We start from the raw sequence: 57,671 nt of genomic DNA, 5'->3' as shown, positions 1-57,671 counted from the left end.
TTCTTGAATTTCTCCATGATCAATTGCATATTCATTAAAGCGTGATACCCAGTAATCCAAAGCATCATCATCTTTTACACGGAATGAAGTACGAGAAATTGTATTGGTTCCTTTGGTTCCTTTAGGTAAGCCTGGAAAGTCAAAGAAAGTCATATCTGTTCCGGGAGAGCCGGCATCATCAGCAAAAAATAAATGATATGTTTCAATATCGTCTTGGTTGACAGTCTTCTTAATTAAACGTAGACCTAAAATATCGGTGAAAAAGTGATAAATTTTTTCAGCACTTGAAGTCATGGCAGTGACGTGGTGTAAACCTAAAATTTGTGTATTCATAATAAAAATCCTCCTAAAAGAAAAATAATTTTTTAATTAATTAACTTACTAAAAGTAAGCTTAAATGATTAGTCCTAAAAATGCAAAAGAAATGTCTCGAATTCGAACTATTATTTTTTAGTTGATTTTTTAAAAAAATAAGAATATAATGACCTGAGATATTTTAATACATAAACTTTCGTAAACATCGCCGGATGCTTGCGACTAAAGTGTTAATGAACAGTTCTTAGGCCATAGCTGAACTGTTTGTTGGCACTTTTTTTGTTTGGAAGGGAAGGAAAACAAGATGAGTAAAGCTTGGTTAAAAGTTATTTTTGGCGCTTTTTGTGAAGTGATTTGGGTCATTGGCATGAAGCATAGTACAACATGGTGGGAGATTTTAGGGACAGTAATCGCAATCTTTATCAGTTTTTATGCGCTGATTAAAGCAGGAGAGGAATTGCCAGTCGGCACAGCCTATGCTGTATTTGTCGGCTTAGGTAGTGCTGGAACTATTGTAACAGATCATTTTTTATTCCACACACCATTGGGCATAGGAAAAGTTCTTTTTCTGTTGCTGTTATTAATAGGTGTAATTGGCTTAAAAATGGTAACTGGAAATAAAGAGGAGGAAACAAGATGAGTTGGTTATACTTAGTCATTGCAGGCTGTTTTGAAATCTTTGGCGTAGGTTCAATTAAATTATTTACAACAAAAAAAGACTTACGTTCATTGTTAATTTTAATTCTAGCGTTTAGTGGTAGTTTCTTATTCTTATATTTAGGGATGAGACAATTGCCGATGGGCGTTTCTTATGCAGTTTGGACAGGAATTGGTACAGCAGGAGGCGCTATTTTAGGAATGCTCTTAGGTGAATCAAAAGACCTACGCCGGATATTTTTTATTTTTTTAATCATTGTTTCTGTGATTGGTTTAAAATTAATTGGTTAGAAGACGAGAGAACATTGTTTGGATTATTGAAAGACAGGTGAGTAAAATTTAAAAAGAGACAGAACCAAATGCGGTGTTCTGTCTCAAAATAGCTTTTATTTTACAAGGTTACTATAACGTGTCGCAAATTCATTGTTGTAGGACTTGCCGTTGACATCTTGACCAACGTCCCAATTTGCAGACCAAGTCATTAAGCCACGGATAGGATTACCGTCTTTTGCTAACTGATCAAAAGTTTTGGCTACAGGGGTAGCCTCAACGACATAGCCGCTACCAGCAGCATCCCGATTTGCTGGTAAACCAAGGACTAATTTATCGTTTGGTATCTGTAGATAGCCGCGCGTGCCATGGATTAATGAATCAGACATATAATAGAGGAACTCGTATTTTAGAGCATCGTTGCTTTGAGCAACCCAAGTCATAATTTCATCGACCCAGACACCGTCGCCGCCTTGGTTATATAATTGTGGGGCAATGTAATCATAATAACCATTTAGGGAAGTAATGTATGTTTCATAAGCGGCACCAGGTTTTAAATAAGGGAATTCTGGCGCCATCGTAATGATGAAATTTTTTCCTTGTGCTCGATAATGGTCTTTGACTATTTTCAATGCAGCAGGGATGACGGTTTGGTTGTCGCCAGCAGTAATCGCCAATTGCTCTAAGTCAATGTCTAAACCATCAAAGCCGTATGTTTCCACTTGACGAATGATTTCATTCGCAAAGGCTTGTTCATCGCCTTTGACTAATTGGATATGTGCATCTGCTCCACCAAGTGCCAATAAAACTGCGCGACCTTGACTATTTAATTGTGCGACTTCTTGTCGGAAGGCAGTGTCTGTTTGGTTATAAGGCTTGAACGTAGGAATCCGTGTCGTGCCATCGCTTTTCATGAAGGAAACCGGTACGACATTGTAGGCTTGATTTACTTCTGAAAGGTTCAGTGATGCTGATGTTCCTTGTTTGTAACCATCGCGTCCTTTTGAGGCCCAGTTATGCCAATATCCAACCAACACTTTTTTGCCAGAGATATCTACCATCGTATCCGCAGCATCTGCAGAAGCTTGAGTAGGCGTTAACCACAAGCCAACTGCTACGGTTGAAAGAAGGAGAAAAGCAGGAATTATTTTTTTTAGCTTCATTTTTTGAGAACTCCTTTAATGTAGTTTAAGATGTGAGTATTTTTATTGAATGTTCACATCAATCGCTTGGTAAAAGGCGTTCACCGTATCACCAATGCCCCAGACAGCGTAAATGACATGATAACCTTTGCGGTCTGTCGGAATATTAATTGTTTGTTTAACAACTTTATTAGGAACTTCTTGTTTGCCGTCAATTGAAGCAATTTTGTCGAAGTTTTTAATGTCTAATGGTTGATTGGGATTCCAGCCATTTTTAGTAATATAGTAATCCCAAGAAGCAGTTCTATGTTGGGCAGTTAAGTTCCAAGTGATGTCAAGGGGACCTGTTGTAATGTTTGTTTTGTGCCAACGAGTAGCTGTTTGTTCATCCAAAGGTTCAAAACCTGAGACACCTGCACTGGCTAATTTACCAGTAATAAACGTATTTTTGGGCGCTTCGATACTTTGAGGTTCCCATTGTGCACGACCAACATTTGTATTTAAGTTACCACCAGCAGAACTACCAAAGAAAGCACGACTTCCAGGACTTGCTACGTAACCATGAGCCTCCGAAACAGTAGGGGCCAATGCAGCGCCACCTAAAACAAAACTAAAAGCCAGGACGATTGTTAATAAACTCTTTTTCACGAAAAAAACCTCCTAAAAAATTATTTTGTATGCGCTTACAGATAGGAATATAACATAATAATCTTTCGGATACAAATAATAAGAAATGTTATTTTTAAAAATAAAACAATATTTTTTAAGTAATATTAAGAATGTTTTTAAATAATATAAATAATAGTGTTTTTCAAAGTTTTGTTAATTTTTCATTCGGAATCGCAATTGAAGAAATCACGTGGTATACTTTTAAGAAGAAACAATGACACGAAAGTAGCCATTGGAAAAAGGAGATTATTTCGTGGGAAAAAAACATACATCCTCTTATGAAGTTGCCTACTATGACGGCGATTTTACTGGTGCAATGAAGATACCGGCTTTGTTAGCGGTTGTCATTAAAGTATCAGAAGAACAAACAGAATTACTAGGAAGAGATGCGGCTTATGTCGCTCAATTTGGTCTAGGCTGGGTCATCACCAATTATGAAATAGAGATTCACCGCTTACCAAAAGTTGGTGAAAAAGTAGCAATTACAACGCAAGCTATGAGTTATAACAAATATTTTTGTTATCGTAACTTTTGGGTTCATGATGAAGAAGGCAATGAATGTGTCTTTGTGAAATCAACCTTTGTCTTAATGGATCAAAAAAATCGGAAAATCAGTAGTGTGTTACCAGAAATTATTGCACCTTTTGATTCTGAAAAAATCACTAAAATTTATCGCCATGAAAAAATTGAAAAGGTCACAGAGGGGAACTTTTTACCTTATCGTGTGCGTTTTTTTGATATTGATGGCAATCAACATGTTAATAATGCGATTTACTTTAATTGGTTATTGGATGTGTTAGGGTATGACTTTTTAACAACGCATCAACCGAAAAAAATTCTTGTGAAATTTGATAAAGAAGTAGAATATGGCCAAGAAGTCGAAAGTCATTACGAAATTGTCGAACAAGAAAATCAGTTGAAAACGCGCCATGAGATTCGGATTGATGGTCAAACCTATTGTGAAGCGAATATCGATTGGACCAACTAAGTTGAGATGACGGTTTAGAAAAATAAAAAGTTACGCAGAGGAGGAAGGACATGATTCGCTTAGGATTAACATCTTTTAGTGAACACGACTATTTAACTGGAAAAAAACGGGCCACGCTTTATGAATATGCCAGTCATTTACCACTAGTTGAAATGGACACGGCGTATTACGGGATTCCTCCCAAAGAACGAGTAGCTGAATGGGTCAAAGCAGTTCCCGAAAACTTTCGCTTTGTCATGAAAGTTTATAGTGGAATCAGTTGTCAAGGTGAGTGGCAGACCTATTATGCAAGTGAAGAAGAAATGATCACCGCCTTTTTAGAAAGTATGGCCCCATTAATTGAAAGTAAAAAATTATTTGCCTTTCTGGTACAATTTTCAGGAACATTTGGTTGTACGAAAGAAAATGTCGCTTACTTGCAAAAAATTCGTCACTGGTTTAAAGACCTACCCATCGCCATTGAATTACGAAATAATTCATGGTATCAACCAAACTTTGTAAAACAAATGTTGCAATTTATGAAAGAAAATCAATTTTCACTTGTGATTGTAGATGAACCGCAGATTCCTACGAATCCAGTGCCCTTTTATCCTTATGTAACGAATCCTAATCTCGTGCTCTTCCGGTTTCACGGACGTAATGCGGCTGGCTGGTTAGCCAATGATGCAGAGTGGCGAAAAAAAAGAACCCTTTATCATTATAATACGCAGGAAATCGCTGATTTAAGCGAAGCTGTTTTAAAAATGTCGCAAGAAGCTAAAGAAGTGGGCGTAATTTTTAATAATAATTCTGGCGGCGATGCCGCAGAAAACGCTCTACAGATGCAAAAAGTCTTGAATTTGAGTTACGATGATTTGAATCCAAAACAATTAGATTTATTTTGAGAAAGAAGGTAGCTGAATGTCTGAAAAGCAATCCCCTTATGAAATGGCTTGTGCATTCCACGAGGTTTTTAATCCACAACAACCAGAGCAACCAACTGCTTTTTCGCCAGAGTTAGCTAGTCGACGAGCAGAGTTTAAAGTCGAAGAACTTGTGGAATTTTTATATAGTGCTGCTAATAATGACCAAGTACTTTTTCAACAATTGGTCGACGGATTAAAAAAATCTGTCGATAAAGCAGAGCAGAAAGTCTTGGCGAAAGGCAAACCAGTATCTGATCCTTTAGTGGAGGAAGTGGATGCACTAGTCGATTTATTGTATTTTACTTATGGTTCGTTTTGCTTAATGGGTGTCAATCCAACAAAAATTATTGAAATCGTTCATCAAGCCAATATGGGGAAATTATTTCCAGATGGGCAGCCACATTATGATCCGGAAACAAATAAAGTATTAAAACCTGAAAATTGGGAACAAGATTTTGCGCCAGAAGCTAAAATTAAAGCGGAAATTCAACGCCAATTGAAAATTACTGAAACCAATGAAAAAGACGAATGAGAAAACTCATTCGTCTTTTTCATTAATCATGGAAGAACGTCCGATATAAGGCTTTGATGGCTTTTTCCTCTTGTTCTTTTTTGATACCAAACATAATACTTACTTCCGAAGATCCTTGGTTAATCATTTCTAAGTTGATTTTTTCTTTGGCTAACGCCATTGTACTTTCAGCAGTAACCCCAATTCGTTGGCGCATGCCTTCCCCGACAATCATAATCATAGAAAGGTGATGCGTGATGCGTAACTCATCAGGCGCTAAAACTTCTTGGAGTTGAGCCATCAGTCGATTTTCAATTTCAGTTGTTAACTGGTCTTCTCTTAAAACAATCGTGATGTCATCAATTCCTGAGGGCATATGCTCATAGCTTAAGGCTAATTTTTCTAGTACTTCTAAAAGCCGTCGCCCAAAACCTAACTCTCTATTCATTAAATACTTACTAATGTAAATACTTGCGAACCCTTGATCACTAGCAATTCCTACAACAGGAGCATGCTTCACTTTGCGAGAAGTGGTAATTAGGGTGCCGGGATGATGTGGGTTGTTAGTATTTTTGATAACGACTGGAATATTTGCGCGATAGGCAGGCATTAAAGCTTCGTCGTGGAGGACGGCAAATCCTGCATAAGCTAACTCCCGCATTTCTCTGTAGGTCAATTCTTGAATCGTTTGAGGCTGTTCAATAATTCCAGGATGGGCGACATAAATTCCGTCCACATCGGTAAAGTTTTCATACAAATCTGCTTGAACACCTGCGGCAACAATGGACCCTGTGATATCGGAACCGCCACGAGAAAAAGTACAAATTTCGCCGGCTTCTGTATAACCAAAGAAACCTGGAATAACCAAGATTTGTTGAGTCTCACGATAGACACTAATTTTCTCTAAAGCTTTTGGTAAAATGCGAGCATTGCCTGGTTCAGGTGTCACCAGGAGACCCAATTCTTTTGGACTAATGTAGCGAGCATCTAAGCCATTTTGCTTGAAAAAACTGGCAACAACTTTTGCATTATTGTCCTCGCCGCTAGCTAAAAAATAGTCAAATAAAAAAGCATTGTTTTCTTTTGGTAAAGTGGCTAATTGGCGAATCGAAATAGCAATATCAGCTAAAACTGCTTTATCCAAGTGTAATTCATCGAAAAGATCTTCATAACGACGAATGATGGCAGAGATTGTCGATTCAATTTCCTCATTATTTAAGTAGCGCTGATAGTATTGAATCAATAAATCAGTCACTTTAATATCTTGCGGGGTTCGCTTTCCAGGAGCGGATACAACGACAAACGTTCGGCGCGGCTCTTCCTTGACGATTTGTAAGACTTTCTGTAACTGTGGTGCTGATGCTAGCGAGCTACCGCCGAATTTAACTACGTTCACGTTTATCACTCCTGTTTTTAATTATTTTCTCATTTGTAGATTAGTAAAAGGATACCGAAAAACATTTAGAAAAGCAACCACTTATTTTCAGAAAGTTAGGAAATCATGAAAATATTTGTTCTTCATTTTTCCTTAAAATTTTGTTAAACTGTAAAGATATGAGTCGTAACGAAGGAGTTAAATAGTATGACAGAATCCAAAACTGCCATTATTTTTGATATGGACGGTGTCCTAGTAGATAGCGAAGCTTATTATTATGAGCGACGTAAAGCATTTTTAGCGGAATTTGATTTGACCATTGAGGGCCTAACCTTGCCAGAATTAGTCGGTGCGGATATGCGTTCATTATGGCAAAAGATTGAACAAGTCAACAAAAAAGAGCTAGATATTGCTTTTTTAAATGAACAATACATAGCCTATAAAAAAGCGCATCCGATAGATTATTTAGCTGTGCTTGATGAAAATGCGAAACGTGTTTTACAATTTTTAAAAAGACAAGGCTATAAAATCGGATTAGCTTCTTCTTCCACAAAAGACGCAATTGAAGAGGTTTTGACAGTGGGGCAATTAAGTAGTTATTTTGATGCGGTCGTGAGTGGGGAAGATTTCGAAGAAAGTAAACCGGCGCCGGATATTTATCTGCACACGTTACAAGAATTAGCTGTTGCGCCACAGGAATGTATAGCCATTGAAGATTCAGAAAAAGGCATTGCCTCTGCCAAAGAAGCTGGGCTAGAAGTTTGGGCTATGCGCGATGAACACTTTGGGATGGATCAAAGTCAAGCGGATGCCTTCTTAACACAACTAAGTGATATTTGTAAAAAAATTAGTGAAAATCGGATCGATGAAAGCAGTGAATCAACCCCTTCGTAAGAAGATCGCGGGTTTTCTTAAAAAAGTTTGTTATAACTAGTGAATGAATATACAGTTTGTGCTATAATTTTCTATAGGTATTTCTGCAAGAATGCCCTTTTTCAAGGGTCAGGAACAATAGATAACCGTGTGAAGAGAACAAACAACCTTTCTTTTATTATAGAAAAATTATCGGAGGAGCCAAAATGAAGAATAATTGGATTATCATTTTAGTACTAGTAATCGTTATTATTGCTGCGGTGCTATACTTAATTGGTTATTTTATGCGCAAAAAAAATCAAGAACAATTAGATGAATTAGAAGTTCGTAAAGAAGCCCTGTTTGACTTGCCAGTCTTTGAAGAAATCGATGACATTAAAAAAATGCATCTAGTTGGACAGAGTCAAAATAGTTTCCGTGAATGGAATCAACGCTGGGTAGAACTATCGACGCGTTCTTTCGCCGAACTAGAGAGTCAAATTTATGAAGTCGAAAATCAAAATGAAATTTTCCGTTTCATGAAAGCGAAGAAAGCAGTCGTGGAAGCGAATGAAACGATGACCGAAATGGAAGCCGAAGTGGAAGTCATTCGTAATGGCTTGAAAGAATTACGTGAAAGTGAAGAGCGCAATTCATTAGAAGTTCAAAAAGCTTTGGATGTCTATGAAGAATTAAGTAAATCACTAAAAGATGATAAAGCTAGCTTTGGTCCAGCTTACTCCGAAATCCAAAAACAATTAAGAAACGTCGAAATTGAATTCACACAATTTGTCACACTAAATACATCGGGGGACCCAATCGAGGCTCGAGAAGTCCTAGAAGATGCGGAACGTCATACGTATGAATTGGAAGACTTAATGAAACGGATTCCACCAATGTATGAAGAATTAAATGAAACTTTCCCAGATCAATTAAAAGAAATCGAAGAAGGCTACAACCAATTATTAGCTGACGATTATGTGTTCCCTGAACAAAACTTTGCTGAAGAAATTCAACATGCGAAAAAACGTGTCGAGAATTCAATGGCTGATTTAGAGAAAACAGAGATTGCTGCAGTAGAGGTCGCAAATCGCGACACAGCAACGGCGATTGATGCATTATATGAAGTGATGGAACGTGAAATTGAAGCGAAGAAATATGTCGTGACCAATCAAAAAATTATTGACGATTATATTTCTCATTCCTTAAAAAATAACCGTCAATTAATGATTGAATTGGACCATGTATCACAAAGCTACACCTTAAACAACAACGAGCTAGGACGTAGTCGTGGCTTCCAAACGGAAATTGAAGAAATTATCCGCCGTCAAAAAGACTTGGAACCTCGAATGAAAGAACATACCGTTCCTTACTCTGAAATTCAAGCGTTCTATAAAGAATGCTATAAGATTTTAGATGATATTGAAAATCAACAATTAGAAATTGATGCTTCATTGAAAGAACTAAGAAAAGGCGAAAAAGTCGCCCAAGAAAAAGTCGACGAATACGAATTCCGTTTACGGAGTATCAAACGATATGTTGAAAAGCAACGATTACCAGGTTTGTCTGCTGATTACTTAGAATTTTTCTATGTGGCAACGGATCGAATTGAAGATTTAAGCCGAGCCTTAAATAAAATGCGCATTAACATGGATGAAATCAATCGTTTATGTGACTTATGCGAAGATGATTTAGAGTTATTAGATAAGAAAACAAAAGATTTAGTCAATGCAGCAGCTCTGACAGAACAAATGATGCAATATGCAAACCGCTATCGTCATACTCACGAGAACATCCGAGCGGCTTTAGATAAAAGCATGTATTTATTCTCGACAGAATTCCGTTATCAAGATGCATTAGATGAAATTGGAACGGCATTGGAAGCTGTTGAGCCAGGAGCGTTCAAGCGAATCGAAGATTTTTATTTTAAAAATATCAATAACCCTAATTTAACAGCAATTTAATTAAACAATCACTAAACAGAGGTTTGTCGACAGACAAGCCTCTGTTTTTATGGCGTGGTGGTGACTTGAAGTGATACTTTAGAAAGTATATAATGGGAAAGAATTTTAAAAAAGAAGGGTGACAAATGATTTATTTTGATAATAGTGCAACTACACCGATTTACCCCCAGGCTTTAGATACATATGTAAAAACCAGTCAGCGGATTATTGGCAATCCGTCTAGTCTGCATGACTTAGGCAGCCAAGCGAATCGGCTCTTACAACAAGCACGGAAGCAGATTGCGGAGCTAATCAATGTTTCAGCAAATGAAATCTATTTTACAAGTGGCGGAACTGAAGGAGATAACTGGGTTTTAAAAGGAACGGCAATCGAAAAACGAGAATTTGGTAATCATATTATTATTTCTGCAGTGGAACATCCAGCAGTTACAGAAACAGCGGAACAATTAGTCGAACTAGGTTTTGAACTTTCTTATGCGCCAGTGGATAAAGAAGGTCGTGTAAAAGTCGAGGAACTACAGAAATTAATTAGAAAAGAAACGATTTTGGTTTCTGTTATGGCAGTGAACAATGAAGTGGGAACGATTCAACCAATTAAAGAAATCAGCGAGGTTTTAGCGGAGTTTCCTAAAATTCATTTTCATGTAGACGCGGTTCAAGCAATTGGGAAAGTTAATTACTCAGAGTGGTTAACGGATCGGGTGGATTTTGCAACGTTTTCTGCACATAAATTTCATGGACCACGAGGCATTGGTTTTATGTATTGGAAACAAGGGAAACGTTTAGCGCCGCTTTTAACAGGAGGTGGGCAAGAAAACAACCAACGCAGTGGGACAGAAAACGTACCAGCAATTGTGGCAATGGCCAAAGCGTTACGCTTGCATTTAGAGAACGAACAACAACGGCCGCAACATGTGGCGACATTACGGAGTTATTTATTAAAGGCGTTAGAAGAATTTCAAAATGTGACTGTTTTTTCACAAGATAATGAACATTTTGCGCCACACATTTTATGTTTTGCTTTGAAAGGGATTCGCGGCGAAGTGCTAGTCCATGCATTGGAAGAAAAACAGATTTATATTTCGACTACGAGTGCTTGTTCTAGCCGAAAAAAAATGGCTAGCAGCACCTTGTATGCCATGCATGTGCCTGGGGAATTGGCGACTTCCGCTGTGCGCATTAGTTTAGATGAAAGCAATACAATGGCAGAAATTGAACAATTTATGATTGTTTTCAATCAACTTTATCAAAAATTTTCTCGTGTAAATTAACAAAAAATAAGTCGGAGCCTAGAAATAGGCTCCGACTTATTTTTGCTCTCTTTATCGATTGAAGCGGTAGCCACTTCCCCAGAGTGTTTCAATTGGAGAGTCAGAAAGATTGGCTTTTTTTAATTTTTCCCGAATCCGTTTAATGTGAACAACGACAGTCGAAACCTCAGTATCTAAGGCATCAAACCCCCAGACACTTTCAAAAAGTTCTTCTTTATTCCACACACGGTTAGGATGTTCCATCAAGAAAACCAGCAATTTGTATTCTTTGCTTGTAAAAATAACTTCATTTTCTAAAACAAACACTTTGTGGGCGGCAGTGTCGACAGCGATTTCATTGATTTTTAGTAATTGTGGTGGTTGTTCTGCGTTGCTTAACAATTGATAACGGTTCATATGGGCTTTTGCTCGAGCGACTAATTCATTGGGACTAAACGGCTTGATTATATAATCATCCGCACCTAAGCCAAGCCCACGAATTTTATCAATATCTTCTTTTTTAGCCGAAACAATCATGATCGGCGTTTGCTTTTTTTTCCGAATTGCACGACAGATTTCAAAACCATCCATAGTTGGCAGCATCACATCTAAAATAATTAAATCAAAGGGCTCATTTAAAGCTGCTTCCAATCCTTTTTTTCCATCATGTTCAATTGTGACAGTCATATCGTTAATTTCTAAATAATCTTTTTGCAAATCAGCAATGCTTGGATCATCTTCAATAATTAATACATGTGGTTTCATTTTTCATCCTCCAACAACGGCAGCGTAATTATCACGTTGGTGCCGTCTCCTTTTTTACTTGTGACAGTGATTGTTCCCTGATGATAGTCAATAATTTGTTTGACAATACTTAATCCCAAGCCGCTTCCTTTAACTGTTGGGGTTCGAGATTTGTCTACACGATAGAAGCGTTCGAATAAATAAGGTAATTCTTTTTTATCGATACCAATGCCGTTATCTGTAATGGTTAAAACTAAGTCTGTTTGATTATGCGTTAAAGAAATCGTAAAGGCTAGTTGTTCTTTAGTGGGATCCGCAAATTTAATGCTATTTTGAATTAGATTGGTAATCACGCGATTCATCTGCGTGGGATCCATTTGAACGTATAAAGCTTCGGTGGGAAGTACAGAAGTGATCACGAGTTCTTGTTCCAAACGGTATTCTTCAAGAATATGTGCAATAAAACGAGTGAAATTGGTCTTTTCCATTGTAAAGACAGCACGATCTAGGTCTAATTTAGAATACAAAAATAATTCTTCAATTAAATCATTGAGGCCTAAACTTTTTTCATGAATGACCGTTAAATAGCGCTGTTTTTTTTCTTCAGTATTGGCAACGCCATCCATCAAACCTTCAACGTAACCAATAATAGAAGTAATTGGTGTTTTTAAGTCATGAGAAATATTTGCAATTAATTCTTTCCGATTAGCTTCATATTTTTCGCGTTCCGCATTGGCTTCTTCTAAATCTTGCCACATTTGTTCAAAACTAAGTTGGAGCTGTTTGACTTCTGTTGAGACGGTTTGGTGGCTAGTTGGTGTAAATGGATTTTCTTTTTGGGCATCCTTACCCAATGTTTTAGTCGCTTTTTCTAATGCTTCTAATGGCTCGATAGTGGTTTTGATTAAGCGCTTATTAATGAGCCAAGCTGCCGCAATTGCTACAAGGATAATTAACAAAATCATCCAGATAATCCAGCGTGTGAAGAATTCAAAAAGGCTGCTTTCGCGTTTCAAGACAATAAAGCTCCCGTTAGAACCATCTAAATAATGAAAATCGGATTTGACATAATGATATAGACGCCCTGCATTATCCAGTGTGCCAGTTGGCATAATATTATTCATTTCGTAGTTTGGAATATGTACAGACAAAGATTTTTCTACTAAATTATCCGAATAATAAGGAAACCGTGCATTCTTTCGAATAATCACACTTAATCCTTTTGCCTCAATTGTTTGAATCGTTTCCTTTAATTCTTTACTTAAAGGCGTATCTAGTAATTTCGGTGACTTTTTTAACAATTGATCTAAGGCCAAATAACTTTCTTCTTCGTTAGCGGTCAATGGTCGTTGCTTATTCATCATTCGGTAAGCTTGGGGCAAACTGGGAACAGTCCCTAACGTGATGTAAGAAGCTAAGGATAAAACAGCTAAAACAGAGGCTAAAGTAATAATGATGGCACTAATATAAGAAATAAAAAAGCGGCGTTTAATGGTCAAAAGCGTCCCTCCTAGTGGTTTTAATCTATTTCTTACTTATAGTGTATTACAAGTGAACAAAAAAAAGCTAGTATTGTTATTAACTTTTTTTCATTTGTTTATAATTTGTTCATTTTTCGGCAAGTAGGAGTTTATAAGGCTTTGCTATTCTAAATATATCAAAAAGAAAAAGGGGATTACCAACCATGAAAAAGAAAAAAGTTTTTAGTGCGCTTACCTTATTAACCTTTAGTACGTTGTTGATTGCAGGCTGTGCTGGCGGAGCCAACTCTGCAACAGATAAATCAAGTGCAGCTAGCTCAAGCACTGCAGTCTCTAGTTCAGCAGAAGCAGCTAAAGAGCAATCAAAAGGACAAGAATTAACAGAAATTTTATCCAGTACTGATTGGCAAGGCACAAAAGTTTACGACAAAAATAATAATGATTTAACAGCAGAAAATGCTAATTTTATTGGTTTAGCAAAATATGATGGTGAAACAGGTTTTTATGAATTTTTCGACAAAGAAACAGGTGAAACCCGTGGCGATGAAGGCACATTCTTTGTGACAGACGATGGCGAAAAGCGTATCTTAATTTCGGATACACAAAACTATCAAGCGGTGGTTGATTTAACGGAAGTAACGAAAGATAAATTTACCTATAAGCGAATGGGTAAAGATAAAGACGGGAAAGATGTAGAAGTCTTTGTAGAACATATCCCTTATTCTGACGAGAAATTAACTTTTACGAATGGCCGTAAAGATTTAGAAACAGAAACTGGCAAGATTGTTACCAGTGAACCTGGGGATGACATTTTAGGGGCTGCATTATGGAATGGCACGAAAGTTTTAGATGAAGACGGTAACGATGTTACTGAAGCAAATAAAATGTTTATTAGTTTAGCGAAATTTGATAATAAAACAAGTAAATATGAATTCTTTGATTTAGAAACGGGTAAAACCCGTGGAGATTTTGGTTACTTCCAAGTAATTGATAATAACAAAATCCGGGCCCACGTTTCAATTGGTGACAATAAATATGGAGCTGCGTTAGAATTAACAGAATTAAATGATAAACGTTTTACGTATACACGAATGGGTAAAGACAACAATGGCAAAGAAATTAAAGTCTTTGTAGAACATGAACCATATGAAGGAGACTTTACGCCAGACTTCACGTTCTAATTAGTCAATCACGAGTGGATGAAGCGGTCAAAAGGAAGTAAAGGATTCTTTTGACCGCTTCATTTTTAATAAAAAAATAGTTTATAGTTGTTTTTAATCGTTTATAAATTGTTCATTTTTCTGACAGTGGTAGTTTAGAATCGTTTGTTAAGATAGGTTTATCAAAGAAAAGGAGCGATGCTTTATGAAAAAGAAAGTATTAAGTTCGATTACTTTAGTAACATTAAGTACGTTACTTATAGCAGGTTATGCAAGTCCAGCATTTGCAGATCATGCAGCCAATCCAAATAGTGCTACAGCAAATTTAGGCAAACATCAAAACAATGGCCAAACAAGAGGCGACAAGGCGACTAAGATTTTATCTGGCACGGACTGGCAATGAACCCGTGTTTATGATGCTGCTGGTAATGATTTAACGGCAGAAAATGCTAATTTTATTGGTTTAGCAAAATATGATGGTGAAACCGGTTTTTACGAGTTTTTCGACAAAAATACTGGGGAAACCCGTGGTGACGAAGGAACATTTTTTGTGACAGGTGATGGCACAAAACGAATTTTAATTTCGCGGACACAAAATTATCAAGCCGTAGTGGATTTAACCGAAGTGAGTAAAGACAAATTTACTTACAAGCGTTTAGGGAAAGATAAACTGGGGAATGATGTTGAAGTTTACGTGGAACACATCCCTTATCATGGGAAAAAATTAGCTTTTACAAATGGACGTGAAGCATTAACCAATCAAACTGGCAAAATTGTGACAAATAAATCAGGGGATAAAATTTTAGGAACAACCTTGTGGAATGGCACAAAAGTCGTAGATAAAAACGGTAATGATGTGACAGCGGCCAATCAAAATTTCATTAGTTTAGCGAAATTTGATCCAAACACAAGTAAATATGAATTTTTCAATTTACAAACAGGTGAAACCCGCGGCGACTTTGGGTACTTCCAAGTGGTGGACAATAACAAGATCCGGGCTCATGTATCTATTGGTACGAATCGCTACGGTGCAGCGCTAGAATTAACGGAACTAAACAATGATCGATTTACGTATACTCGAATGGGTAAAGATAATGCTGGTAATGATATTCAAGTGTTCGTGGAACATGAACCTTACCAAGGCACATATCATCCAGCCTTTACTTTCTAAAAGTCTCTTGTCTTCTCTCTTATTTAACAAAAGAACGTCCCCCAACGTTCTTTTGTTTTCTCTTCCTCTATAAATAAATTGTTATTAGTTATAATTAAATATTATTATTAAGATAATTATAATGATTATTATTTAATAATTTGTTCATATTATGGACAGGTGGAGTTAATAACTACTTGCTATCCTTAAATTATCAAAAGGAAAGGGAGTAGTCGTTTATGAAGAAAAAAATCGTTGGTACAATTACGTTGTTGGCTTTAAGTGCGTTATTAGTTGGTGGAGCAGGAGGGGCTTTGACGGCAGAAGCATACGTTCCTCAAAGCGTAGACAATCCCAATAATTTAGGGGATTTACCTGAGTATTTACGTTCAGTTGGTATTAGACAAGATGAAGGATTATCAGAAAAAGATTGGGCTGGAACACGCGTTTATGATCGAAACGGGAATGACTTAACAGATGAAAATCAAAACCTATTACATGCAATCAAATTTGATGCAACCACTAGTTTCTATGAATTTTTTGATAAAGAGACTGGAGAATCAACAGGAGATGAAGGAACCTTCTTTATGACCGCTGGTATTACAGATGTTTCCCGTCTTGTAATTATTTCTGAAACCAAAAATTATCAAGGTGTATACCCACTTAGAACTTTATACCAAGATACTTTTACGTATAGACAGATGGGGAAAGATAAAAACGGAAATGATATTGAAGTTTTCGTAGAAAACAAAGCAACCTCAGGACCAGTTTATGGTCGTCCGCAGCCATACCCCAATAATCGTCCCAGAACACTAGAATTCACGAATGGACGCCGTGCCATGACAGAACAAACAGGCCAGATTGATGTAAATCGACAAGGGGATGAAATTATTGGTAAAACTTCCTTTGATGGGACACCGCAACTTCTTTGGAATGGCACAAAAGTAGTGGATAAAGATGGCAATGACGTAACTTCGGCCAACCAAAACTTTATCAGCTTAGCGAAATTTGACCAAGACAGCAGCAAATATGAATTTTTCAATTTACAAACTGGTGAAACTCGTGGCGACTATGGCTACTTTAAAGTAGGAAATCAAAATAAATTCCGTGCCCATGTTTCCATTGGAACCAATCGCTATGGCGCTGTCTTAGAGTTAACAGAATTGAATGATAATCGTTTTACGTACACACGAATGGGTAAAGATAACGAAGGAAACGATATCCAAGTCTATGTGGAACATGAACCATACCAAGGAACTTTTAATCCTGAATTTACCTTTTAAGAACAAAACATACGAATGGAAACCAAAAAAAGTTTCGACTTCTTTTGGTTTCTCTCTTTTTAAAATAGAAAAACGGAGAAAGCGTTTTAATCGACAAATAAAAAAAGATTCGTTAGATTAGAACCACTGGAGAAAAATCTCATATTTCTCTCGAGGAAAGGAAGCTGAGCACAATGAACAAAAAAATTTTAATGGGGCTATTAAGTGTCGTGACCATTCCATTACTTGCTGCGTGTCAAGGAGGAGAAACACCCTCCGCAGCGTCAAAAAATAGTCAAACGGTGACTACTCAAAGTAGTGCAAAAACTGAAAGCACCAGTACAACCCGTTCGGTAGCTCAAACAACATCAAAAGAGGAAGTGAAAGAACCGATGAAGACCTATGAAGTGGGTGCGCTTTTAGAAGCAGCCAATCAACGAGATACGAAGAAGGTCAAGGAAATTTTACAAGATACTACTTATCAAGTGGATGAAGTCGACACAGAAGGCAACACACCGCTCAATATCGCTGTTCACAATAATGACATTGAGATTGCAAAAGCGTTGATTGATCGGGGTGCCGATATTAATCTGCAAAATAGCATTAGTGATAGTCCCTATCTTTATGCGGGAGCGCAAGGACGTACGGAGATTTTAGCGTATATGTTAAAAAATGCGACCCCAGATTTAAATAAGCATAACCGTTACGGTGGCAATGCGTTAATTCCGGCAGCTGAAAAAGGACATATTGACAATGTGAAGCTCTTGTTAGAAGATGGACGAGAAGACATAGATTTCCAAAATGACTTTGGCTATACAGCATTGATTGAGGCAGTGGGGTTACGTGAAGGGAACCAACTTTACCAAGATATTGTAAAATTGTTAATGGAAAATGGTGCGGATCAATCCATTAAAGACAATTCTGGTCGAACAGCAATGGACTATGCCAATCAAAAAGGTTATACGGAAATTAGTAAAATTTTAGCACAGTACAACTAAGTATTGTGTCCTTTCGGGAAGGAATAAATACAGGTAGGAGTGAAGGAAAGCATGAATTATTGGTTAAAAAATGTTCGAATTGAAACAGGGTATCAAAAAGAAGGTGACTGGTTATCTGGGACAGTAACCAAAGAAGTGGCAATTGAAGTAACAGATGGAGTATTTACAAAAATCATCCCCAATGAAGAATTGGTAGAAGAACCTGGGTTGACAATTATTGATGGTCACCATCAATTGATTTTACCAGGTTTGATTGAAAAACATTGTCACTTTGATAAAAGTAAACTAGGTGTTCCGTGGTATCCGGTGACGCCAGCGAAGTCAATTGTGGAACGTGTCGAAGCAGAAATCCCTTATTTAGATAGTTTAGAACTTTCTTTAACAGAACGCGCCAACCATTTAATTGACTTAGAATTACCACATGGCGCGACAGCCTTCAGAACACATGTCGACGTGGAACCGATGACAGACTTACGTTATTTTGATGAAGTCCAAGCATTGGCCCAAACGAAACCATTTGCGGTAGAAATTGTCGTCTTTCCACAGCACGGCTTACTACGTTCAGATTCCGTTGAATTAGTTGATCAAGCATTGGCAAAAGGTGCCGATTTTATTGGTGGCGTGGATCCTTATTCACTAGATGGTGATTACAAAAAATCATTGGCTGAAACATTCCGCTTAGCAGATAAACATGGTGTCGGTGTAGATATTCATTTACATGACCGTCACGAAGCTGGGACAACAACGATTAAAGAAATTATCCGTTTAACGAAAGAATATGGCCTACAAGACAAAGTATTTATCAGCCATGCCTTCGGGTTAAATGATTTCATTGGTGAAGAACGTGACGAAGTTTATGATGCTTTAGCAGCAGAAAAAATTCATATTAATTCCAGCGTGCCAATCACACCTAACACGATTCCGCCAATTATGGAATTGTTACGTCATGGAGTCAATGTCCATCTTGGTTGTGACAATATCTACGATTGCTGGTCTCCCTATGGTGATGGTTCATTACAAGAAAAATTGGCTCGTTTAGGTGAACTTTTTAACGTGAAAGATCAAGATGCTTTAACACAATTATTAGGCTTAGTGACAGATGGTGTCACAACTTTAGACGAACAAGGGCAAGTAAATTGGCCGCAAGTTGGTGCTGAAGCAACTTACTTACTCACTGAAGCAGAATGTGCGGCGGCTTTTGTCGCTCGTCAGACACCGGTGGAAATCAGTGTGGTAAAAGGAACCACACTTTATCAAAAATAACAAAAAGAAGCGAGATTTCTCGCTTCTTTTTTTGTTATTAAATTTATTTGGATTAGACGCTTAATTTTACAATTGAAAACGACATCCATCTTATATTTCATTGATGAAATTAGTGAGAAGAAGTATGATTTAATTTAGCTCTGATTACTTTTGATACATCGTTTTTCAACTGATCAAAATCTGATCTATAAGTAGCAATAAAAACCAATAAATCAACGCCTTCTTGCGTATCTAATTGGAAATCATAACCGTTTAATTGTAAAAATAAGTCGGTTGCCATTACAGCTGTCCGTTTATTTGCATTGTAAAAACAATGCTTTGTTGCAATGTTAATCATTAAAATAGCTGCTTTTTCTTCAATTGTTGGGTACAGGTCAACGTCAAAGACGAATTGTGCTGGTTGGTTGCTAGCCATTTCTAATGCATTACGATCTTTGATGCCAATTTGTTCTGCGGGAGAATACGTTTGGATCAAGAAAGTATTCATTTGAAATAGATCATCCGCTGATAAATAATAAATACTTTTCATTTAGTAACCAATTCTTTGTACAGCTCATTATGTTTTTGTTTTGAGTTCTCCATCATTTGTTGTAATTTTTTTTGATGTTCTGACATATTTTTTTTAACAATAATATCTTTTAATTTTTCTTCGTCTACATAAACGGTGTCTGTCGCAGTCGCACCAATGCTTTCTAGAAACTCTTTTGACAATGTCATAACAACAGAATTCCCAACTTTTCTAAGTTTTCTTTCTTTGATTTCCACTAGTAACCCACCTTTCGTATATATTGTATATACAGTATATCATGGATCATAAAAAAGTTTCTATCACAAGTCTAATACTTTAATAAAATTTCTTGATTGCTTATCGTTCCTTCAGCCAGCTATCCAATTGCTCAAATAAAGTGATGACCGAAGGATCTTTGGTTTGTTTTAAAAAATCATGTTCTAAATAGTAAATCGCTTTAAAGGTACTCTCAGGAATGGTCCGTCCGATTTTTTTGCTATAGCGGAACGGCACTTCTTCGTCTGAGCTGCTAGCTGTACTGAAACAAGGTGGAAAAGTTTTTAATGTTTCGTCTGACAGTGCGTAAGCAGACCAGTCCCCATTTTCTGGTAATCCGTAAAAGTGCGGCAATAGCGCTTGCTGAATACTGTAATGATACAGCAGATAGCGAGAAAGAAAAGGATCATCCCAAACAGGCTTTGTTTGGTCGATGGTAGCTATTTCTTTAGCGGAAATGGCTTGCTTTAATAATTTTCGTGGCTCTTTAATAAATTCTAAATCTGTATAGCCGTAAAAATTGACTAAAAATTGTGGCGTCAAATTTAGTATTTGTAATTGTTTGGTTAACTGTAACATTAAATAACCGCCAGCGGAACGCCCGCACAAACCAAAGGGCTGGTTTTGAATAATCTCTTCGTTTAACAATTGGAAGGTTTCCGTTAGCGTCCTTAAGATGTGATCGATTTTTGTATTTGGAGCCAACAAATAGTCCAGTGCTAAAACGGTATAGCCATTGCTTGTAAACAGCTCCTTCAGTTCTTCTGGTAAATCACTTTTGGTTCCATAAATCATCCCGCCACCGTGTAAATAGACGACATAGTTCGTTGGTTCAGTCGTAGTGGGGTAGATAGTAACTGTTGCGCCATTAGCGAGTGTTTGATTGTTTTTCAAGTGCACGTCTCCTCATCTTTATAATGTATGTGGCAATTTCATAATTTAACAATTGCAAGGGATTGGCTAAGTCAATATCAAGAAGTTGTTCCACTTTGTTTAAACGATAACGAATCGTTTTTGAATGAAGGAACATCGCTTCAGAGGTCTGTTTATAGTTGCGATTATTTTGGAAAAAACTGTACAAGGTTTCAAACAAATCGTAGTTATTTTCGGCTAATTGATAAAGTGCGCGAGGAATTAATTCGTCTAAATTTTCCAATTGGTCTTCGCGGATAAAATTTTTAAATACCCCAATATCGGCTAAGGTGACAATTGGTCCGTTATAAAAAGTTTCATTAAAGCGCAGAATGTCCAGGCATTCAATCAGTAGCTCTTTAATCCCTTCTCGTGATTTTAAACTGCTGACGGCAACGGTAAGCGTGTCGTTTTCTTCTAAAAGTTCAGCTAATAAACGACTTAATTGCAGCTTTGTAATTTTTCCATCACTTTCATTGAAGTTAAAAAGGACCGCCGAATAATTTAGCTGATCAAAGAAGATGGATTTCACACGCAGGGTACGAAGTAAGGCAATAATTCGTTCTTTCATGAGTTGTGTATTGGTGTCTTTGGTAGAAAAAGCAATCGCTTGGTAAGAATCTAGCTCTTGCATTTGCACTTCACGAAGCAAACTGTTTAGCTCGTCAGGATTTTGCGGTGTATTTTGTAAAATAGCATCCGCTAAGTTGTTCAAACGAGTATACCGTTCTTTTTTTAACAAATTTTCGGTATTGAATTTTTCTTGTAAGACATCAATCGCATTTTCGATAATCACTAAATCCGTTTCTTTAACCTTTTCATCTTGTAAATAAACCAGAAGTAAACAATTAGTGGAATAACTATTGAAAATAGAAACTTCTAGTGCCAACTGTTTTTTGGGGTTGGCATGAGAGTAAAGTGTTAAAAGAGAGTAATCGTTTTTAGTGAATTCACTGTTTTTTAGTTTTTCTCTTGAGAGCACAATCGCATCATGGGGTAAGTCACCATCGCTAATTTCCAGATGTTTATCCAACATTTTTAAAGCGAAGGGTAATTTAATGATGTCATAAAATTCTTGCATAATCGTCTCAACCGTTGGGTAGTGGCGCTCTAATTTGGTGAAACGTTGGCGCACATCGTAATACGTACGTAAGACATGCGACTGATAATTCAACAAAGGCTCGTAAATCGTAAATAGAATTTTTTCATAGCTAATGTCTTGTGTGATTTTAATTAAAGGAATTTCATAATTGAAACATAATTCGATAAACCACTCTGGAATCATTTTAATGAATCGATCTGTTTTCAAAATTAAGCCGCTGATGCCAATTCGGCGCATCTTTACGAAAAAATTTTCCAACTCTTTTTCGGGTAGATCATGCAATGCGTAGAAAGAAGTCAAAATTAACTGATTCTTTCTACTCCAGTTCTCAATGTCAATCGCTTCTAAGACCATTGCCGAGTCAACTTCATTGTCTAAACCAATCTCTTTCGTCAAAATTTTACCTTTTTTTAAGTCACCTATCGATAATAACTCTCTTAATTTCATCATTTTCTCCTTTTTTCCTCTTATGGATAAAAATTATACCATTTTTTTAGAATTATGTCCGATGAAAACACTTTCTCATTTCGATACAATAGCATTGTAAGGAATAGATAGGAGGATGAACAATGTTACACACAGTAATTTTGAAAAACAATTACCAAGACTCCATCAACTTAATGTTATTGACCAATAAAATCAATGCATTAGATGGTGTAACCATGAGTCAAATCATGATGGGAACAGATGCCAACAAAGACATCCTTAACAACACAAACTTGTTAACGGATGAGGCCAATAGTGCATCTGCAAACGACATGATGATTGTGGTTGACAGTGAAAAAGAAAACATCATGGAAGAAGTTATGCCAGCGATTGATGAATTCTTAGATGATTTATCAGCAAAGGGAACTAGTGAAGAAGCACAAGCAGCGACTTCTTGGTCAGAAGCGTTTGATCTTTTACCAGAGGCGAATGTAGCGCTATTCAGTATTCCTGGTGAATATGGTGCGCCAGAAATGGAACGTGCCTTAAAAAATGATTTACACGTGTTCTCTTTCACGGATAATGTGTCAATTGAAGATGAAGTACGTTTGAAAAAATTAGCGCATGAAAAAGGCTTACTAATGATGGGGCCTGACTGTGGAACTGGTATTATCTCAAGTATTCCGATCGCCTTTACAAATGTTGTTTCTCCAGGAAACATTGGCGTTGTTGGTGCTTCAGGAACAGGGATTCAAGAAGTTACAACGATTATTGACCGCTTAGGTGGCGGAGTTGTTCACGCCATTGGTACTGGTGGTCGTGACCTAAGCGACAAAGTAGGCGCTATCACAGTGAAAGATGCTATTGTGGCCTTAGAAAATCACGAACCAACCGATGTGATTACAGTTATTTCTAAACCACCTGCAAAAGAAGTTCGTGATGAAGTGGTTGAATTATTACAAAGCATTTCAAAACCAGTCGTTGCGATTTTCTTAGGAGAAAAACCAACAAGTCACGAAGGCAAAGTTTATCTAGCTCATACATTAGAAGAAACAGCTAAAATTGCTGTTGATTTAGCAAATGATGTGGCCGTGAAGAAAAATTACTTTGAAGCATTAGCAAAACCAGCTGTACCAACATTACCAGAAGATAAAGTTGTAAAAGGCTTATATTCAGGTGGTACATTAGCTTCTGAAGCAGGTATGTTAATTTCTGAAGCTTTAGACCTTGGCGGTTTAGTGAAAGCAGAAGGTTATGTCTTGAAATCTCACGGTTATGAAGTCATTGACTTAGGCGATGATATGTATACACAAGGTCGTCCGCACCCAATGATTGACCCAGATGTTCGTATCGAAAAAATTCGTGAATACGCACAAGATGAAAAAACTGGGATTATCTTATTCGATGTGGTGTTAGGCTACGGTGCTCATGAAGACATGGTTGGTGCATTGTTACCAGCAATTGAAGAAGCGCGTGCCACAGCCAAAGAAGCCGGACGTGATCTTTACTTTGTTGCAACTGTTTGTGGGACGACGAAAGATCCGCAAAATTACCAATCGTCGGTTGATCGTTTGAAAGAAGGCGGCGTTTTAGTTGCAGAAAGCAATGCTAAAGCTGTTCAATTAGCTTTATTACTAAAAGGAATCGAAATTTCAGAAGACGATAAAGAAGTGGTTGCTTACAACGGACCAACTGTCGATGTACCAAAACCAGGCGAAAAAGTAATGGAACTATTAACAACCAAACCAAGAATTATTAACGTTGGGTTGCAAAGCTTTACAGAATCAATCGTTGATTACGGTGGCGAAACAGTTCAATTTAACTGGCGTCCACGTGCTAACGGCAATAAAAAAATGATTAAAATTTTGGATGCTTTGGAAGATTACAGTGAACAAATCGAAGCTGAAAATCACAAAGTGACAGACAAAATTAAAAATGCACAACCATTCTTAGTAGATGTGGTACCTGCAAAATCAGTGATTCCAGAATTAAATGATGACGCACAAAAAACATTACTTCATGCTGGACCACCAATCCAATGGTCTGAAATGACTGGACCAATGAAAGGTGCTTGTATCGGAGCTGCATTATTCGAACGTTGGGCAGACAACGAAGAAGATGCTTTGAAGATTTTTGAAGCTGGCGAAGTACGTTTCATTCCTTGTCACCATGTAAAAGCAGTAGGACCAATGGGCGGTATTACTTCTGGTAATATGCCAGTCTTTGTTGTAGAAAATCGCTTAGAAGGTAACGAAGCATACTGTATCTTGAATGAAGGTATCGGTAAAGTATTGCGTTTTGGTGCTTATTCACAAGAAGTAGTTGATCGTTTAGATTGGATTAAAGATGTTTTAGGACCAACTATTGCGAAAGCTTTGAAACTTTCTGAAGAAGGCTTGAACTTAAACGTATTGATTGCGCGCTCTATTACAATGGGTGACGAGTTCCACCAAAGAAATATTGCCGCATCTTTGAACTTCTTAAAAGAATTGTCTCCATTAATTATCAAAACAGATATTCCAGAAGATCAAAAATACGAAGTAATCAAATTCTTAGCTGACACAGATCAATTCTTCTTAAATGTCATGATGGCAACTGGAAAAGCAATTGTTGATGGTGCCCGTAAAGATACCAACGGAACGATTGTCACAACGATGACTCGTAACGGCGTGAACTTTGGGGTCCGGATTGCAGAAACAGGCGATCAATGGCATACCGCACCAGTAAATACACCAAAAGGTCTTTACTTCACTGGTTTCAGCGAAGAAGACGGAAATCCTGATGTCGGGGATAGTGCAATTACTGAAACAGTAGGCGTTGGAGCAATGGCTATGGTAGCTGCACCTGGCGTAACACGGTTTGTTGGTGCAGGTGGCTTTGAAGATGCGTTAGCAACCTCAAATGAAATGGCAAAAATCTGTGAAGGACACAACCCAACATTCTCAATTCCAACTTGGGATTTCCAAGGAACTTGTTTAGGAATTGATATCCGTAAAGTGGTGGAATTAGGAATTACACCAATCATCAATACAGGGATTGCACACAAAAATGCCGGTGTTGGTCAAATTGGTGCAGGGACAGTTAGAGCACCTCTAGGCTGTTTTGAAAAAGCCCTAGAAGCGTATGCTGAGAAACTAGGCATTACGGTTGAATAACCAACTAGTCATTAGTGACTACATTTTTCCTATCCACCAATATGGCAAGATGGGAACCATTCACAGTGTTTTTGAACGTTCATTTAATCTGAAAGTCCAGGATCAATTAATCAATGTTGCAAACTTCCATAATTATTTATCAAGCTTTGGTATGTTTTTGCCAGATCAATTGTTTCAAGAAATCTTTCCGTATGTACAACAAGGTAATAAAGTCAAAATCACAGAAAATCAGTTGACCTTTTACAGTACAGTCGGCGTGAAAACGATCCAACTCACACCTGCCGAGGTCGTTTCTTTAAACATTACTCATTTCAAGTTAGAAAAAGACCAATTACGCTTGTTGCGAGACCGCTTATTAGCGAGAAACTTAGAACGTAGAATTGGCCTGCCTTTAGACGAACGAGCAAAGCATATTTTCAAAAAAATGAGCCAAAAACAAAAAGTTTGGACACTATCGGAATGGCAAGAAGTAACGAATTATCTGATTGGTCGGGGCAAAGGGTTAACCCCGAGTGGTGATGACATTTTAGTGGCGTATCAAACAATTCTGTTCATACTTGCTGATGAAAGAGCTGCGGCGTTAGCCGCTACTCTTTCGGCAGCAAATTTATCCACAACAGATGTTAGTAAAGGCTATATTGCAAGCTCGGCTAAAGGATATGTAAATTCATTGTTGTATCAGTTACTCTTGGATTTGGAGAACCATCGGGATAATAGAGTTGACGAAAATATTGACAGAATTATACAAATCGGACATTCCTCTGGTAAAGATATGTCATTTGGAATGTTACTAGCTTTACAATCTGTAGAGTTAGATGAGAAGTGAGGAGAAGACATGGAGAATAGTAAAAAAAATCAAGCAGTGCAAGTGAGCAATAGTTACTGGATTAAAGTCGTAGCCATTTTCTTCGTAGGCTGGATTTTAATGTACGCAACACGAACTATTTTTAATCCAGTGATGGGGGTCATTGGAGAACAATTTGGTCTAAGTAACACACAACTTGGTTTAGCCAATAGTATCTTCTTTCTAACCTATGCTGTTGCACAGATTCCTTTTGGGATGATTGGCGATAAAATTGGGCGGAAATTAGTCATTGCTGTTGGGTTTATCGTTCTTGCTATTTCTACTTATTTTAGTGGATTAGCGACAACCTTTGTTATGTTTTTAGTCATTCGTGCAATTGCTGGTATTGGTCAAGGAGCTTACTATGGCCCGCAATATGCGCTATCGACAGAAGCGATTCCAGCAAGTAAACGGACCATCGGTAATGCCATCATCAATAGTGGGATGGCCTTCGGTACATCAGGTGGGTACTTACTTTCAAGTAAGTTGGTTTTAGAAAATGGTGAACATTGGAGCAAACCATTCTTTATCATGGCGATTCCAACGTTTATCGTAGGAATTCTTTTCTATACAATTTTGAAAGAAAAAGTGATTCGTCCTGGTGAAGAAGCTGCACGAGCAGCTGCTGAAGAAGGACCGCAAGAAAAGATCTCATTAAAAGAAATTTTCTCAAATCGTAATTTATTAGCCGCATTTATTTTATGTTTCACAAGTATTTATGCAAACTTTGTCATTATTACTTGGTTGCCACAATTTTTAATTGCTGAACGTGGCTTTACAGGAGCGAGCGTTGGTTTCATTTCATCACTTGTACCATGGGCCTCTATTCCAGGCGCCTTAATCTTCGCTCGTTTGAATGATAAAACAGGTGCGACGAAAAAATTAGTCTTTACATTAGTACCTTTAGCAATCCTATCTGTCTTTGCGATTGCTTTTGTAACAAATCGGACATTGTTAATTTCTGTTTTAATTCTTTATGGGTTAACAGGGAAATTAGCGTTAGATCCAATTATGGTGACTTTTGTTACCAAACATGCACCAAAAGCGGCCTTAGGAACAACGTTAAGTGCCTATAATTTTATCGGGATGTCAGGGTCAATCCTAGCACCGTATGTCACAGGATATTTAGCAGATACAGCAGGCTCAATGCAAGTTGGCTTCTATCTTTCTTGTGTACTATTAGTTATTGGTTTACTAGCTTTTGCTTTCTTAGCTAAAGATGAAAGTAAACCGAAATTAGGTTAATTATCCCTTCGATAATGACTGAAACAATCAAAATGAGCAAGACAAAATCTTTCATTTCGTAAACAAATTATTTCTTATCCGTCGATACTGAAAAGATTTTGTCTTTGCTTTACTAAAAAGGAGCGAATCAATCAATGAGTTTAAACGTAATTGCCCTAGGTGGGAATGCTATTTTAGATACGGATCCAACAGATGAAGGCCAAAAAGCCGTCGTTAATCACGCGGCCAAATATATTGCAGAATTTGTTGCTAAAGGGGAACAAGTCATTGTCTGTCACGGAAACGGACCACAAGTAGGGAATTTGCTTTTACAACAAAAAGCAGGCGAAAGTGAAAAAAATCCAGCGTTGAAATTGGATACTTGTGTTGCGATGACACAAGGAAGCATCGGTTACTGGTTACAAAATGCTTTAACTAATGAGTTTGAAAAACGTAACATTGCTAAACCAGTTATCTCTGTAGTTACGCAAGTGCGTGTGGACAAAGAAGATCCTTCGTTTAAAAAACCATCCAAACCAATTGGTCCATTCTATACAAAAGAAGAAGCTGACGCAGAAGCAGCCAAAGATGGCTCTACGTATGTGGAAGATGCTGGCCGTGGCTACCGAAAAGTTGTTCCATCACCAATGCCTAAAGAAATTGTTGAAAAAGAGGCGGTTCGTGCTTTAGTAGAGGCGGACGTTTTAACTATCTGTTCTGGTGGCGGGGGCATTCCGGTCGTAGCAGAAGACGGACAATACGTAGGCGTGGAAGCGGTTAACGACAAAGATTTCTCTGCACGTGTTTTAGCTGAAAACGTTGATGCAGACCGTTTGATTATTTTGACAGGCGTTGATAACATCTACATTAATTACAATCAACCAGATCAAAAAGCATTAGAACAAATCAGTGTAGCCGAAGCAGAAGAATACATTAAAGAAGGTCACTTTGCTGCTGGTAGTATGCTACCAAAAATCGAAGCTGCCTTAGACTTCGTAAAAGGTGATGACAAACGGAAAGCAATCATTACTTCTATCGAAAACTTAGAAAACATCGATAAAGAAGCAGGAACTGTGATCAGTCAAAAGGGGTAGTTTACCATGAAAAAACCGTCCATGATCACCCAAATTGCAATTGCTGTTGTCGTAGGAATCCTCGTAGGACTCTTGATTCCTGCTAGCGGCAATTACTTGAAAATAGTTGGAGATGTCTTTTTGCGACTGATGCAAATGGCTATTCCTATCTTGATCTTAGGGCAAATTGTCCAAGCAGTTGGCAGTATTAATCCAAAAGAATTAACGAGCCTTGGGGGTAGAACAATCGCTGTTTTCGGGATTTCCTCCTTAGCTGCCGCTTTATGGGGCGTCCTAATGGCAGTCATTTTTAATCCAGGATACGGTGTTAAAATGACTGGCTTCCAAGATGCTTCTATTAAAGCGCAAGAAATCTCAATCACTGATACGATTTTAAATTTCGTTCCGAAAAATATTTTTGATTCACTGACTCAAGGATCGATTATTCAAATTATTGTCTTTGCATTATTTTTTGGTTTAGCACTGAATAAATACTTACAAAGCCATCCAGAGACACAACTCTTCCAAATAATTGTGGACTTTAATGAAGTTATCATTACAGTCATTCGATACGTCATGTATCTAGCACCTCTGGGGATTTTTGCTTTAATTGCTTCAACAATTAGTCACTTAGGCCTTCAAATTATTTTACCGTTAGTGAAGTATCTATTGGTCTATGGATTAGGAACTATTTTATTTTTGGGCATCTGGATTTTGGTTATCACATTGTACTGTAAAGTAAGTCCACTACGTTTAATTACAAACATGAAAAATATGTCTGTGATGGCCTTGGCGACAACTTCTTCAGCAATTACTTTACCAGTAGCTTTGGAAGAAACAGAAGCAAAATTAGGTTTAAGTAAGCGAATTACTAACTTAGTGTTGCCGTTAGGTATGTCATTAAACAGTAACGGTTCAGCGATGCATATGGCTTTTACTGTAATGACTATCGCTCAGATGTATCAGCTAGAGTTTGATATTACGAAAATGATTTACTTAGCAATTACAGCAACGTTTGTCTCACTAGCAAACGCAGTTGTTCCCGGTGCGGGCTTAGTCTCACTGGCAGTGATTGTTCCGCAAATGGGTTTACCCATTGAGAGTATTGCAATTTTTGCAGGCGTCGAATGGTTTGTTGGCATGTTACGAACAATTTTAAATGTCAATTCAGATGTTTACTCTGCTATTCTAGTTGCAAAATCAGTGGATGAAATTGACTATACTGTCTTTAACAGTAGCAATAAGTAGTGAAAAAAGGGGAGGAAATGCAAGGACGAAGAAGAAAATCACTTGTTTTCTTTCCCTTTTTTAAGATTAATGATAAAGGAGCAAGCGCAATGGAAGAAATGGTTGTCGTTACACCGGAAAAATTAGAAAAGCTGATGAAACAAAAATTAGAAGCTGCTGGTTTACATTCTGAACATGCCGAAGAAGTTGCTCGACATTTAACTTTTGCAGATGCTAGCGGTATTCATTCACACGGGGCGGTTCGTATGGATTATTATGCGGAACGGATTGCAAAAGGCGGGATCACGATTGACCCCGAATTATCATTTGAAAAAACTGGACCGTCCACTGCCATTTTTCATGGCGATAATGGCGTGGGTCAATTTGTTTGTAACGAAGCATTAGCTGCTGCAGTTGACCTAGCCAAAGAATCAGGGTTAGCATATGTTGGCGTTTCTCAAACGAGTCATAGCGGGACGTTATCGTATTATGTTAAAAAAGCAGCGGAACAAGGCATGGTTGCTCTTTCGATGTGTCAATCTGATCCAATGGTGGTACCGTTTGGTGGTACAAGCAATTATTTTGGAACAAATCCAATCGCTTTTGCAGCACCTAGAGCAGGTCATGAACCAGTCGTGTTTGATATGGCTACGACAGTACAGGCTTGGGGGAAAATTTTAGATGCACGTTCAAGAGATGTTGAAATTCCCGACACATGGGCAGTAGACGAAAAAGGCCAGCCAACGACTGATCCTTATGAAGTACGAGGTTTATTGCCGATTTCAGGACCAAAAGGATATGGACTAATGATGATGGTCGATGTCTTAGCTGGTTCGTTGTTAGGCTTACCTTTTGGCAAACATGTCAGCTCCATGTATGCGGATTTAACGGAGAAACGGAATCTGGGACAGATGTTTTTAATCATTGATCCAAGCCGCTTTACAGATTCTGAACGATTTAAAGAAAATATTAATCAAATGGTGGAAGAGCTTCATAGTGTGCCTACAGCAGAAGGGTTTCAACAAGTTTACTATCCAGGAGAAATTGGTCAGCTAAACTATCAAAAAGCCATGTCAGAAGGCATTGAAATTCCACAAAGTATTTATGATTATTTAGTTAGTGAGATTGTACATTACGATAAATATGGCGGGCAAGGTGCCTTTGCCAAATAATGAGGAGCGCAGAGAGTATTCGCTACTGCGTTGCTCTCGCCTTCTTTCTATTGGAGGAAAGTAAAATGAAAAAATCGTCAAAAGTAGCACTTATTTTTGCATTCTTAGTTAGTATTTTTGTGCCAGTTGCGGCCTTTGCTGATGAGATTGGGGATGTAGTTGCCCCGACAGGAATCATGGCATTAGTTGTGATTATTCCATTGATTGTTGTTTTGGTTCTATTGTTTATGAAAGTCGATATGATTATCGCTGGTTTAATTGGTGGCGTCTTAGCGATGCTGATTGGTGGCATTGGACTAGAAGAAGCGAATAAACAGATGTTGGAAGCTATCCCAATGATGTTAGGAATTACCGTTCCCATCATTAATTCAGCTGTTGCGATGGCGGTCTTTAAAGCAGGTAGTTATTCAGCTGCATTAACTTTAGCCAAACGAGGCACAAAAGGAAAAGTCGAGTATGTTTCAGCTTTTATTGTTATCTTATTAGCCGCAGCCACATATATGTCAGGAATTGGTGGCGGAAGTGCGATGGTTATTGCGCCATTGGCCTTTGCCGCAGTTGGCGTTGTTCCTGAATTAATTGCAGCAATGTCTTTAGCTGCTGCGGTATCATTTACAACATCACCCGCTTCATTAGAATCAAGTATTGTTTCAAAATTAGGCGATATCAGTGTCGGTTCATATGTTTCAACCATGCGACCTTACTGGTTATTCTTCGTAGCATTAGCGATTGTTTTAGCCTTTTGGGGAACGAAACATAGAAATGTTGGCTTTAAAGAGTCGGCAGATGATGAATTTGATAAAAAGAGCAATGGTGAATTATTTAAAATTACCTTGCCAGCCATTTTCTTATTGTTTGCTGTAATTTTTGGACCAATTGTGAATGATTTAATTGGTTTTGCCTTCTTTACGCCACTTGTATACATGATTTTAACATTAGTTTTAATTTTCTTATGTACAGATTTCTCAATGAACAAATCTGTCGAAGCGATGGTAGATGGGTCTACATATATTTTGACTCGTTTATTCCAAGTAGGGATTTTCTTAGCCTTTATTAATGTTATTGCACAAACAGGAACGTTTGCTGTAATCGCAGGTGTTGCTGAAAATGCACCAGCCTTTATTGTCGTGCCAGTTGCCATTTTAACAGGGATTTTAATTGGGATTCCAGCTGGGGCCTACGTGGGTTCTGTTTTAACTTTAGTGCTACCAGTTGCTGTATCGTTGAACTTCCCGCCGTTAGCATTAGGTTTTGTAGCAATGGGTGTTGGTTTAGGTAGTCAAATGAGTTTCGTTAATATTACTATGCAAGCTTTATCTTCAGGCTTCCAAATTCCAATTTTGGATGTTGTTAAAGGAAACGTGAAATGGTTAAGTATTGCCTCTGTACTATTATTAGTTATCGGTTTAATCTTTGGATAAAAAACAATTTAGGGAGTGGAAAACATGGATTTATTAATTAAACAAGTTCGTCTTCAAGACGGTGAAGCATTACAAGATGTAGCTATTAAAGAAGGTAAAATCATTGAAATCGCCCCAGTTATTACTGGCGATGCCAAAGAAGTCATCGAAGCAGATGGTCGTGTTTTAATCCCAGGTTTTGTAGAAAGCCATTTACATTTGGACAAGGCATTAATCGCTGATCGTAAACCAAATAAATCAGGTACGTTGAAAGAAGCAATTGAAGTAACCGCAGAATTAAAACCAACATTTACCGAAGAAGACATTTACGACCGTGCTAAACGTGCCTTAGAAATGTTAATCGTTCATGGAACCACGGCGTTAAGAACGCATGCAGAATTTGACCCAGCGCAAGGTTTTACTGGCTTCAAAACAATTATGCGTTTGAAAGAAGAATACAAAGAGTTAATTGACATGCAAGTAGTTGCGTTTCCGCAAGAAGGAATTTTTAAAGCCCCTGGAACAGAACAAATGATGTATGAAGCAATGGATATGGGCGCAGACGTTGTCGGCGGTATTCCTTATAATGATGCACCAGCGAAAGAACATATTGATTTAGTGTTTGAAATTGCTAAAAAATATGATAAAGATGTAGATTTACACCAAGATTTTGCCGATGAAGCTGATGATATGAGTATTGAATATTTATGTGAAAAAACCATCGCTGAAGGCTACCAAGGCCGTGTTTCAGTGGGCCACTTAACGGCATTGCATGCCTTACCTGAAGCAGAATTGGCGCCTATTATTGCAAAAATGGCGGAAGCAAATATTAGCGTGATGGCTTTACCAGCAACGGATTTACATTTAGGGGCTCGTGGTGATCAGTACAATGTTCGACGTGCGGTTACGCCAATTCGTAAATTACGCGATGGTGGCGTGAATGTCTGTATTGCTACGAATAATATTCGCAATGCTTTTACACCATATGGCACAGGGGATATTGTTCAAACAGCGATGTTAGCCATTCCTGTTGGGCACCTAGGTGGAGCGGATGACTTAAAAACAGTGCTACCAATGGTAACAACAAGTCCTGCTCGTGCGATGGGACTAGAAGGATACGGTGTCGCAGTTGGGAATAAAGCAGATTTAGTCTTATTAGACACAAAAGTGGTTGAACATGCGATTATTGATATTCCAGAACGGTTATATGTTATTAAAAACGGCCGTGTTACAGTCAAGACAGACAAAAAAGTCGAAATCATTCGTTAAGAAAAAAAACAAAAAGCTCAAAATGTTAGTTGTCAAAACTAACATTTTGAGCTTTTTTTGATAAAGGTAAAGCTAGGAAGGTGAAAATATGATTAATTTATCCTGTTTTAGCTATGATTCTCTATTGAAAAGTTTATTTTCAGTTTATTTTTGGTCGATTTTCCTTGATATATATAGAATCTTCAGGAAATGCTCCTGTCTGTTTAAAATTCGGAATTTCAGAAATTATTCTTTTTTGCTAAACTAGTTATAACTGGTTAGTAAAAAGAAGTATTGGACGAATAGCGCTGAAACAAGTGAATGATCCAAAGTATAAAGAAAAATGAAACCGATACCACAAGACAAGACTGTTGCTGAAAATGGTAAGTGATCATTCTGCTAAGTTTAGTGTCTTAATGTTTAGTTAACTAAGAATTGTTGGATTGTTCTTTAGAAAGAAGGGACAATATGAAGCGAAGTAAATGGAAAGAATTGATAGTAAAGGGCATCTGCCATATATTAGTATTCCCCATACTAATACAGACAACTGTTTTTGCAGAAACATTACCAAGTACAAAACAAGTAAGAGAAGGAACCAATCATTCATTAACAGCAGAAAAATCCGAAAGTGAACAACCACAGACAAAGGATAAACTACATGATGAAGAACCACTAGCATTGCCAAAAAGTGAGTTAATCGATAATGAGGCTAATGTTACAAGTCAAACGATTAGAGAAAGAATTGAGACGCCTAACCTAACTTATCGTTATGGATTTATTAATGAAGAGGGGCAGCCAGTAAACGCCAATGAGATCCTTCTACAGTATCATAGTTGGCAAGGCAATTCCCCAAATGGCATAAATGTGTGGGAAGGTGAAAGTCAACCAGTGATAGCATCTACAGTGGCTAATTTAAAAGAAGTGGTAATTCCAAGTGAGAAAGTAGCCGTCTATTCCGACATGTCAACAGTGCTTGCAGCGAGTAATCAAACATTTTTTTTACCAAGATATTATACTTCTTTAAGCTTATACAATAAGAAAGGGGAAATTGATCCCAATTATCCGCTGCCAACTATTTCCGACGCATCAGGAAACCAATATCCAACAACAATTTCGCAATTTGAATTGGAAAAAATATCTGCACAACAATATAGTCAGAAAACAGGAGTAACGTTTAACATTAGCGAGAGCCAAAAACTAATCGTTCCTTTGTACAACCAAGTGAAGGTTGATTCATCGAATCAATCTGGGCTATTGAATTACTTTAAATTTTCAGGGCCGGTTTATTATCATGTTACCAATCGCAAAGTGACAGAACATTTTGTGGATACTCAAGGGAAACCAATCCCTCCGCCACCGGGGTTTAGACAAGGAAAGCAAACGCTTATTGAACGTGACCCTTACACCTTTAAACAGAACGGCCTTTTGCCAAGTAGCTATGAAATCGACTCAAAAACATATCAATTTCAAGGATGGTATAAAGGGAAAACGAGACCTGAAAATTTAGAAAAAAGCGTAACGCCCAGTTATGATATTACCTATGATGACAATGATGATTTAACTGTTGTCTATAAGGAGATACCTCAAAAAAATTATACATTTGAGGATGTAAACGGTGTTGAAATTGCACCACCATCTGATTTTATTCAGGATCACCAACAACCAATGACTACGGATGGCTTTCGCTATTTAGCTGGAAAAAAACTGCCACAACAATACAGCGTTAACGGTAAAACTTGTTTATATCAAGGTTGGTATCAAGATAAAACAAAACAAGAGAGCTTAGAAAAAACGAAGCGCCCCATAAACTCCCCTGTTTTTAATGAAATGAACGCTATTACAGCAGTATATAAGGAAATAACTGCAAAAGCTGAAATGCAAATAGAAGGACTAGTCAAAGTCATGCCAAGTGGTTATATACAAATTTGGCAGATTATGCTTACAAATGTGGGAGAAGTACCGTTAAAAAAAATAAACTTAAAGCCAGCAAGTGGTTGGTCACCAGGTCTAGCTCGGCCAATCCAAGTCACGATTCGTGTTGGATCTGAACCAAACAAAATTGTTCCTATTACTGATGAAAATTGGCGAGTTGGCATTGCTTTAAATACGGAAGTGCCTATTGGTCAGACAGCAACTATTATGATGACAACAATTGCTACAGGTGAACCAGATCAAGTGTTACAAGCGGCTGTTGAAATGAATGGAAATTTTTCTGCTGTTCACGCAGCTGATACTGTCAGAATCCAACCTAAAAATCAAGAAATTGTGGCACCAGATGAGGAAGGTTTTATCAGCACACCAACTTTTGATTTTGGTAAAGTCGCCATTTCTAGCAACACGCAGCAACATGGTTTAAAGCAGGCAGCAGATTATTATGAAAATGGTCAGGAAAATCCATATTTACGTTTGAAAAAATCACAACCCAATTGGGCACTAACTGCAGAACTATCCCCCTTTGAAGGAAGAGTGGATCAACTATCATCAATGACAAAGTTATTGTTAGGAACAACCAATGTTTCAGGTTTTATTCAGTACAATCAACCAACGGAAACTAAAGTTGCTCTTGGCAAAACAACCGCTATTCAATTAGTTGCCAACGGTGTAGCTAGCCATATTGTTGCCAATAGTCAGTTTGACGAAAGTGATGTTTATCAATTTGATTTTTCTTTTGATCAAATCAAATTAGAAATTCCAGCAAATCAAGGTAGAAAAGATCAAACTTATCAAGCAATGGTGACTTGGAATTTAGTGACAGGCCCATAAGTCCATAAAAAATAAGTTGAATAGTTTGATCAAAAACATTGCATAGAAATAATAAAAGGCGGCTCAACGAAGCGGCCTTTTTCTTGATTCGTTACCAAAATATAACGAATTTTGTAACAAAAACGTTTAATAAAAAGAAGGAAAAATGATTAATTTTACGAAAAAAAGCATATATCGACAAAAAAGAAGCAAAATTTGAATAAAAAAAGAAAAAATATGAAAAAAAATCGAAGAATTGTTTAACAATTGAAAACACGTGAAAACTAGTCGTGACAAGGTGTAAAAGCCTTACAAAAGGTAAGTTTACCTATTATGGAGAAAGAAGGAGTGATCTGAAATGTTTTTGTAACATTTCTATTGCTTAATTGAAATATGGGTGTGGTAGAATGTTTTTGTCGTAAGAAAAGATTAAGATATTTTAAATAAACTTTAGAAATTAATTCGGAGGAATGACAAGTGAAGAAACGTCTATTTGCATCAGTATTACTATGTTCATTAACGCTATCAGCAATTGCTACCCCAAGCATCGCTTTGGCGGACAATGTTGATAAAAAAATTGAAGAAAAAAATCAAGAAATTTCATCATTAAAAGCAAAACAAGGGGATTTAGCTTCACAAGTATCTTCTTTAGAAGCAGAAGTATCTTCAGTATTTGATGAAAGCATGGCTTTACGTGAACAAAAGCAAACACTAAAAGCAAAATCAGAACAATTACAACAAGAAATTACAAACTTGAATCAACGTATTGAAAAACGTAACGAAGCAATCAAAAATCAAGCACGTGATGTTCAAGTTAATGGACAAAGCACAACAATGCTAGATGCAGTTTTAGATGCGGACTCAGTTGCAGATGCAATCAGCCGTGTTCAAGCTGTTTCAACAATCGTAAGTGCCAACAACGACTTAATGCAACAACAAAAAGAAGACAAACAAGCCGTTGTTGATAAAAAAGCTGAAAACGAGAAAAAAGTGAAACAACTTGAAGCAACAGAAGCTGAATTAGAAACAAAACGTCAAGATTTACTTTCTAAACAATCTGAATTAAACGTAATGAAAGCTTCATTAGCATTAGAACAATCATCAGCTGAAAGTTCTAAAGCTGGCTTAGAAAAACAAAAAGCAGCTGCTGAAGCAGAGCAAGCACGCTTAGCTGCTGAACAAAAAGCTGCAGCTGAAAAAGCCAAACAAGCTGCTGCAAAACCAGCTAAAGCTGAAGTGAAAGCAGAAGCACCAGTTGCCTCTTCATCAACAACAGAAGCACAAGCACCAGCAAGCTCAAGCTCAGCAACTGAATCAAGCACGCAACAAACAACTGAAACAACTACACCAAGTACAGATAATAGTGCAACAGAAAATACTGGCTCTTCTTCATCAGAACAACCAGTACAACCTACAACACCAAGCGATAATGGAAATAATGGTGGCCAAACTGGTGGTGGAACAGTTACACCAACACCAACACCAGAACCAACACCAGCACCAGAACCAACACCAGCGCCTTCTGCTGATCCAACAATCAATGCATTGAACGTTCTACGTCAATCATTAGGTTTACGTCCAGTAGTATGGGATGCAGGTTTGGCAGCTTCTGCAACTGCTCGTGCAGCACAAGTTGAAGCAGGTGGCATTCCAAATGATCACTGGTCTCGTGGAGATGAAGTTATCGCAATTATGTGGGCGCCAGGTAACTCAGTAATCATGGCGTGGTACAATGAAACAAACATGGTAACAGCTTCAGGTAGCGGTCACCGTGATTGGGAAATTAACCCAGGTATTACGCGTGTCGGTTTTGGTTACTCAGGTAGCACAATCGTAGGACATTCAGCCTAATCAGCAATGATAAAAATAGACGTAAGCAGCTTCTGAAAAGAAGCTGCTTTTTTCATTACTATTTCATCCGTCTCCGTTGACAAATTTGCTAAACGTGGTATTCTAATTATAATCTAATAATTTCCGTTGAATAGGAAAGTAAGTACAAGACAGCTGGTAGAGAGACTTTGGTTGGTGAAAAAAGTTAGATGTCTGTATCGAAAAATGGCCTAGGAGGAATTTTTGTCGAAACGTAGGCAAAAACGTAATGTCTTTCGTTAACAAGACCGCTGATTATGATTGTCAGTTGAAGGGAAAGAGTCATCTTTCCGAAAAAAGGTGGTACCGCGATAATAATCGCCCTTTTACTAGTTACGGCTAGTAAAAGGGCGTTTTTTTATAAATAAAAATAGGAAAGAGTGAGGCAAATGAGTAGTCAGATTCCTTTTACAGTTGATCATGTGGGAAGTTTTTTACGTCCGGAAACAATTAAGAAAGCACGGAAAAAGGTCCAAGCAGGTGCTTTATCTCAAGCAGAGCTACGTCTTATTGAAGATGAAGAAATCAAAGCATTAGTAGCAAAACAAAAAGCTGGCGGCTTACGGGAATCACAGATGGTGAATTTCGTCGCGGTTTTTGGCATATTGATTTCTTAGAAGGATTAAATGGTGTGACAGGCTATATCCCAGAAACAGGGTATAACCAAACCTTTCATGGAAAAGCAGCTCCGGCCTATAATATCCGCGTAGTGGATAAAATATCTTTTCCTGCGCAACATCCATTTTTAGAGGACTTTTCATTTTTAAAAGAGGTGGTGGAAGTTGGTGATGGCACGGTAGCCAAAGCAACGATCCCTAGTCCGACCATGATTTTACGTCAAGAAATTTTATCCAACGACGGCACCTCGCGCATTCAAACAATTTATCCAGAGATTGGTGATTTTTATAAGGATTTAGCACAAACATATAAAGATGCAATTGCGGCCTTTTACGAGAGAGGTTGCCGTTATTTGCAATTTGATGATACAAATTGGGCGTTTCTAGCGGATCAGACAAAACAAGAAGAATTACGAGCAAAAGGAATACAGCCAGAAGAAATTGCACAAGTGTGTACCACGATTATTAATGAAGCCTTAGCTGGCAAGCCAGAAGATTTAACTGTAACCACACACATTTGCCGTGGGAACCATGCTTCGTCTTGGTTATTTTCAGGTGGTTATGAACCGATAGCAAAAGAATTATTTGCTACGAATTATGATGGTTTCTTCTTGGAATATGACTCAGATCGTGCAGGGGACTTTTCACCATTAAGACATTGGCAAAATAATGGCAGCAAAGTCGTTTTAGGTTTAGTTACTTCTAAGTTTCCTGAATTAGAAGAGACTGAACAAGTGAAAGCACGAATTGAAGAAGCTCAACAGTTTATTCCTTTAGAAAACTTAAGTATTAGTCCGCAATGTGGTTTTGCTTCGACAGAAGAAGGAAATCGTTTGATGGAGAAAGAACAATGGCGCAAAGTTCAATTACTTCAAGAAATTGCTAGAGAAGTATGGTAAAAAACTGGGACATAAGTCTAAACGGCTTATGTCCCAGTTTTTTCATTGTATTATTTTAAATATTGATCTTTAGTAAAATTTGTGTGTTCATACTCGCCGTTGTCACCATAAAAGCGGTTATAGCGTTGTTTGAATTTGCGGAATAAATAAATGACTGTCACTTTAACTAGGCAATACATTGGAATCCCAAAAATAACGCCCATTAAACCAAACAGTTCACCCATAACTAACAAGACAAGTAAAATAGTAATCGGATGGACTTTTAATTTATCGCCCATCACACGAGGAATAACAAAATCACCATGAATCAATTGGATGGCAAACCAGACGATAACAAATTTAACTACCATAAATGTGGAATCCTGAAAGGCAATAATCAATCCAGGAATAAAGGCAATAAATGGCCCGATATAAGGAATAATACATAAAATACCAGCAGCTAAAGCTAAAATGCTACCAAATTGTAAACCAATTAATAGAAAAGCTGGCCAATACATAATCCCTAAAACCAACGAAGCAATGACTTGACCTTTTAGATAATCGCCAATTTGAATGTTGGCAATTTGGCTATATTCATCAAAATCAGGACGAAAAGCTGGGGGAATGATGCCTTTTACAAAGCGATAAAACTTTTCTTTGTCTTTTAAAAGGAAAAAGGCGATGATAGGTCCTGTAAACAAGGTTAGGAAAGTAGAAGAAACTGCAGAAAAGACGCTTCCCAGACCTTGTGCGCCTGTTTGTAGGTAATCCCCTGCAAAGTCTTTAAAGGAGTTTGCAAGTTTGCCCCAGAGCTGATTAATCGACTCATTAGCAGATTCTAAATCTTTTGCAAAAGGTGTTTTAGCCATAAATTCTTGTACTGTTTGGAGCGTGCTTTTCCAAAAACTTGGGAATTGTTTGATTAATTCTTCCGTTTGGTCTTGGATAATTGGGAAAAGTTGCAGTCCAGCTAACACTAGTAATGCAATAATTAAGACATAGAGAATCGCAATCGCCCAAACACGGGGAATTTTTTTCTCAAGGCGTTTCACCATTGGATTAAGCAAATAAAATAGAATAATACCAAAAAGTACCGGGCCTAAGACGGCACTAAAAATAACAAAAATTGGTTTAAAGATAAATGAAACAGTGTTGAATAAAAAGATAGTTACAGCAATTAGACAAAGGATAGTTAATGTGTAAAGTAAATTTTTCCCACCTAAAAAGCGGATCCACTTGGTACTTTCTTTATCCATAAGTTGCTCCTTTCGTTAAGCTTTATTTCTAAAATGACCAATAATTTCAATGACACCCATGAAAATCAGGATAAATCCAAAGACTTGCATCAAAACTAAGAGACTTTTGAAGGGGTTGAAAACTAAAACAGCTCCAGCGATTAAAACCAGAATACTGTAGATAAGCGCACCTGTTTGACGAGTATTTAAAGCAAAAGTCAATTGAACGAGGCCGTTTATAACAATGCTAATCCCTAATAAAAATGGCAGAATCGAAACAATCACCGGTGCAAAAAATAAAAAGGCTACTGCTAAGACGACAAAGATTAAACCTGTTACGAAACCAAGCCCCCAGCTACCCGTTTGTTTTTTTATTTTGTAGTCATCATAAATATTAATTAACCCTAAAAGCATCAAATAACCAGCAATTAAATAACCGACGAACTGGAAGAAAGCACCGGGATTAAAGACAATGGCACTTCCGATAACGATAAAGACGGCGTCGCGCAATAGGGTATGGCGCCGAAAATTTTCTCTAAAAGTTTGGAACATAAAAATCCTCCTCAATGTTATTGTTTCTTTTATTCTAGCGGAAAAAAGAAAAAAGTGCGAGTGGTAGCTCTAAAAAGTGTTGGAAACTGTATCTTTAGAAAAAATAACATTAAAAATTAAAAAAGTCTTACAAATGAGCGAAAATTGGCATATAATGGAAAGTGAAATTTTATTTTAAGAAGGAGAGATTTGATGGATTTATTACCTTTATTAGGCGTATTGATCGTCATTGTCGGCTTCGCATTGAAATTTGATGCTATCTTGATTGTGATGGTTGCTTTAATAGTGACGGCTTTTACTGGCGGGCTTGGTTTGACATCGATGCTAGAAACACTAGGAACAACCTTTGTGAATAATCGAGGAATGGCTATCTTTATTATTATTATGTTAGCAACAGGAACTTTAGAAAGAAATGGCTTGAAAGAGTCAGCAGCTACGTTGATTAAACGATTCAAAAAGGTATCTGCTGGTGTGATTATTGACATTTATGGTGTTTTTCGGATTATCTTCGCCGCTTTTAACGTAAGTTTCGGTGGGGTAGCAGGTTTTGTGCGTCCGATTATTTTGCCAATGGCGTTAGGAACAATTGAATCAAAAAATTTACCAATGGTGCCAGAGTATGAAGAAGAACTAAAAGGGATGGCTTCAGCCATGGAAAATATCTGTTGGTTCTTTGGTCAAGTTCTGTTTGTTGGTGGGGCTGGGGCATTGCTTGTTCAATCAACATTGAAAGATTTAGGCTATGAAGTGACATTAGGTAAACTGGCTTTAGTGGAAGTACCAGTCGCCTTAGTTGCCTTAATTTCGGCAAGTATTTACTTTACTTTAAAAGAAAAAAGATTACGTAAAAAATATTATGGACAGGAGGGACTGAAATGAGTTTTTTCACAGATCCAAGTATTGATTTGAGTGCAAAGTTATTGGAAGTCCTTTACATTTTTATGGGGATTATCTTGTTATATACAAGTTTTCGTAGTTTTCGTGATAAAACCAATCAACATGCGTATGGGACTAGTTTATTCTGGGGAATTTTAGGAATCTTAATCGGTTTTGGTCGGTTTATTCCACCAGTTGCCTGTGGCGTACTTATTTTTGTGATGACAATTCCGGCAATTCTTCAAAAAGTGACAAAAGGAGAAAGTCGCTTACCTTCGAAAGAATACATGGAAAAAATGTCTCAAAAATTAGGAATGAAGATTTTTATTCCCGCACTAAGTATCGGGGTTTTTGCAATTCTTTTTGCCACATTGACTACTTTAGGAGCTTTAGTCGGTGTCGGTGTTGGTGTCTTTGTAGCGATTTTCATCATGATGTTCTTTTCTAAAAATAATACGCCGAAAGTATTTTTTGATGATGCGGCGGAAATGTTAGAAACAGTCGGTCCTCTTAGTACGTTGCCAATGCTATTAGCTTGTTTAGGTGCTGTTTTTACTAGCGCTGGTGTTGGTGAGATTATTTCAAAAGGGGTTAGTGCCGTAGTACCAGCAGGAAATGTCAATGTAGGGATTATTATTTATGCTGTGGGAATGGTTATTTTTACGGCTATCATGGGCAATGCCTTTGCAGCAATAACCGTGATGACAGTCGGAATTGGTGTGCCGTTTGTCTTTTCTTTAGGTGCAGATCCCGCATTAGTTGGGATGGTTGCCTTAACATGTGGTTTTTGTGGTACACTGTTAACACCGATGGCTGCGAACTTTAATATCGTACCTGTAGCCATGTTGGAAATGAAAGATAAGTACGGCGTCATTAAAAATCAATTGCCGATTGCACTTTTCATGTTAATTTTCCAAATTGTTTATATGATTCTATTCAAATAAGAAAGGATGATCGAAATGAAAGTTGTCGTTACTGGCTTTGATCCATTTGGAGGAGAAGCAATCAATCCTGCCTTTGAAGCAGTCAAAAAATTACCTGCTGAAATTGCAGGAGCTGAAATTATTAAAGTTGAGGTGCCAACTGTTTTTGGCACTAGTGGTGAAAAAGTGGCTGAAGCAATTGAAACCCATCAACCAGATATGGTGATTTGTGTTGGACAAGCAGGCGGCCGCCAAACAGTCACTGTTGAAAAAGTGGCGATTAATTTAGCGGAAGCGCGTATCCCGGATAATGCAGGACAACAACCAAGCGATGTGCCGTTGGTTGAAGATGGAGCAACAGCCTATTTTACAAATTTACCGATTAAAGCGATGGTAAAAAATTGTCATGACCATCAATTACCTGCAGCGATTTCTTATACAGCAGGAACCTTTGTATGTAATGATATTATGTATCACTTACTACACTTAATTAACACTAAATATCCAACTATTCGTGGCGGATTTATTCATGTTCCGTTCCTACCAGAACAAACAATTGATAAACCAACGTTTGCTTCTATGTCATTAGAAGCAATCACAGATTCTTTGTTCTATATGATTGAAGCAGCAGTAAAAACGCAAGAAGATATTCAACTACAAGGTGGCACAACCCATTAATTAACAGGCGCTTTCGTGAGAACGGAGGCGCTTTTCTATTTTTACAAAAAGAAAAAGTAATTTTTGTTGGCGTGTGAAAAAATTTTTTATACTATTTTCGTTGACAAGTCGGTTTCTTCTTGGTATATTGAGATTCATAAATTATTAGCCCAGTAGGAAATAGATGTTTTGTTCAGAAAGTCGATGGTTGCTGCGAATCGATCAAGTCTATTTGTGAATTACACTAATAAGTAGTAACAATTACATAATACATAAGCGAGAAGCAAGTAAGCTTCTAATTAAGGTGGTACCGCGGAGAGATTCGTCCTTATTCTTTAAGGATGAATCTCTCTTTTTATGTAGCTTTAGGAGGCGTTTTCAATGAGTTGTGGAGGGGTTATTCGTTATCATAAGATCCTTTAATGTCAGAGTATTCAGAAAAAAGATTAGAGGAGAGTAACGAAATGAAAGAAAAACAGAAAAAGAAGACCGTGAGTGTTCGAGAAGCAAGTATCGTATTATTAATTATTGTGGCAGCTATTGCAACAGGAGTAATTGGCTTAAAGATATCGCCAAATATTACTATTTTGTTTGTGATTGCATTGATTTTAGGCTACGCAATGTTTCGTAAAGTACCATTTGATCAAATGCATAAAGGGATTGTTGATGGCTTGAAGCCAGGAATTATTCCAATTTTTATTTTCATTTTAGTGGGGGCATTGATTGCCGTTTGGATTCAAGCAGGAATTATTCCAACGATTATGGTTTTTGGTTTTAAAATGATTAGTGTTAAATGGTTTGTGCCGTCAGTTTTTATTGTCTGTGCGATTGTCGGCAGTGCAGTAGGTAGTGCTTTTACAGTGATGTCAACAATTGGAATTGCCTTTTTCGGTATTGGCAGTACCTTAGGGTTAAATCCTGCTTTAGTTGTGGGGGCGATTGTTTCTGGTTCAGTTTTTGGTGATAAAATGTCACCTTTATCAGAATCAACAAACTTAGCCGCAGCGATTGTTGAAGCGGATTTGTTTAAACATATAAAAAACTTGATGTGGTCGACTGTACCAGCATTTATCGTCTCTTTAATCTTGTTTATGATTTTAGGACAAACGTACGCGAATACTAGTCTGACAGAAGTAGTTCAAGTTATTCAAGTATTGGAAGACCACTTTACCATTTCCATTTGGTCATTGTTACCATTAGCCTTAATGTTAATCTGTGCCTGGCGCAAAATTCCAGCGATTATCACGATTTTGTTGAACATTATTGTGGCAGTAATTATGATTATTATTCAAAATCCGAAAGTATCGTTGCAGGCATTAGGAAACACGTTGGAAAATGGGTTTGTTTCTCAAACGGGGAACGCACAAATTGATCAATTATTAAGTCGTGGCGGGATTATGAGTATGATGCCGACTGTGGCACTTATTATTCTAACGTTGTCTCTAGGTGGCTTATTAATGGAATTAGGATTGATTTCTGCGGTCATGGAAGTTGTTTCCCAGAAAATGAGCAGTACACCGAAATTGATTTTATCAACGTTATTAACAGGAATTGGCGTAAATATTTTTATTGGTGAACAATTCCTATCGGTTATTTTACCAGGGAATGCCTTTAAAGAAGTTTACAAAAAAGAAGGTTTGGATCCGACTGTTTTAGGCAGAACCTTGGAGGATGGTGGGACGGTTATTAACTACCTCATTCCTTGGGGGATTGCAGGTAGCTTCGTAGCGGGGACCTTTGGCGTACCAACGTTGACTTACTTACCATTTGTTTTCTTTAGCTTATTATCGCCTGTCTTCTCAATGGTCAGTGCATTTACTGGTTTAGGAATTAAGCGGTTATCAGCAGAACCTGTTACCGAAAAACAGATTGATTAAAATAGAACAGTTGATGGGGAATACTGTAGTTTCTCCCTGTCAATTGTTCTATTTTTCTTGTAAAAAAGGTTGCATTTTTAGAAAGAAACAGTTATAGTTGACTAGTCAATTGTTGACGAGTCATCTTTTTGAGGAGGAAACTATGTCGTTATCATTACGGGAAGTCAGCCAATTATTATGTCAGTTAAAGGTATTAGATCAAAAAATTACCAAAGTTTTTGAAGAGCAAGTTGGCTTGAGTTTGACTCGTTATGAGTTGCTGATGATTTTAAAAGAACGTCAGCCGTGTCTTCAAACGGAGATTCAAGAACACTTAAAAATCGATAGTGGTGCGGTCACTCGCCATTTGAAAATTTTAGAAGAGAAACAGTATGTGACACGACAGCGAAATCCAGAAAATAATCGGGAAGTGCTAGTGCATTTAACAGAAAAAGCACAACAAGAACTACAGCAATGTACAGCCAAGCAACAAATGGTAACAGAAATTATTCCCAGTACATTTACAAAGGACGACTGTCGCCAATTAAAAGAACTTTTGACAAAACTAGATCAAAGCATTACAACGAAAGAGGTATGATAGAATGACAACATATACAACGAATGATTTTTCAGAGATTGTTTTTGGCCGCAAATCGGTTCGGGTGTACGATGAAACCCATAAAATTTCTCATGAAGAAATGTTAACAATGATTCAAGAAGCGACCACTGCCCCTTCTTCTGTTAACATGCAGCCATGGCGTTTTGTCGTAGTGGAAAGTGAAGCAGGCAAAGAAAAATTAAAACCCTTAATTCGCTTTAATACGCGTCAAAATGAAACATCTTCTGCAATGCTCTTAATTTTTGGTGATCTAAACTGCCATGAGCGAGGAGAGGAAATTTACAATCAAGCCTATGCTAGTGGTAAAATGCCTAAGGAAGTGCGGGACCAACAATTAGCAGCCATTATTCCCCATTATGAAAGTTTAAGCAGAGAACAAATGAATGACATCGTAAAAATTGATGCGAGTTTAGCAGCTATGCAATTTATGTTAGTGGCCCGAGCTCACGGATATGAAACAAATCCAATCGGTGGTTTTGAAGCGGAAAAATTAGCCGAAACATTTGGTTTAGATCAAGAGCGCTATGTCCCAGTAATGATTTTATCTGTGGGTAAGGGCATGGAAACTGGCTATGAATCTGTTCGTTTAGCACCAGAAAAAATCACGACATTTGAATAGGCAATAAAAAATGACGGCGTACGCTTGCATCAACCAACATTCTTAAAGAAAGTTGGCTAATGCAACAGCGATGCCGTCATTGTCGTTGGATAAAGTGACTTCCGTTGCGATGCTTTTAAGCTCGTCAACGGCGTTTTCCATAGCAATCCCCGTGCCGGCCCATTCCAACATTGTATAATCGTTGTGACCATCACCAAAAGCAATTACTTCTTCAGCAGTTATGCCTAACTGTAGGGTTAGTTTTTCTAAAGAACGCGCTTTATCAATATTTTTAGCGGTAAATTCAAAATAGAAAGGAGCGGAAAAAGCAGCGGTGACGGTTTCTTTGAAAGGCGCGTAGATAGCCTCATGATATTTTTGTAAATAGGCGGGTTCACCAGCAATTAAAATTTTGTTCAAGGGAAAGTTTAGTCTGGCGGCTAAATCACGCCACTCACATAATTGAAAGTTGCCGCCCCGTGATTCATATTCAATAATATTAAAATCACCAGTCTCTAAATGTAAGGTGTTATGAAAAACATCATTGACATACATAAATGTTTCATCATTAATCATTGGAATTACGTCAAATTGTTTCAAATGTTCTAAAATTTGTTGACTCAATGATTTTGAAATTGTCTGGTTAAATAGTTGTTGCTGACTGCCATGATGGGTGACACAAGCGCCGTTATAGGAAAGTAAGTGTCCATTATAATGAGCCATCTCCAATTCATCTGCTAAGGGCCGCATACCGTTAGTCGGGCGGCCAGAAGCCAAAATCAGTGAGAGGCCTTGTTTTTGTGCAGCTACTAATGCTTGTCGCGTTTTTGGTGAAATCTTTTTTTCTGAAGTTAACAAGGTACCATCAATATCCATTACAATTGCTTTGATTGCCATAATTGGCCTCCAATCCGAAGAGTTTCTTTCTTTTAGTATAAAAGTTTTTTCTATTAATGTAAACGGATTCTCTTGTGAGGTGTATAAAAGAATTATTTTACAAAAATCTATACTATTTTTTTGTGAAATTTCATATAATAGAAGTATTCTAATTATCTACATAGAGAGCGAGGGACAAGGAATATGAAGGAAAAAGAAATGCATTCGCTCTTTTTTAAACATAAGTTTGTGAAAGTAACTCCCTATTTACGTCGTTTTGGTCATCGTTTGAGTGGGATGATTATGCCAAATTTGAGTATTTTTATTGCGTGGAGCTTATTGTCTTTGGTGGCTGGCTATACGACTGGAAATCTACGGCTAGCTCTTTCTGAAGTCGAAACGATAATGATTCGAGTTGTTTTACCGATTCTAATTGGTTTTACAGGCGGAAAAATGTTCGAGGAACAACGTGGCGGCGTAGTTGCTGCTATTGCGACAGTGGGCGTGATTGTTTCCACAGATGTTCCACAGTTGTTTGGTGCTATGTTTATTGGTCCTTTAGCAGGATATATTTTCGCCAAAATTGAACAAATTCTCTTACCGAAAGTTAAAGAAGGCTATGAGATGCTGACTAAAAACTTTTTAGCAGGAATTGTGGGAGGACTGCTGTGCTGTTTTGGTATTCTGGTTGTAGCTCCGGCTGTTGAAAGCGCTAGTTTTTGGCTGTATCAATTTTCTTCTTGGTTAATTGAAGCCAATCTTTTACCATTGGTTCACGTTTTCTTAGAGCCCTTAAAAGTGTTATTTTTTAATAATGCGATTAACCATGGCTTATTAACGCCTCTAGGTTTAGAAGGTGCTAGTCAAACAGGTCAGTCCATTTTATTTCTATTGGAAACAAACCCTGGACCAGGCGTGGGCGTTTTGGTTGCTTTTCTGCTGTTTGGGCCTGTAGGACAACGAAAAACAGCAGGAGGTGCCACCATGATTCAACTGATTGGGGGCATTCATGAAATTTATTTTCCGTTTGTTTTGATGGACCCGCGCTTATTTTTAGCAGTAATTGCTGGAGGAATGAGTGGTACGCTTGTTTTTCAAATATTTAATGTGGGTCTAAGTGCTCCAGCTTCGCCAGGTTCATTGGTTGCGATTTTAGCCAATGCCCCGACTGAGGCTAGGCTGGCGGTTTTTAGCGGAATTTTTGTTAGCTTTCTGTGCTCTTTTGCAATAGCAAGCTTGTTATTAAAACGTCAACGAGGAATTGAATCAGTTTCAATGATAAAGATGAAGGAGAAGGAGGAAGATCAAGTGGAAACAGTCACACCTAACTATCAGCAAATTTTATTTGTTTGTGATGCAGGAATGGGCTCAAGTGCCATGGGGGCTAGTTTGCTAAGCCGACAATTAAAAGCTGTGAACTTGGAGATGCCTGTGACTTACCAGTCCGTTCATCAGATGAAGTGGCAGCCTAAGACATTAGTGGTCATTCAAGCAGAATTGAAACAGTTAGCACAAAAGTACGTCCCAGAAAAGGATATGGTGAGTGTTCAAAATTTTTTAGAAATTAAATCCTATTACCCGCAAGTTTTAGCCAAACTGACTGCTTCTTCTCAAGAGCAATCTTCACTTGGTTCAGAGTCTACTGAAACGAACCCGACCAAACAAATACAGAAGCTTGTTTTTTTATATGCCGAGAATGTTCGAGGATCGCAAACAATGGGAATGGAATTATTGCGGCAACAAGCGGCGAAACAAGGAGTCGCGATTGAAGTATCTAAAGAACCACTGGAAACAGTCTTTTTTACCAAGGAGACAACCTACGTAGTGACTCGTGAACTGGCGCAAGCCTATCATTTAGATCTAACGCAACAAAATTTATACGTAGTTACTAGTTTTTTGAATAAGAAAGAGTATCAAGAATGGCTGGAAGGAGGAGCTGATAGATGTTTTTAACGACAAGAGAAACTGTTCTATTAACGGAATTAGTGAATAGTCCCACCCCCGTTTCAGTAAACCGCATGATGAATTTGTTAAAGGTTAGCCGCCGGACGGTATATCGTGAATTAGAAAATTTAGAAACCTCGCTAGCATCGATGGGCGCGACGTTGGAAAAAGTAGCTCGTGGGCGCTTTTCGATTCAAGCAGATGAAGCAGCGATGACGGAAATTCAGGCTGCTATTTTAGGAGAAGAGACACAGGAACTTTCTACTTTGGCGCGGCAACATGCGATTTTATTGACATTACTTCAAACAAAAGAGCCAGTCTCTATGCATTATTTTCTGGAAACGTATTGTATTAGTAATACGACTTTTTATGCCGATATTAAACAATTAGAAACACGGATTGCTCGTATTCCGTTGACGATTTCTCGGAATCAAGGCTATGAAGTGACTGGTTCTGAAAAATATCGCCGTCTTCTAATGGCGAATATTCTAAGTATGGAAATTAATGAGTACCAATTTTTTCATTTTACCGAATTAACAACAAACGACCATTTTTTCTTTCAGTTTATTCATGCAGAACATTTAGCATTTGCACAAAAAATTGTTCAGACAGAAGTAGAAACTTTATTTCCAGCATTAAGTGATCGCAAATTACAACATTTGATTTTAATGTTAACAATTGCGATGGATCGGGTCACTGCAGGTTTTTATTTAGCTGATGAGACCTATACTGGGCAGATGAATAAGGCCTTTCTAAATTGTTCTAAACGACTTTTTTCAAAAGTCGCTGCTGAAACGAAACAACTATACGCTGTCAGTGAGATTGTTTTTTTTGCTAGCTTATTAAGTGATTTTTCTAATTCTTTTGATGAAGATTTTTTTGATGAACATTTTGACACTCAGCTGGCTTATGCAGTGAAACAACTGATTGAAGCAGTAAGTCAAGAAACGGAAGTTAATTTTTTCGAAGATACCAATTTGTATAAAATGTTGTTGACGCATTTATCAGGTGTTTTTTCGCGGGCGGTTTTACAAGAAGAAGATTTAACGAATCCCATTTTAGAACGGATCATGAATCAATATCAAGAAATAGCTGCGGCTTTACGCCAAGCGTTGCCGCAAATTTTTCCGCAAAAGAATCTATCGGAAGAGGAGATTGCCTACATGGTACTTCATTTTGCCAATTCTTTAGAGCGGAGTCCCAAAATTATGGAAGTTGATATTGCTGGTTTTTCTCCTAGCGGTTTGGCTTCGACAAGTATGCTGGAAATGCGATTACGGCGCTACTTTCCTTTTATCAACCAGATTCATTTTTTTCGGATTGCGGATTTAGGTAAGGTGAATGTTGAGGAAAACTATGACTTAGTGATTTCCACTTCGTTATTACCAGGATACAATGGTAAATATAAATTGATCTCACCGTTACTTTTAGACGATGAAATCCGCCAATTGAAAGAAGAGTTTAAGCGGATTAGTCACGAAAAACGCTCGCTTAGGAAAGCGCCTGTGAAAAAAATAGGTGGCGAAGAAAGCTACGAAACAGTGGTCGCTTTCATGGAAGAAATTAGTAAACTATTAGAAACATTTTTCATAGCAGATTTAAATAATCAAGCGGATTTAGCAGAAACCGTTCAACAAGCTCTCGCGCAACTTTCCGCAGATTTAATCACCGATAGTGCAAACGTCTGTCAGCAATTGATGAAACGTTACGAGCAAGCGCCTATTGGGATTCCTCAGACGGAAATGGCCTTATTCCATACCTCAAGTACAGCAGTGACACAGCCTGTTTTTTGTATTTTTAATCTGGCCCAGCCACTTATGATTGAAGGGATGGATAAAAAGCCGATGCAGTTACAACGTATGTTACTCATGCTAGCGCCGATGCCGATTGATGAAACAATCGGGAAAATTTTAGGAAAAATCAGTGGTGCGATTATTATGAATGATTTAAATACAGAAATTTTTCATTCAGGAAATGAAGCCATTGTTTATCAGTTGCTTTCGTCATTATTAATTGAAGAAATGAAAGGCTAGGTGTTGAGAGATGTTTGAAATTACAGCGGAGCAAATAATGTTGAATCAATCGTATGCTAGTTGGGAGGAAGCACTTGCAGCTTCTGGTGAATTACTGCTAAAAAATCAGTTGGTCACGCCTGACTATGTCAAAGCAATGTATCAACGTCAACAAAAAGTCAGTGTGTATATCGGTAACTTCGTGGCATTGCCTCATGCGGAAGGACAAGATGAACAAGTTTTAAAAGAAGGGATTTGCTTTATTCAAGTGCCTGATGGGGTCAACTTTGGTACGGAAGCAGATCGAAAAATAGCTACTTTGTTATTTGTCGTTGCTCTAAAAAGTCAACGGCAACTAAGCATGCTTCAAGAATTAGCTTTTTTCTGTTCAGATCTCGAAAACATTCAGCGGCTCAGTGATTGTCGAACAATAGATGAAGCGCAAAAAATTCTGGCTCAAGCCTAAAGTTACGTCTGAAAAAAATTGGTAGTAAAAAATCAATTCATTCTGAAATGTTCAATAATTATTGAAATAATTTTATAATAAAAATTAAAATATTTTTATTTAAGAGATTAAACAAAAAAGATAAGAAGATTCCTTGACAAAAAATAGGCCCTATGATAAATTTAAAGTAACTTGTGACAAAGTCGTGCATGGATGCACTAAAAAGACACCCTATTGTGGTAGGGTGTCTTTTTTTGCTGTTTAGACAGCAGCGGTTGGAAGCAACTTGTTTATTCCTCGTTCTGTTTTTCCAACCAAATGGTTACAAGTTTCAGGACAATCCCGACAAAAATCGGCACAAGAATTTTTGTGACAATCTCGTACATGTGATGCACCTCCTTTCGAGGCAAGTCGCCAATTTGAGTATAGCATAAAAAGTTGTTCATTTATTATTGAAATTATTAGAAATGGAATAAGCACGTGTTTTTTGGTTTTCGTAACTAGAGAACACGTGCTTTTTTCTTTCAACTTTTGGCACAATGGTTTGTGCCAAAGTACGACTTTTTCCAGATTAGGAAAGCGGATACAATTTAGTCAACAAGAAAAGTTACTTGAGAGAAGGGGAATAAAAATGGAACAAGTACCAGAAAAAAATAAAGTATCAATTAAAGCAAAAGTCCAAAGACTTGGCAGTACCTTATCTAGCATGGTGATGCCCAATATCGGGGCGTTGATTGCGTGGGGCGTTTTGACAGCGCTATTTATCCCAGATGGATATCTGCCAAATAAAGCCTTTGCCACGATGGTTGGCCCAATGTTGACCTATTTAATTCCATTATTAATTGGCTACACTGGTGGGAAAGTAATTGCAGGTGATCGCGGTGCCGTAGTTGGCGCAATTGCGACAATGGGCGTGATTGTGGGAACCGATATTCCGATGATGCTAGGTGCCATGATTATGGGTCCACTTGGTGGCTTTACAATTAAGAAATTTGATCAGTATTTCCAACATCGGATTAAAGCTGGTTTTGAAATGTTAGTAAACAATTTTTCAGCTGGATTAATTGGTTTTGCGTTAGCTTTACTTGGTTTTTCAGCGATTGGCCCAATTGTCGATGCGCTGACTGCTGCAATGGCACGTGGTGTGGAAATCATTTTAAATGCTCATTTGATTCCATTAACGAGTATTTTTATTGAACCGGCAAAAGTGCTCTTTTTAAACAATGCGATTAATCATGGCATTTTAACACCCTTAGGGACAGAACAAGTCTTATCGGCTGGCAAATCAATTCTTTTCCTATTAGAAGCAAACCCTGGTCCTGGGTTAGGTGTCTTATTAGCATTTATGTTTTTTGGAAAAGGTGCGGCAAAATCTTCTGCGCCGGGAGCAATAATTATTCATTTCCTTGGTGGTATCCACGAAATTTACTTCCCATATGTAATGATGAAACCGTTATTATTCTTATCGGTTATTGCAGGTGGTGCGACAGGTAGTTTGGTTTTCCAAACGTTAGATGCTGGTTTACGTGCGCCCGCTTCACCAGGCTCCATTATAGCTATTTTAGCGATGACACCAATGGGTTCTTACTTACCAGTTATTTTAGGTGTTTTGGCAGCAACTGCTGTTTCCTTTGCAGTATCCGCAGTCATTTTAAAAGCAGATGCGAAAGAAGAAAGTGATGAATTTGCCCAAAAAGTGAAAGAAACCCAAGCTGCTAAAGCAGCATCAAAAGGATTAACTGTCACAAATGGTAGTGCTTCATTGTCAGGAATTCAACAAATTATTTTTGCTTGTGATGCTGGGATGGGCTCTAGTGCAATGGGTGCGTCTATCTTACGGAAAAAGGTCCAAGAGGCTGGTTTAGTACAAACTGTGACGAATCGGGCCATTAATAATTTGACCGATGAGGGAAATACATTGATTGTCACACAAGCGGAATTGCAAGAACGGGCCAAACAGAAAGCACCTAATGCAACCTTTGTAGCAGTTGAAAATTTCTTGAACTCACCACGTTATGATGAAATTGTGGCTGAACTATCAGGTACCAAAGAAAAAAACGACGCACAACCAACAGTCTCCAAAGCAACACCTGCTTCTGAAATTGAGGGAGATTTAGCAAATGTCAATGAGATTCTTTTGGTTCACGATGATCGTGTCGGGTCAGCAACGATGGGAATGAAAGTCTTAGAAGAAATTTTAGATAAAGAGAAAATTTCAATGCCGATTCGAAAAATTAATATTAATGAATTAACTCAACAAACACAGGCTTTAATTGTCACAAAAGCTGAACTAACGGAACAAGCCCGTAAAAAAGCACCGAAAGCGACACACTTATCAGTAAAAAGTATGGTTAATTCCCAAAAATATGAAACAGTGGTTTCGCTCTTAAAAGAAAGTGCCTAGAGAGGAAGAAAACAATGGAAAATCTTACGAATATTTCAATTGAATTAAATCAACAGTTTAATACAAAAGAAGAAGCTATTCGCTTTTGCGGCGAAAAACTAGTCGAGGCAGGCTGTGTTGAGCCCGCTTATATTGAAGCAATGATTGAAAGAGACCAATTGCTATCTGTTTATATGGGGAATTTTATTGCCATTCCTCATGGAACAGAAGAAGCCAAAAAATTAGTGAAAAAATCAGGAATCTGTGTAGTGCAAGTCCCAGAAGGCGTTAATTTTGGCACCGAAGAAGATGAAAAAATTGCTACCGTATTATTTGGGATTGCCGGAGTCGGTGAAGAACATTTGCAATTAGTCCAACAAATTGCACTTTATTGTAGTGATATGGATAACGTGGTGCAACTTGCCGACGCATTAAGTAAAGAAGAAATAACAGAAAATTTAGCCATTGCTTAAAGGAGAGAATAAGAATGAACGCAGTACATTTTGGAGCAGGAAATATTGGACGCGGCTTTATCGGCGAAATTTTAGCTAAAAACGGGTTTCATATTACGTTTGTGGATGTTAATGAAACCATCATTCAAGCGTTAAAAGAACGTAAAAGTTATACAATTGAATTGGCCGATGCCTCACATCAACAAATTAACGTTGAAAATGTGACCGGGTTAAATAACATGACAGAACCAGAAAAAGTAGTAGAAGCAATTGCGGAAGCCGATTTAGTCACGACGGCGATTGGTCCCAATATTTTACCAAGAATTGCTGAATTAATTGCTCAAGGAATTGATGCACGTGCCGAAGCAAATTGTCAAAAGCCGCTGGATATTATCGCTTGTGAAAATATGATTGGTGGTTCAACCTTTTTAGCAGAAGAAGTGGCCAAATATTTGAAAAACCCAGCTTATGCTGAACAATGGATTGGTTTTCCTGATGCGGCGGTTGATCGGATTGTTCCATTACAAAAACATGAAGATCCACTTTTTGTTCAAGTTGAGCCTTTTTGTGAATGGGTCATTGATGATACCAACCGAAAAGCCAAAGAGATTCAGTTAGAAGGCGTTCATTACGTTGCTGATTTAGAGCCGTATATTGAACGAAAATTATTTAGTGTAAACACTGGCCATGCTACAGTTGCCTATACAGGGGCGTTGTTAGGCTATCAAACCATTGACGAAGCGATGCAGGACGCCTTAGTAGTAGCACAACTCAAATCAGTTTTGCAGGAAACCGGTAAACTTTTAGTGGCCAAATGGAATTTTGATGAACAAGAACATGCAGCCTATATTGAAAAAATTATTCAACGTTTCCAAAATAAATATATTTCAGATGCTATTACACGTGTAGCACGGACACCAATCAGAAAATTAGGTGCGCAAGAACGGTTTATTCGACCAATCCGTGAATTACAGGAACGCAATCTAGTGTCGCCGCATTTATTAGCAATGATTGGTATTGTTTTTAATTATCATGATCCAGAAGATGAACAAAGCCGTCAATTACAGGAAATGCTTGACCAAGAAAGCGTTGATACAGTGATCGCTGAAGTAACGGGCATTGAAGATCCAGAAACGGTTAAAAATATTAAACAAAACGTAGAACGCTATGCGCGACCACAAGTAGCATAATAACAAAATCCTTCTACCAAGATACTTCACATTTCTTAATTAAAGGGAAAAAACAACCGCTCGCTGATTAAAGTGAGGGGTTGTTTTTAACATATTGACTAAGTGGTTTTTGATAAAGCTCTCCTTTGAAGACACCTGTATTGAAGTATTCAGCTAATTGGTAACCAATGAATGGGCCAGTAGTGAGTCCTGATGAACCAAGTCCGCTAGCAACCACAAGGTGGGGCATTTCTGGCAAAGGGCCAAAAAACGGAGCGAAATCGGATGTATAAGCACGTGTACCGACGCGGTAATGCATGGGTTGCTTAAAAAGCTGCTCTGTTTCTTTTAGAAATGGCGCAGTCCCAGAAGTTAGTTGTTGAAAAGCGCTAGCAGTCTCTTTTAAATCCCAGGCTTGTTCATTTTCGTGGGTGGCACCTAATAAAATTTTTCCTTGATTAAAAGGAATTAAATCGGCTTCGCCATCTAACATAGCAACAGGCCATTGCTGACTGTTTGTAAAAGGGGTCTCGAAAACTAATAATTGTCCTTTTTGGGGACGAATGTCCACAGATAAATTTAAAGTAGCTAGTAATTCCTTTAAATGAGGACCAGGTGTTAAAGCGAGAAAATCAACGCTCTTTTTTTCTGAATTTGTGACAATTTCCCACCCTTGATTCAGTTGTCGAAAGTGCGCCCGTTGTGAACAAAAAGTGACCCCTTTGGCTTCGGCGCGTTTCTGAAGATGGTTTAGATAAGCTGGTCCATCTAGGCGACCGCCGCCAGAAATAAAAAGTGAGGGAGTTTCCTTAAGTAGCGGTAAGAACTTCGCTGTTTGAACCGCTGACAACATCGTGATTTCTCCAATTTCAGGTGCAGTTTGCTTACGCTCTTCTGCCAAATGGGCTAAGTCTGCCAAAGCGGCTGCCGGGCGCAAAATGACTGTCCCTGATTGACGATAAATATCCTCCGTCAGCTGAAAATCTTTGACTAGCTTTGGAAATAGGGCAGCGCCCTCTCGCGCTAATTGGTACCATTTCTTATTCCGACGTTTGGATAGCCAAGGGGAAATAATCCCGGCGCTCGCTTTAGTCGCTTGGCCGAGCCCTTCATCATAAACGGTAATGTCAAATTTTTGTGGATCTAAATAATTAGCTAACGTCATTCCGATAATGCCGCCGCCAATAATGGCAATTTTTTTCATGCTTCTTCTCTCCTTCGAACAGTTGTATTGTAACACAAAAAAACCGCCTCTAGACAGAGACGATTGGGAGATAACTTGTTAACGGGTCCTTCTGTGTGTGTAAATAGAATTGCCGCCTTCTAAAACGTGAACAATTTCTTGTGCCATTTCTGCCACAGGCACAGGATCATAGCCAATAAATAAGTTCTTTAAAAAGGGGATTTTCTTAAAAAAATAAATACATTTACTAAAAAGTATGGTG

At 37.8% G+C, this 57,671-nt stretch carries 50 protein-coding genes, 2 pseudogenes and 2 other annotated features (2 of these 54 running past the window's edge); of the genes and pseudogenes, 36 read left to right on the top strand and 16 right to left on the bottom strand.

All coding sequences use genetic code 11. The annotated features are described in order from the left end of the window. Positions 1-333 carry the start of a ring-cleaving dioxygenase gene (locus IGL80_RS12490; protein WP_002358359.1) on the bottom strand. The gene continues 642 nt to the left of window position 1, outside the view, so only the first 333 of its 975 coding nucleotides appear in the window; it begins with the start codon at positions 331-333; its stop codon lies off the left edge, out of view. 265 nt (positions 334-598) lie between these two features. On the opposite strand from IGL80_RS12490, the gene IGL80_RS12485 reads away from it, so the two are divergent. Both IGL80_RS12485 and IGL80_RS12480 read left to right on the top strand, forming a co-directional pair. After that, on the top strand, positions 599-955 hold the full coding sequence (locus IGL80_RS12485) for a DMT family transporter (RefSeq protein WP_002386054.1): 357 nt from the start codon (positions 599-601) through the stop codon (positions 953-955). Beyond that, a complete protein-coding gene (locus IGL80_RS12480) occupies positions 952-1,263 on the top strand; it encodes a DMT family transporter (protein WP_002355223.1) in 312 nt (103 codons plus the stop codon). The genes IGL80_RS12485 and IGL80_RS12480 overlap by 4 nt, the downstream gene beginning before the upstream one ends. Positions 1,264-1,358: 95 nt before the next feature. Here the strand turns inward: IGL80_RS12480 and IGL80_RS12475 are convergent, their stop codons facing one another. Both IGL80_RS12475 and IGL80_RS12470 read right to left on the bottom strand, forming a co-directional pair. Further along, positions 1,359-2,405, bottom strand: a complete 1,047-nt coding sequence (locus tag IGL80_RS12475) for a chitinase (protein ID WP_002364979.1) — start codon at positions 2,403-2,405, stop codon at positions 1,359-1,361. Between the two features lie 42 nt (positions 2,406-2,447). Then, positions 2,448-3,032: a lytic polysaccharide monooxygenase gene (locus tag IGL80_RS12470; protein ID WP_002355225.1), complete on the bottom strand. Its 585-nt coding sequence runs from the start codon at positions 3,030-3,032 to the stop codon at positions 2,448-2,450. Positions 3,033-3,306: 274 nt separating this feature from the next. Between IGL80_RS12470 and IGL80_RS12465 the strand changes: the two genes are divergently transcribed. The 3 genes from IGL80_RS12465 to IGL80_RS12455 are packed head-to-tail and all read left to right on the top strand — an operon-like array spanning position 3,307 to position 5,478. Continuing rightward, positions 3,307-4,041, top strand: coding sequence for an acyl-ACP thioesterase domain-containing protein (locus tag IGL80_RS12465; protein WP_002355227.1), 735 nt, complete (start codon positions 3,307-3,309; stop codon positions 4,039-4,041). A 50-nt stretch (positions 4,042-4,091) separates the two neighbouring features. Beyond that, a complete protein-coding gene (locus IGL80_RS12460; RefSeq protein ID WP_002358361.1) occupies positions 4,092-4,925 on the top strand; it encodes a DUF72 domain-containing protein in 834 nt (277 codons plus the stop codon). Between the two features lie 16 nt (positions 4,926-4,941). Further along, positions 4,942-5,478: a haloacid dehalogenase gene (locus tag IGL80_RS12455; RefSeq protein WP_002358362.1), complete on the top strand. Its 537-nt coding sequence runs from the start codon at positions 4,942-4,944 to the stop codon at positions 5,476-5,478. Positions 5,479-5,500: 22 nt separating this feature from the next. On the opposite strand, the gene IGL80_RS12450 is transcribed toward IGL80_RS12455, so the two are convergent. Beyond that, positions 5,501-6,853, bottom strand: coding sequence for an aspartate kinase (locus IGL80_RS12450; protein ID WP_002391510.1), 1,353 nt, complete (start codon positions 6,851-6,853; stop codon positions 5,501-5,503). A gap of 186 nt (positions 6,854-7,039) precedes the next feature. Here IGL80_RS12450 and IGL80_RS12445 point away from each other — a divergent pair, with 186 nt between their 5' ends. The 3 genes from IGL80_RS12445 to IGL80_RS12435 all read left to right on the top strand — a co-directional run bounded on the left by IGL80_RS12445 (position 7,040) and on the right by IGL80_RS12435 (position 10,919). Beyond that, on the top strand, positions 7,040-7,726 hold the full coding sequence (locus IGL80_RS12445) for an HAD family hydrolase (protein ID WP_002355232.1): 687 nt from the start codon (positions 7,040-7,042) through the stop codon (positions 7,724-7,726). Between the two features lie 185 nt (positions 7,727-7,911). Beyond that, positions 7,912-9,648: a septation ring formation regulator EzrA gene (gene ezrA / locus IGL80_RS12440; RefSeq protein WP_002355233.1), complete on the top strand. Its 1,737-nt coding sequence runs from the start codon at positions 7,912-7,914 to the stop codon at positions 9,646-9,648. A gap of 125 nt (positions 9,649-9,773) precedes the next feature. Further along, positions 9,774-10,919 carry a cysteine desulfurase family protein gene (locus IGL80_RS12435; protein ID WP_002358363.1) on the top strand — a complete coding sequence of 382 codons (1,146 nt, stop codon included), beginning with the start codon at positions 9,774-9,776 and terminating at the stop codon, positions 10,917-10,919. A 51-nt stretch (positions 10,920-10,970) separates the two neighbouring features. On the opposite strand, the gene IGL80_RS12430 is transcribed toward IGL80_RS12435, so the two are convergent. Together IGL80_RS12430 and IGL80_RS12425 are read right to left on the bottom strand one after the other, a co-directional pair. Then, a complete protein-coding gene (locus IGL80_RS12430) occupies positions 10,971-11,663 on the bottom strand; it encodes a response regulator transcription factor (protein WP_002358364.1) in 693 nt (230 codons plus the stop codon). Then, a complete protein-coding gene (locus IGL80_RS12425; RefSeq protein WP_025186142.1) occupies positions 11,660-13,003 on the bottom strand; it encodes a sensor histidine kinase in 1,344 nt (447 codons plus the stop codon). The genes IGL80_RS12430 and IGL80_RS12425 overlap by 4 nt, the downstream gene beginning before the upstream one ends. A gap of 323 nt (positions 13,004-13,326) precedes the next feature. Here IGL80_RS12425 and IGL80_RS12420 point away from each other — a divergent pair, with 323 nt between their 5' ends. From IGL80_RS12420 to IGL80_RS12400, 5 genes and pseudogenes are all read left to right on the top strand, one after another. Beyond that, entirely contained in the window at positions 13,327-14,304 is a 978-nt protein-coding gene (locus IGL80_RS12420; RefSeq protein ID WP_085366522.1) for a DUF4822 domain-containing protein, read from the top strand. A 184-nt stretch (positions 14,305-14,488) separates the two neighbouring features. Further along, positions 14,489-15,454 (top strand): annotated as a pseudogene (locus IGL80_RS12415) (DUF4822 domain-containing protein). A gap of 218 nt (positions 15,455-15,672) precedes the next feature. After that, the gene (locus IGL80_RS12410; protein ID WP_002387660.1) at positions 15,673-16,716 is read left to right on the top strand and encodes a DUF4822 domain-containing protein; all 1,044 of its coding nucleotides are present in this window, start codon (positions 15,673-15,675) and stop codon (positions 16,714-16,716) included. A 173-nt stretch (positions 16,717-16,889) separates the two neighbouring features. Continuing rightward, the gene (locus IGL80_RS12405) at positions 16,890-17,693 is read left to right on the top strand and encodes an ankyrin repeat domain-containing protein (protein WP_002373191.1); all 804 of its coding nucleotides are present in this window, start codon (positions 16,890-16,892) and stop codon (positions 17,691-17,693) included. Positions 17,694-17,744: 51 nt separating this feature from the next. Beyond that, positions 17,745-18,956 carry an amidohydrolase family protein gene (locus IGL80_RS12400; RefSeq protein WP_002404630.1) on the top strand — a complete coding sequence of 404 codons (1,212 nt, stop codon included), beginning with the start codon at positions 17,745-17,747 and terminating at the stop codon, positions 18,954-18,956. Between the two features lie 109 nt (positions 18,957-19,065). Here the strand turns inward: IGL80_RS12400 and IGL80_RS12395 are convergent, their stop codons facing one another. From IGL80_RS12395 to IGL80_RS12380, 4 genes are all read right to left on the bottom strand, one after another. Further along, a complete protein-coding gene (locus IGL80_RS12395) occupies positions 19,066-19,485 on the bottom strand; it encodes a type II toxin-antitoxin system death-on-curing family toxin (protein ID WP_002355245.1) in 420 nt (139 codons plus the stop codon). Continuing rightward, positions 19,482-19,721, bottom strand: a complete 240-nt coding sequence (locus tag IGL80_RS12390; RefSeq protein ID WP_002358371.1) for an AbrB/MazE/SpoVT family DNA-binding domain-containing protein — start codon at positions 19,719-19,721, stop codon at positions 19,482-19,484. Before IGL80_RS12390 ends, IGL80_RS12395 begins: the two co-directional genes overlap by 4 nt. Positions 19,722-19,821: 100 nt before the next feature. Continuing rightward, positions 19,822-20,634 (bottom strand): alpha/beta hydrolase, encoded by an 813-nt coding sequence (locus IGL80_RS12385; protein ID WP_002404631.1) that lies wholly within the window; start codon positions 20,632-20,634, stop codon positions 19,822-19,824. Further along, positions 20,609-22,201, bottom strand: coding sequence for a PucR family transcriptional regulator (locus IGL80_RS12380; protein ID WP_002355248.1), 1,593 nt, complete (start codon positions 22,199-22,201; stop codon positions 20,609-20,611). Before IGL80_RS12380 ends, IGL80_RS12385 begins: the two co-directional genes overlap by 26 nt. 122 nt (positions 22,202-22,323) lie before the next feature. Between IGL80_RS12380 and fdrA the strand changes: the two genes are divergently transcribed. The 11 genes and pseudogenes from fdrA to IGL80_RS12325 all read left to right on the top strand — a co-directional run bounded on the left by fdrA (position 22,324) and on the right by IGL80_RS12325 (position 39,650). Further along, the gene (gene fdrA / locus IGL80_RS12375; RefSeq protein ID WP_002355249.1) at positions 22,324-25,335 is read left to right on the top strand and encodes a DUF1116 domain-containing protein; all 3,012 of its coding nucleotides are present in this window, start codon (positions 22,324-22,326) and stop codon (positions 25,333-25,335) included. Next, the gene (locus IGL80_RS12370) at positions 25,328-26,161 is read left to right on the top strand and encodes a DUF2877 domain-containing protein (protein ID WP_002355250.1); all 834 of its coding nucleotides are present in this window, start codon (positions 25,328-25,330) and stop codon (positions 26,159-26,161) included. The genes fdrA and IGL80_RS12370 overlap by 8 nt, the downstream gene beginning before the upstream one ends. 9 nt (positions 26,162-26,170) lie before the next feature. Then, complete coding sequence (locus tag IGL80_RS12365) at positions 26,171-27,424, top strand: MFS transporter (RefSeq protein WP_002355251.1); 1,254 nt, start codon at positions 26,171-26,173, stop codon at positions 27,422-27,424. Between the two features lie 134 nt (positions 27,425-27,558). After that, positions 27,559-28,497 carry a carbamate kinase gene (gene arcC, locus IGL80_RS12360; RefSeq protein WP_002355252.1) on the top strand — a complete coding sequence of 313 codons (939 nt, stop codon included), beginning with the start codon at positions 27,559-27,561 and terminating at the stop codon, positions 28,495-28,497. 6 nt (positions 28,498-28,503) lie between these two features. Beyond that, the gene (locus IGL80_RS12355) at positions 28,504-29,724 is read left to right on the top strand and encodes a dicarboxylate/amino acid:cation symporter (RefSeq protein ID WP_002358375.1); all 1,221 of its coding nucleotides are present in this window, start codon (positions 28,504-28,506) and stop codon (positions 29,722-29,724) included. Between the two features lie 89 nt (positions 29,725-29,813). Continuing rightward, positions 29,814-30,875: an ureidoglycolate dehydrogenase gene (gene allD / locus IGL80_RS12350; protein ID WP_010708246.1), complete on the top strand. Its 1,062-nt coding sequence runs from the start codon at positions 29,814-29,816 to the stop codon at positions 30,873-30,875. Further along, positions 30,875-32,296 carry a hypothetical protein gene (locus IGL80_RS12345; protein WP_002385370.1) on the top strand — a complete coding sequence of 474 codons (1,422 nt, stop codon included), beginning with the start codon at positions 30,875-30,877 and terminating at the stop codon, positions 32,294-32,296. The genes allD and IGL80_RS12345 overlap by 1 nt, the downstream gene beginning before the upstream one ends. 24 nt (positions 32,297-32,320) lie before the next feature. After that, entirely contained in the window at positions 32,321-33,544 is a 1,224-nt protein-coding gene (locus IGL80_RS12340; protein WP_002389547.1) for an amidohydrolase family protein, read from the top strand. 447 nt (positions 33,545-33,991) lie between these two features. Continuing rightward, a complete protein-coding gene (locus IGL80_RS12335) occupies positions 33,992-36,286 on the top strand; it encodes a WxL domain-containing protein (protein WP_085366520.1) in 2,295 nt (764 codons plus the stop codon). Positions 36,287-36,742: 456 nt separating this feature from the next. Beyond that, positions 36,743-38,116, top strand: a complete 1,374-nt coding sequence (locus IGL80_RS12330; RefSeq protein ID WP_002358380.1) for a PcsB-like coiled-coil domain-containing protein — start codon at positions 36,743-36,745, stop codon at positions 38,114-38,116. 117 nt (positions 38,117-38,233) lie between these two features. Next, positions 38,234-38,463 (top strand) — a binding site (T-box leader). Between the two features lie 60 nt (positions 38,464-38,523). Continuing rightward, a pseudogene (locus IGL80_RS12325) lies at positions 38,524-39,650 on the top strand (5-methyltetrahydropteroyltriglutamate--homocysteine S-methyltransferase). Between the two features lie 50 nt (positions 39,651-39,700). On the opposite strand, the gene IGL80_RS12320 reads toward IGL80_RS12325, so the two are convergent. Both IGL80_RS12320 and IGL80_RS12315 read right to left on the bottom strand, forming a co-directional pair. Continuing rightward, positions 39,701-40,885: an AI-2E family transporter gene (locus IGL80_RS12320; RefSeq protein ID WP_002355262.1), complete on the bottom strand. Its 1,185-nt coding sequence runs from the start codon at positions 40,883-40,885 to the stop codon at positions 39,701-39,703. 15 nt (positions 40,886-40,900) lie between these two features. Further along, a complete protein-coding gene (locus IGL80_RS12315; RefSeq protein WP_002381189.1) occupies positions 40,901-41,416 on the bottom strand; it encodes an HdeD family acid-resistance protein in 516 nt (171 codons plus the stop codon). A 192-nt stretch (positions 41,417-41,608) separates the two neighbouring features. Here IGL80_RS12315 and IGL80_RS12310 point away from each other — a divergent pair, with 192 nt between their 5' ends. The 6 genes from IGL80_RS12310 (at position 41,609) to IGL80_RS12285 (ending at position 46,966) form a co-directional block, all read left to right on the top strand. Further along, a complete protein-coding gene (locus IGL80_RS12310; protein WP_002355265.1) occupies positions 41,609-42,295 on the top strand; it encodes a DUF969 domain-containing protein in 687 nt (228 codons plus the stop codon). Continuing rightward, positions 42,292-43,236, top strand: coding sequence for a DUF979 domain-containing protein (locus IGL80_RS12305; RefSeq protein WP_002355267.1), 945 nt, complete (start codon positions 42,292-42,294; stop codon positions 43,234-43,236). The genes IGL80_RS12310 and IGL80_RS12305 overlap by 4 nt, the downstream gene beginning before the upstream one ends. Before the next feature lie 15 nt (positions 43,237-43,251). Beyond that, positions 43,252-43,893, top strand: coding sequence for a pyroglutamyl-peptidase I (gene pcp, locus IGL80_RS12300; RefSeq protein WP_002355269.1), 642 nt, complete (start codon positions 43,252-43,254; stop codon positions 43,891-43,893). 136 nt (positions 43,894-44,029) lie between these two features. Then, positions 44,030-44,205 (top strand) — a binding site (T-box leader). Positions 44,206-44,294: 89 nt separating this feature from the next. After that, positions 44,295-45,749, top strand: coding sequence for a Na+/H+ antiporter NhaC (gene nhaC, locus IGL80_RS12295; RefSeq protein ID WP_002404636.1), 1,455 nt, complete (start codon positions 44,295-44,297; stop codon positions 45,747-45,749). 142 nt (positions 45,750-45,891) lie between these two features. Next, positions 45,892-46,326, top strand: coding sequence for a MarR family winged helix-turn-helix transcriptional regulator (locus IGL80_RS12290; protein WP_002370202.1), 435 nt, complete (start codon positions 45,892-45,894; stop codon positions 46,324-46,326). 4 nt (positions 46,327-46,330) lie between these two features. Beyond that, positions 46,331-46,966: a nitroreductase family protein gene (locus IGL80_RS12285; protein ID WP_002358386.1), complete on the top strand. Its 636-nt coding sequence runs from the start codon at positions 46,331-46,333 to the stop codon at positions 46,964-46,966. 42 nt (positions 46,967-47,008) lie between these two features. Here IGL80_RS12285 and IGL80_RS12280 read toward each other — a convergent pair whose 3' ends face one another. Next, the gene (locus tag IGL80_RS12280; protein WP_002358387.1) at positions 47,009-47,842 is read right to left on the bottom strand and encodes a Cof-type HAD-IIB family hydrolase; all 834 of its coding nucleotides are present in this window, start codon (positions 47,840-47,842) and stop codon (positions 47,009-47,011) included. A 183-nt stretch (positions 47,843-48,025) separates the two neighbouring features. Here IGL80_RS12280 and IGL80_RS12275 point away from each other — a divergent pair, with 183 nt between their 5' ends. The 3 genes from IGL80_RS12275 to IGL80_RS12265 are packed head-to-tail and all read left to right on the top strand — an operon-like array spanning position 48,026 to position 52,243. Beyond that, positions 48,026-49,774: a PTS transporter subunit EIIC gene (locus IGL80_RS12275; RefSeq protein ID WP_010708249.1), complete on the top strand. Its 1,749-nt coding sequence runs from the start codon at positions 48,026-48,028 to the stop codon at positions 49,772-49,774. Next, positions 49,765-51,798 (top strand): BglG family transcription antiterminator, encoded by a 2,034-nt coding sequence (locus tag IGL80_RS12270; protein ID WP_085366518.1) that lies wholly within the window; start codon positions 49,765-49,767, stop codon positions 51,796-51,798. The genes IGL80_RS12275 and IGL80_RS12270 overlap by 10 nt, the downstream gene beginning before the upstream one ends. 10 nt (positions 51,799-51,808) lie before the next feature. Further along, entirely contained in the window at positions 51,809-52,243 is a 435-nt protein-coding gene (locus IGL80_RS12265) for a PTS sugar transporter subunit IIA (protein ID WP_002358391.1), read from the top strand. Between the two features lie 269 nt (positions 52,244-52,512). Here IGL80_RS12265 and IGL80_RS12260 read toward each other — a convergent pair whose 3' ends face one another. Next, positions 52,513-52,608, bottom strand: a complete 96-nt coding sequence (locus tag IGL80_RS12260) for a type I toxin-antitoxin system Fst family toxin (protein WP_015543884.1) — start codon at positions 52,606-52,608, stop codon at positions 52,513-52,515. 245 nt (positions 52,609-52,853) lie between these two features. On the opposite strand from IGL80_RS12260, the gene IGL80_RS12255 reads away from it, so the two are divergent. The 3 genes from IGL80_RS12255 to IGL80_RS12245 are packed head-to-tail and all read left to right on the top strand — an operon-like array spanning position 52,854 to position 56,247. Then, complete coding sequence (locus IGL80_RS12255) at positions 52,854-54,626, top strand: PTS mannitol-specific transporter subunit IIBC (RefSeq protein WP_010784345.1); 1,773 nt, start codon at positions 52,854-52,856, stop codon at positions 54,624-54,626. Between the two features lie 14 nt (positions 54,627-54,640). Further along, positions 54,641-55,078: a PTS sugar transporter subunit IIA gene (locus tag IGL80_RS12250; protein WP_002355279.1), complete on the top strand. Its 438-nt coding sequence runs from the start codon at positions 54,641-54,643 to the stop codon at positions 55,076-55,078. A gap of 14 nt (positions 55,079-55,092) precedes the next feature. Beyond that, positions 55,093-56,247, top strand: a complete 1,155-nt coding sequence (locus IGL80_RS12245; protein WP_002355280.1) for a mannitol-1-phosphate 5-dehydrogenase — start codon at positions 55,093-55,095, stop codon at positions 56,245-56,247. 67 nt (positions 56,248-56,314) lie between these two features. Here IGL80_RS12245 and IGL80_RS12240 read toward each other — a convergent pair whose 3' ends face one another. Both IGL80_RS12240 and IGL80_RS12235 read right to left on the bottom strand, forming a co-directional pair. Next, entirely contained in the window at positions 56,315-57,430 is a 1,116-nt protein-coding gene (locus IGL80_RS12240; RefSeq protein ID WP_002358395.1) for an NAD(P)/FAD-dependent oxidoreductase, read from the bottom strand. Between the two features lie 78 nt (positions 57,431-57,508). Then, on the bottom strand, positions 57,509-57,671 hold the end of the coding sequence (locus IGL80_RS12235; protein ID WP_002358396.1) for an NAD(P)H-binding protein. The gene runs 476 nt beyond the window's last position; only the last 163 of its 639 coding nucleotides appear in the window; its start codon lies off the right edge, out of view; the stop codon is at positions 57,509-57,511.

Origin of the sequence: Enterococcus sp. DIV2467a (genome assembly GCF_050532945.1) — a bacterium.
GTDB lineage: Bacteria > Bacillota > Bacilli > Lactobacillales > Enterococcaceae > Enterococcus > Enterococcus faecalis.
The sequence above is the reverse complement of the archived record's forward strand: the minus strand, read 5'-3'. Positions and strand labels throughout refer to the sequence as shown.

Bases quoted from the DNA above. Each gene is read 5' to 3' on its own strand.
- IGL80_RS12480 (WP_002355223.1), top strand. From the start codon at position 952: ATGAGTTGGTTATACTTAGTCATTGCAGGCTGTTTTGAAATCTTTGGC.
- IGL80_RS12475 (WP_002364979.1), bottom strand. From the start codon at position 2,405: ATGAAGCTAAAAAAAATAATTCCTGCTTTTCTCCTTCTTTCAACCGTA.
- IGL80_RS12460 (WP_002358361.1), top strand. From the start codon at position 4,092: ATGATTCGCTTAGGATTAACATCTTTTAGTGAACACGACTATTTAACT.
- IGL80_RS12455 (WP_002358362.1), top strand. From the start codon at position 4,942: ATGTCTGAAAAGCAATCCCCTTATGAAATGGCTTGTGCATTCCACGAG.
- IGL80_RS12445 (WP_002355232.1), top strand. From the start codon at position 7,040: ATGACAGAATCCAAAACTGCCATTATTTTTGATATGGACGGTGTCCTA.
- ezrA (WP_002355233.1), top strand. From the start codon at position 7,912: ATGAAGAATAATTGGATTATCATTTTAGTACTAGTAATCGTTATTATT.
- IGL80_RS12435 (WP_002358363.1), top strand. From the start codon at position 9,774: ATGATTTATTTTGATAATAGTGCAACTACACCGATTTACCCCCAGGCT.
- IGL80_RS12430 (WP_002358364.1), bottom strand. From the start codon at position 11,663: ATGAAACCACATGTATTAATTATTGAAGATGATCCAAGCATTGCTGAT.
- IGL80_RS12425 (WP_025186142.1), bottom strand. From the start codon at position 13,003: ATGAATAAGCAACGACCATTGACCGCTAACGAAGAAGAAAGTTATTTG.
- IGL80_RS12420 (WP_085366522.1), top strand. From the start codon at position 13,327: ATGAAAAAGAAAAAAGTTTTTAGTGCGCTTACCTTATTAACCTTTAGT.
- IGL80_RS12410 (WP_002387660.1), top strand. From the start codon at position 15,673: ATGAAGAAAAAAATCGTTGGTACAATTACGTTGTTGGCTTTAAGTGCG.
- IGL80_RS12405 (WP_002373191.1), top strand. From the start codon at position 16,890: ATGAACAAAAAAATTTTAATGGGGCTATTAAGTGTCGTGACCATTCCA.
- IGL80_RS12400 (WP_002404630.1), top strand. From the start codon at position 17,745: ATGAATTATTGGTTAAAAAATGTTCGAATTGAAACAGGGTATCAAAAA.
- IGL80_RS12395 (WP_002355245.1), bottom strand. From the start codon at position 19,485: ATGAAAAGTATTTATTATTTATCAGCGGATGATCTATTTCAAATGAAT.
- IGL80_RS12380 (WP_002355248.1), bottom strand. From the start codon at position 22,201: ATGAAATTAAGAGAGTTATTATCGATAGGTGACTTAAAAAAAGGTAAA.
- fdrA (WP_002355249.1), top strand. From the start codon at position 22,324: ATGTTACACACAGTAATTTTGAAAAACAATTACCAAGACTCCATCAAC.
- IGL80_RS12365 (WP_002355251.1), top strand. From the start codon at position 26,171: ATGGAGAATAGTAAAAAAAATCAAGCAGTGCAAGTGAGCAATAGTTAC.
- arcC (WP_002355252.1), top strand. From the start codon at position 27,559: ATGAGTTTAAACGTAATTGCCCTAGGTGGGAATGCTATTTTAGATACG.
- IGL80_RS12355 (WP_002358375.1), top strand. From the start codon at position 28,504: ATGAAAAAACCGTCCATGATCACCCAAATTGCAATTGCTGTTGTCGTA.
- allD (WP_010708246.1), top strand. From the start codon at position 29,814: ATGGAAGAAATGGTTGTCGTTACACCGGAAAAATTAGAAAAGCTGATG.
- IGL80_RS12345 (WP_002385370.1), top strand. From the start codon at position 30,875: ATGAGGAGCGCAGAGAGTATTCGCTACTGCGTTGCTCTCGCCTTCTTT.
- IGL80_RS12340 (WP_002389547.1), top strand. From the start codon at position 32,321: ATGGATTTATTAATTAAACAAGTTCGTCTTCAAGACGGTGAAGCATTA.
- IGL80_RS12335 (WP_085366520.1), top strand. From the start codon at position 33,992: ATGAAGCGAAGTAAATGGAAAGAATTGATAGTAAAGGGCATCTGCCAT.
- IGL80_RS12320 (WP_002355262.1), bottom strand. From the start codon at position 40,885: ATGGATAAAGAAAGTACCAAGTGGATCCGCTTTTTAGGTGGGAAAAAT.
- IGL80_RS12315 (WP_002381189.1), bottom strand. From the start codon at position 41,416: ATGTTCCAAACTTTTAGAGAAAATTTTCGGCGCCATACCCTATTGCGC.
- IGL80_RS12310 (WP_002355265.1), top strand. From the start codon at position 41,609: ATGGATTTATTACCTTTATTAGGCGTATTGATCGTCATTGTCGGCTTC.
- IGL80_RS12305 (WP_002355267.1), top strand. From the start codon at position 42,292: ATGAGTTTTTTCACAGATCCAAGTATTGATTTGAGTGCAAAGTTATTG.
- pcp (WP_002355269.1), top strand. From the start codon at position 43,252: ATGAAAGTTGTCGTTACTGGCTTTGATCCATTTGGAGGAGAAGCAATC.
- nhaC (WP_002404636.1), top strand. From the start codon at position 44,295: ATGTCAGAGTATTCAGAAAAAAGATTAGAGGAGAGTAACGAAATGAAA.
- IGL80_RS12290 (WP_002370202.1), top strand. From the start codon at position 45,892: ATGTCGTTATCATTACGGGAAGTCAGCCAATTATTATGTCAGTTAAAG.
- IGL80_RS12285 (WP_002358386.1), top strand. From the start codon at position 46,331: ATGACAACATATACAACGAATGATTTTTCAGAGATTGTTTTTGGCCGC.
- IGL80_RS12280 (WP_002358387.1), bottom strand. From the start codon at position 47,842: ATGGCAATCAAAGCAATTGTAATGGATATTGATGGTACCTTGTTAACT.
- IGL80_RS12275 (WP_010708249.1), top strand. From the start codon at position 48,026: ATGAAGGAAAAAGAAATGCATTCGCTCTTTTTTAAACATAAGTTTGTG.
- IGL80_RS12270 (WP_085366518.1), top strand. From the start codon at position 49,765: ATGTTTTTAACGACAAGAGAAACTGTTCTATTAACGGAATTAGTGAAT.
- IGL80_RS12265 (WP_002358391.1), top strand. From the start codon at position 51,809: ATGTTTGAAATTACAGCGGAGCAAATAATGTTGAATCAATCGTATGCT.
- IGL80_RS12260 (WP_015543884.1), bottom strand. From the start codon at position 52,608: ATGTACGAGATTGTCACAAAAATTCTTGTGCCGATTTTTGTCGGGATT.
- IGL80_RS12255 (WP_010784345.1), top strand. From the start codon at position 52,854: ATGGAACAAGTACCAGAAAAAAATAAAGTATCAATTAAAGCAAAAGTC.
- IGL80_RS12250 (WP_002355279.1), top strand. From the start codon at position 54,641: ATGGAAAATCTTACGAATATTTCAATTGAATTAAATCAACAGTTTAAT.
- IGL80_RS12245 (WP_002355280.1), top strand. From the start codon at position 55,093: ATGAACGCAGTACATTTTGGAGCAGGAAATATTGGACGCGGCTTTATC.
- IGL80_RS12240 (WP_002358395.1), bottom strand. From the start codon at position 57,430: ATGAAAAAAATTGCCATTATTGGCGGCGGCATTATCGGAATGACGTTA.